This window comes from Geodermatophilus sp. SYSU D00766 (genome assembly GCF_054049915.1).
Map to the genome: position 1 here is coordinate 56652 of NZ_JBJGYI010000015.1, position 44983 is coordinate 101634.

The window sequence follows — 44983 nt, forward strand, 5'->3', positions numbered from 1 at the left end:
AGACGACGGCGCGGCAGCGCTGGTCGCGGCCGCTGGACCTCGTCGAGGCCACCGAGGTGCTCGCCACCGAGGCGGGCCTCGACGCGGCCGAGGCGCGCGGCGAGCTCGAGGGCGTCGAGGACGAGCTGTTCCGGTTCGGCCGGATCGTCGCCGGCGACCCGGAGCTCTCCCGCATCCTCTCCGACGACCGCGCGCCTGCCGCCGGCAAGACGGCGCTGCTCGACCGGCTGCTGACCGGCCGGGTCAGCCCGGTCAGCGAGTTGCTGCTGCGGAACACGCTCACCGCGCGGCACGTCGGCAACGCCGAGAACCGGATCGAGCGGCTCTCCACCGCGGCGTCGGCGCGGCGCGGCCGGTCGGTCGCCCACGTCACGACCGCGGTGCCGCTGACCGCCGCGCAGGAGCAGCGGCTGCAGGCCGTGCTCGGCCGGATCTACGGGCGGACCATCGGCCTGCAGGTCACCGTCGACCCCGCGGTGCTCGGCGGTCTCGTCGTCCGCGTCGGCGACGAGGTCATCGACGGCAGCGTGGTGAACCGACTCGAGGCCGCCGGCCGCCGGCTCACCGGCTGACCCGGCGCCCACCCAGACCACCAGAGACCACCCAGCAGCACCACCCAGCAGGGAAGAGGACGCGACCCATGGCCGAGCTGACGATCTCCGCAGACGAGATCCGCAGTGCCATCCAGAACTACGTCACCGAGTTCTCCCCGGACGTCTCCCGGGAAGAGGTCGGCATCGTCACCGAGGCCGGCGACGGCATCGCCCGGGTCGAGGGCCTGCCCTCGGTCATGACCAACGAGCTGCTCGAGTTCGAGAGCGGCGTCCGCGGTCTGGCCCTGAACCTCGACGTGCGCGAGGTCGGCGTCGTCATCCTCGGTGACTTCGCCGGCATCGAGGAGGGCCAGCAGGTCCGCCGCACCGGTGAGGTCCTCTCCGTGCCCGTCGGTGACGGCTACCTCGGCCGCGTCGTCGACCCGCTGGGCAACCCCATCGACGGCGGCGGCCCGATCGCCAGCACCGGCCGCCGCGCCCTCGAGCTGCAGGCGCCCACCGTGGTGCAGCGGCAGTCGGTCAAGGAGCCGCTGCAGACCGGCATCAAGGCGATCGACGCCATGACGCCCATCGGCCGCGGCCAGCGCCAGCTGGTCATCGGTGACCGGCAGACCGGCAAGACCGCCATCGTCACCGACACGATCATCAACCAGCGCGAGGCCTGGGCCACCGGTGACCCGGCGCAGCAGGTGCGCTGCATCTACGTCGCGGTCGGCCAGAAGGGCTCGACCATCGCCGCGATCCGCGCCTCCCTGGAGGAGGCCGGCGCGATGGAGTACACGACCATCGTCGCCGCGCCGGCCTCGGAGTCGGCCGGCTTCAAGTACATCGCCCCCTACACCGGCTCGGCCATCGGCCAGCACTGGATGTACGAGGGCAAGCACGTCCTCATCGTCTTCGACGACCTGTCCAAGCAGGCCGAGGCCTACCGCGCCGTCTCGCTGCTGCTGCGCCGCCCGCCGGGCCGTGAGGCCTACCCCGGCGACGTCTTCTACCTCCACTCCCGGCTGCTGGAGCGCTGCGCGAAGCTCTCCGACGAGCTGGGTGCGGGGTCGATGACGGGCCTGCCGCTCATCGAGACCAAGGGCAACGACGTGTCGGCCTACATCCCGACCAACGTCATCTCGATCACCGACGGGCAGATCTTCCTCGAGACCGGTCTGTTCAACTCCGGTGTCCGCCCCGCCATCAACGTCGGCATCTCGGTGTCCCGGGTGGGCGGCTCCGCGCAGATCAAGGCCATGCGCTCCGTGGCAGGCCGGCTGCGGCTGGACCTGGCGCAGTACCGCGAGCTCGAGGCCTTCGCCTCGTTCTCCTCCGACCTCGACGCCTCCAGCCGCGCCACCCTGGACCGTGGTCAGCGGCTGGTCGAGCTGCTCAAGCAGGGCCAGTACCAGCCCTACCCGGTCGAGCGCGAGGTCGTCTCGCTGTGGCTGGGCACCACCGGCAAGCTCGACCGCATCCCGGTGAGCGACGTGCGGCGGTTCGAGTCGGAGTTCCTCGACCACATCGCCCGCGCCGAGCCCGGCGTCTACGACGAGATCCGCACCTCGCGGGTGCTCGGCGACGACGCCGTCAACAGCCTCGAGCGGGCCGTGAACTCGTTCTACGGCCAGTTCACGACGTCGGACGGCAGCTCGCTCGACGACGACGAGGGCGCCGCCACCGCCCAGGGCGTCTCGACGGCGAAGAGGGCCTGACGTGGCCGGATCGCTGCGCGCGCTGCGGCGCCGCATCCGCTCCACCCAGTCGACGAAGAAGATCTTCTCGGCGCAGGAGCTGATCGCCGGTGCCCGCATCGTGCGCGCCCAGGCCCGGGTGGAGGCGTCCAAGCCCTACGCCCGCGAGATCACCCGCGTGCTGTCGGCGCTGGCGTCGTCGGCGTCGCTGGAGCACCCGCTGCTCAACGAGCGGACCGGCACGGGGCGCGCGGCGGTCCTGGTGGTCACCTCCGACCGCGGGTTCGCCGGCTCCTACAACGTCAACGTGCTGCGCCGCACCGAGGAGCTCCTCGGCACGCTGCGCCAGCAGGGCAAGGACCCGGTGCTGTACGTGATCGGCCGCAAGGGCGAGACGTACTACTCCTTCCGCGACCGCGCGGTGGAGGAGACCTTCACCGGGTTCTCGGAGCAGCCGGCCTACTCCGACGCACAGGAGGTCGGCCGGGCGCTGATCGACGTCTTCGCCCCCGTCGACGACGCCGGCCGCAGCGCCACGGTGGACGAGGTGCACATCGTCTACACCGAGTTCGTGTCGCTGCTGAGCCAGGTGCCGGTCGCCCGGCGGCTGGCCCCGGTCGACACCGAGGAGCTGCAGCGCGACGACGAGGACTCCGGGGACGGCGTCGGCATCGGCCCGTCCGGCGTGCCGACGTCCTACGAGTTCGAGCCCTCGCCCGACGCGCTGCTCGACTCGCTGCTGCCCAAGTACGTCACCACCCGCATCTACGCGGCGCTGCTCGAGGCGGCTGCCTCGGAGTCCGCGTCGCGCCGGCGGGCGATGAAGTCGGCCTCGGACAACGCCGAGGAGCTGGCCAAGAACCTCTCCCGCCAGGCCAACCAGGCCCGGCAGGCCGAGATCACCCAGGAGATCAGCGAGATCGTCGGCGGCGCCGACGCGCTGGTCAGCGCCGGCGCCGACGACTGACCCCCTCCGTCCTCCGCCGCCGCGGCGGCGGGAGGACACTGGACTGCGAGACCACCGAGGCCCGAAGGGCAGGAGAGCACCCCCATGACCGTCACCGAGGACCGTCCGACCACCCAGACGACCGGCCGCGTCGTCCGGGTCACCGGCCCGGTCGTCGACGTCGAGTTCCCGCGCGACGCGATCCCGGACCTGTTCAACGCCCTGCACGTCGACGTCACCCTGGCCGACCTGGGCAAGACGCTGACCCTCGAGGTCGCCCAGCACCTGGGTGACAACGTGGTCCGCACCATCTCCATGGCCCCGACCGACGGCCTGGTCCGCGGGGCCGACGTCCGCGACACCGGCGCCCCGATCAGCGTCCCGGTGGGGCCCGAGGTCACCGGTCACGTCTTCAACGCCCTCGGCGAGTGCCTCGACACCCCCGGGTACGGCCAGGACCTGCCGCGCTGGTCGATCCACCGGCACGCGCCGCGCTTCGACCAGCTCGAGGGCCGCACCGAGCTGCTCGAGACCGGCATCAAGGTCATCGACCTGCTCACCCCGTACGTGGCCGGCGGGAAGATCGGCCTGTTCGGTGGCGCCGGCGTGGGCAAGACCGTGCTGATCCAGGAGATGATCCGCCGCGTCGCCCAGGAGTTCGGTGGCGTGTCGGTGTTCGCCGGCGTCGGCGAGCGCACCCGCGAGGGCAACGACCTCATCACCGAGATGACCGAGTCCGGCGTCATCAACTCGACCGCGCTGGTCTTCGGCCAGATGGACGAGCCGCCGGGCACCCGGCTGCGGGTCGCGCTGTCGGCGCTGACGATGGCGGAGTACTTCCGCGACGAGCAGAACCAGGACGTGCTGCTCTTCATCGACAACATCTTCCGGTTCACCCAGGCCGGCTCCGAGGTGTCCACGCTGCTCGGACGCATGCCGTCGGCCGTGGGTTACCAGCCGACCCTCGCCGACGAGATGGGTGAGCTGCAGGAGCGGATCACCTCGACGCGCGGCCACTCGATCACCTCGCTGCAGGCGATCTACGTGCCCGCCGACGACATCACCGACCCGGCGCCGCACACCACCTTCGCCCACCTCGACGCGACGACGGTGCTCTCCCGGCCGATCTCGGAGAAGGGCATCTACCCGGCCGTCGACCCGCTGGACTCCACCAGCCGGATCCTCGACCCGCAGTACGTCGGGCAGGAGCACTACCAGGTCGCCCAGACGGTGAAGCAGATCCTGCAGCGCTACCAGGAGCTGCAGGACATCATCGCCATCCTCGGCATCGACGAGCTCTCCGAGGAGGACAAGGTCACCGTGCAGCGCGCGCGGCGGATCGAGCGGTTCCTCTCGCAGAACATGTTCGTCGCCGAGGCCTTCACCGGTCAGCCCGGCTCGTTCGTGCCGCTGTCGGAGACCCTCGAGGCCTTCAAGGCGCTCACCGAGGGCCGCTACGACCACGTGCCCGAGCAGGCCTTCTTCATGTGCGGTGGCCTCGAGGACCTCGAGCGCAACGCCGACAAGCTCAAGCGCGGCTGACGCCCCACCGCCCCGTCGACGGCCGGGCACCCTCCACGGGGTGCCCGGCCGTCGCCGTCTCCCGGGTCCGGGTGCAGCCGGACCGGCCGGAGTCCGTGCTCGGCCGATCACCCAGCGTCGGGACCGGCCACGGCGCGCCCGATCGGGTGGTTGGACACCGGACGGCGGTGGGCAGGTGTGTGGCGCACAACCCTCAAGCGCGGGAGCCTTTCTGCCGATCGAGCAGACGGCGCCCGGAGGGACCGGTCGCGCGGCGCAGGAGACACGATGGACTGGCTGGACGGGGCGAGCGCTCAGGGCACGGTGAGCGGACTGCCGGTCGCCACCCCGGACCTGGAGTGGTCCTGGCCGCCGTCGGCTCCGGTCTCCCACGTCACCGACATCCGGTACGACACCGAGGAGTGGGCCCCGGCCTCCACGGTCCGCCACCCGTGGGTGCGTGTCGGTCGCTGGACGCTGCTCTACCGCCGGGCGGCCTGACGGAGAGGACCCGTCCCGGACACCGGGGGGCCCGCCGCTAGAGTGGGCGGGTCCGTCGCCGTGCCTGCCCGGCCGGCGTCCCAGCACCGCAGCGCCGGTGGGCCCGGAGGAGTGTCGTGGCGACCCTGCAGGTCGAGTTGGTGGCCGTCGAGAAGACGATCTGGTCCGGCGAGGCCAGCATGGTCATCGCCCGCACCACCGAGGGTGAGATCGGTGTCCTCCCCGGCCACGCCCCGCTGCTCGGTGAGCTCGCGCCCGGCGGCGTCGTCACCATCCGCAGCACCGAGGGCCCCGACGTCGTCGTGGCCGCCCACGGGGGCTTCCTGTCGGTCACGCCGCAGGGCGTCTCCATCCTCGCGGAGAACGCCGAGATCAGCTCCGACATCGACGTCGAGCGCGCCCGCGAGGCCCTGCGCCGCGCCGAGAGCGCCGGCGACGACCCGGAGTCCCTGGCCGCCGCGCGCCGGGCGCAGTCCCGCCTGCGGGCCGCCGGCCAGGCCGACTGAGCTCGACCCTCGTGCGCCCGGGACCCCGCACCGCTCGGCCCGGGCTGCGGCGCGGCGGTCGGGTGCCTCCCCGCCCTCCCCGCCGGTGAGCACGGTCCTGTTGCTGCTCGCCGGGGTGCTGCTCGTCGCCCTGGTGGTCGCCTTCCTGCTGCGTCGCCGGCTGCTGCTCATGGGGCTGGGCGCGGTCGCCATGTGGCTGCGCCCGGTGGGCAGCTCGCGCTGGTCGGTGGGCGTCGCCTGGTACGGCGGGGACGCCCTGCTGTGGTACCGCGCGCTGTCGCTGTCGGTGCGCCCGCAGCAGCGGCTGTGCCGGACCGAGCTCCGGGTGTCCGCCCGCCGCCCCGCCGGCCGTGACGACGTCGCCCTCCCCGACGACGCCGTCGTCCTCACCTGCGAGACCGGCAGCGGACCGAAGGAGCTGGCCATGGACACCTCGACGGTGACCGGGTTCCTGTCCTGGGTGGAGTCCGCCCCGCCCGTCGCCTAGCGGCGCGCTGCGCGTTGCGCGTGCACCCCGCTGTGCGCGCCGGGCTCCCACAGCACGTCGCCGTCGGGGTTGGCCTCCCGGGCGAGGATGAACAGCAGGTCCGACAGCCGGTTGAGGTAGCGCGCGGTCTCGGGGTTGGTCCGCTCGCCGTCGGCGGCCAGCAGCGCCCAGACGCTGCGCTCGGCCCGCCGCACCACCACCCGGGCCTGGTGCAGCAGCGCCGCCAGCGGGGTCCCGCCGGGCAGCACGAAGCTGGTCAGCGCGGGCAGCGCCTCGTTGTGCACGTCGCAGGCGGCCTCCAGCCGCTCGGTGTAGGCGGCCGTGACCCGCAGCGGCGGGTGCGCGGGGTCGGGGACGACCGGGGTCGCGAGGTCGGCGCCGACGTCGAACAGGTCGTTCTGCACGCTGCGCACCAGCTCGACCAGCTCCGGGGACGGCGACCCCAGGGCCAGCGCGACGCCGAGCACGCTGTTGGCCTCGTCGACGTCGGCGTAGGCGACCAGGCGCGGGTCGGTCTTCGCGACCCGGCTCATGTCGCCGAGGTGCGTCTGCCCGGCGTCACCGGTCTTCGTGTAGATGCGGGTGAGCCGGACCGTCATGGCGCCCGAGCCTATGCGGTCGCCGGGGGCGGGTCGCACGGCCGCCGTAGGGTGGCCCGGTGCAGTGCTTCGAGGTGACCGGCGGCACGCCGCTCAAGGGCCGGGTCCGCGTCACGGGGGCCAAGAACAGCGCCCTCAAGCTCATGGCCGCGGCGCTGCTGGCGTCCGGGCGCACCACGATCGACGAGGTCCCCGACATCCTCGACGTGGCGATCATGAGCGAGGTGCTGCGCCGGCTGGGCTGCGGTGTCAGCTACGAGCGCTCCGGGGAGGCCGGTGGCGGCGGCCGGGTCGTCGTCGACGTACCCGAGCACCCCGCCACCGAGACCGACTACGACCTGGTCCGCAAGATGCGCGCCTCGATCAGCGTGCTCGGCCCGCTGGTCGCCCGCTGCGGCAGCGCCAAGGTGGCCCTCCCGGGCGGGGACGCGATCGGCTCCCGCGGGCTGGACATGCACATCTCCGGGCTCGAGCGGCTCGGTGCCGCCATCCACAGCGAGCACGGCTTCCTGGTCGCCAGCGCCCCCCGGCTGCGGGGCACCTCGATCTGGCTGGACTTCCCCTCGGTCGGCGCCACGGAGAACCTGCTCATGGCCGCGGTGCTCGCCGAGGGCACCACCGTCATCGACAACGCCGCGCGCGAGCCGGAGATCGTCGACATCTGCTCCATGCTCACCGCGATGGGGGCCCGCATCGACGGCGCGGGCTCCTCCACGCTCACCGTGGAGGGCGTCGAGACCCTGCGGCCGGTCACCTACAGCACCGTGCCCGACCGGATCGTCGCCGGCACGTGGGCGATCGGCGCGGTCATGACCCGCGGCGACGTCGTCGTCGAGCGGGCGGTGGCCGACCACCTCGCCGTCCCGCTGGACAAGCTGGTGAGCGCCGGGGCCACGGTCGAGGTGGTGCCCGACGGCGTGCGCGTGGCGATGGACGAGCGGCCGCGCGCGGTCGACGTCGTCACGCTGCCCTTCCCCGGGTTCCCGACCGACCTGCAGCCGATGGCCGTCGCACTGGCAGCGGTCTCCACCGGGACGGCGCTGGTCACCGAGAACGTGTTCGAGGGCCGGTTCATGTTCGTCAACGAGCTGGTGCGCCTCGGGGCCGACGTGCGCATCGACGGCCACCACGCGGTGGTGCGCGGCCGGGAGCGGCTCTCCAGCGCGCCGGTGCTGGCCACCGACATCCGGGCCGGCGCCGGGCTGGTGCTGGCCGGGCTGCTCACCGACGGGGTGACCGAGGTGCAGGACGTGCACCACGTCGACCGCGGCTACCCCGACTTCGTCGAGCTGCTGCGCGGCCTGGGCGCGCAGGTGGAGCGGGTCGAGCGCCCCGACTGAACGGCCCCGCTAGGCGGCGGGGAATGACGCGACCAGCTCGCGGGCCCGGGCGGCGTCCTCGGGGAAGACGAGCACGTCGGCCCGGTGCGGCTCGGGGAAGCGGATCGTCGAGCGGATCCCGGCGTCGGAGAGCACCGCGCGCAGCGCCAGCGCCGACTCGCGGCGGGAGAGCGTGGCGACGCGGGTGAGCAGGCCGTCGTCGGTGGGCGCGGGCCGCCGGCGGCGCATCCCGCCGGTGGAGGTGCCGCCGAAGGCCCAGCGCATGAACAGCGCGAGCAGCACCATGACGACGATCGCGACGACCGGCCCGGCGATGTAGCTGAGACTGCCCGGCTGCAGCATCGCGGCCTCCCTCGGCGCACCGGCGTCCGGACCCCCGCGGCCCGGTCGCCCGCGACCGAGTGTGCCACCGCCGGAGCGTCCCGTCCGCCGCCTGTTACCGGCGGGTAACTGCCCTTACACTCCGCGGGCATGCCCTTCCCCTCGACGCCGGACGAGCGCGACCGCCCCTGGGTCATGCGCACGTACGCCGGGCACTCCTCGCCGGCCGAGTCCAACGCGCTGTACCGGCGCAACCTGGCGAAGGGGCAGACCGGTCTGTCGGTCGCCTTCGACCTGCCCACCCAGACCGGCTACGACCCCGACGACGCGCTCGCCGCCGGTGAGGTCGGCAAGGTCGGCGTCCCGGTCGCGCACGTCGGGGACATGCGGGCCCTGTTCGACGGCATCCCGCTCGACGGGATGAACACGTCGATGACGATCAACGCCACCGCCATGTGGCTGCTCGCGCTCTACCAGGCCGTCGCCGAGGAGCACGGCCACGACGTCACGCGGCTGGCCGGGACGACGCAGAACGACATCATCAAGGAGTACCTCTCGCGCGGGACCTACGTCTTCCCGCCGGGCCCGAGCATGCGGCTGATCACCGACATGGTCGCCTACACGGTGACGGCGATGCCGCGGTGGAACCCGATCAACATCTGCAGCTACCACCTGCAGGAGGCCGGGGCCACGCCGGTGCAGGAGATCGCCTACGCGATGAGCACCGCGATCGCCGTCCTCGACTCCGTGCGCGCCTCCGGGCAGGTGCCGCAGGAGCGCTTCGGGGAGGTGGTCGCGCGGGTCTCCTTCTTCGTCAACGCGGGCGTCCGCTTCGTCGAGGAGATGTGCAAGATGCGCGCCTTCACCCAGCTCTGGGACGAGCTGACGCAGGAGCGCTACGGCGTGCAGGACCCCAAGCACCGCCGGTTCCGCTACGGGGTGCAGGTCAACTCCCTGGGCCTGACCGAGGCGCAGCCGGAGAACAACGTGCAGCGGATCGTGCTGGAGATGCTGGCCGTGACGCTGTCGCGGGACGCCCGCGCCCGCGCGGTGCAGCTGCCGGCGTGGAACGAGGCGCTGGGGCTGCCCCGGCCGTGGGACCAGCAGTGGTCGCTGCGGCTGCAGCAGGTGCTCGCCTACGAGACGGACCTGCTCGAGTACGACGACCTGTTCACCGGCTCGGTGGTGGTGGAGCGCAAGGTCGCCGAGCTCGTCGAGGGCGCCCGCGCCGAGATCGCCCGGGTGCAGGAGGCGGGCGGGGCCGTGGCCGCCGTCGAGTCCGGCTACATGAAGGGGCAGCTGGTCGCCTCGCTGGCCGAGCGGCGCCGCCGGATGGAGAGCGGCGAGCACGTCGTCGTCGGGGTCAACCGGTTCGAGGCCACCGAGCCCAACCCGCTGCTGGCCGACCTCGACACCGCCATCCAGGTCGTCGACCCCGCCGTCGAGACCGCCGCCCGGGAGGCCGTGGCCGCGTGGCGGGCCGCGCGCGACCCCGAGCCGGTGCGGCGGGCCCTCGACCGGCTGCGGGCGGCCGCCGGCACCGACGAGAACCTGATGGCGGCCACCCTGGAGTGCGCCCGGGCGGGCGTGACGACGGGGGAGTGGGCCGGGGTGCTGCGCGAGGTGTTCGGCGAGTACCGCGCCCCCACCGGCGTGGCGGCGGCCACCGGCGGCGGCGAGGCCGACCCGACGCTGCTGGACGTGCGCGAGCGGGTGCGGGCCACCGGTGAGGAGCTGGGCGGCCGGCTGCGGTTCCTCGTGGGCAAGCCCGGCCTCGACGGGCACTCCAACGGCGCCGAGCAGATCGCCGTCCGCGCCCGCGACGCCGGCTTCGAGGTGGTCTACCAGGGCATCCGGCTCACGCCGGAGCAGATCGTGTCCGCGGCCGTGGAGGAGGACGTGCACGTCGTCGGCCTGTCGGTGCTGTCCGGGTCGCACCTGCAGGTGGTGCCGGCGGTGCTGCGCGGGCTGCGCGAGGCCGGCCTCGACGACGTCCCGGTGGTCGTCGGCGGGATCATCCCCGACGGCGACGCGCGCCGGCTGCGCGAGCAGGGCGTGGCCCGGGTCTTCACGCCCAAGGACTTCGGGCTCACCGACATCATGGGCCAGGTCGTCGACGTCGTCCGGGCCGCCCACGGTCTCGACGAGCGGGTGCCCGCGCCCGCCTGAGGCGGCCGGCCCTCACACCGCGACGACGACGCCCTCCGTCGCACTGCGGCGGGCGGCGTCGAGCACCGCGGCGGTGGCGACGGCGTCGCGGGGGTCCACCGGCACCGGTCCCTCGCCGCGGACGGCGGCGGCGAAGGCCGGGTAGAAGGTGTCCCAGCGGCCGCGCTCGGTGGGCACCACCACCGCGTCGTCGCCGCGGCGCAGCCGGCCCCAGCGCTCCTCCGGCTCGGCGCCCCAGGCGTCCCCCAGCGTGGCCGGCGTGTGCCCGGCCAGCAGCGCGGCCTCCTGCCCGTCCATCGGCCCGCCGACGACGTAGGCCCCCGCGGTGCCGGTGACGCGGAACCGGTCACCGGGCGCACCCTGGCTCCAGCTGCCCGACAGGTGCGAGCGGGCGCCGCCGGCGTGGGTGAGGGCCAGGAACACGTCGTCGTCGAGGCCGCTGTCGCGCAGCCGCCGCTCGGCGTAGACGTGCGTCACCGGGCCGAGCAGCACCAGGGCCTGGTCGACGAGGTGGCTGCCGAAGTCCAGCAGCGTGCCGCCACCGGCTGCCGCCGGCCCGGGCTCCGGCGCGAACCGCTCGAAGCGCGACTCCAGGCGCGTCACCGTGCCCAGCCGGCCCGCGTCGACCAGCGCGCGCACGGTGCGGAAGTCGGAGTCCCAGCGGCGGTTCTGGTAGGGCGCGAGCGGCAGCCCGAGCTCGGCGGCCAGCTCCACCGTGCCGCGCGCCGACGGGGCGTCGAGGGCGAAGGGCTTGTCGCAGACCACGGCCAGGCCCAGCCGCAGCGCCTGCTCGGCGAGCGCCGTGTGGGTGTCGGCGGGGGTGGAGACGGCCACCGCCTCGGCCCCGGCGCCGGCCAGCTCCTCCAGGGAGTCGACGGTGCGCACCCCCGGGTGCTCGGCGGCCACCTGGGCACGCCGGTCCGCCGAGGTGGTGACCACGCCCAGGAGGTCGACCTGCGGTGCGGCGGCCAGCAGTGGGGCGTGGAACCACCGGCCGCCGAAGCCGTAGCCGGCCAGTCCGAAGCGCACGGGGTCCATGCGCCGATCCTGCCGTGTCCGCGTCAGCGCAGGCGCGGGCCGAAGCGGACGTCGACGCCGGGGGAGAACAGCACGCTGTCGGGCGGTCCGCCGACGCCGGGCAGGCCGGCCGCGGCGAGCAGGTCGACGTCGCAGGTCAGCAGCTCGGCGCGGTGCAGCGGCCAGGCGGGGTGCTCGTTGGGCCAGTAGCGGGTGCGGCCGAGCACGGTCTGGTGCAGGCCCCAGCGGCCGGTGAGGAAGCGCTCGAGCGGGCCGGGGTCGGCCAGCCGCTCGCCCACCCGCAGCTCGATCCGCCCGCCGGCCCCGCGGGGACCGGGCCAGCGCCGGCGGGAGGAGTAGCTCAGCCGGTCCCCGTGGCGGGCGAACCGCATGCGCGACCACAGGTAGGGCAGCCCGGCGGCGCGGGCGACGAGGACGGGCAGCAGCCGGTCGGCGTCGAGGGACCGGAAGACCACGCCGCGGCGGCCCCGGTCGTCGACCGAGTACAGCCGCACGTTGGTCTCCAGGAACGACCCGACCCACGGCAGCCCGGGGGAGCCGAGCACGCCGATGCGGCGCATCCGGAAGGGCACCAGGCCGACCCAGGTCGACCCCGCGTGCACGTCGGGGCGCGTGCCCGGCGGCAGCAGCGGCGCGACGACGGCGGGGTCGACCGCCCAGTGCACGAAGGCCACGTCGCGCCAGCCCTGGGTGAACAGCGTCCGCCCGGCGGCGCGGGGCGCGGTGTCGGTGACCGGCTCGGGCTGCACGGCTCCCAGCCTCCCCAGCGCCGTTGCCGAGGGCGAGCCGCTCGTGGTGAGGTCGCTCACATGACTGCCGAGGGTGCGCCCCGCGTCGAGCGGGACGGCGACGTCGTCCGCCTCACCATGTGCCGGCCGCAGCGGCGCAACGCGCTGTCCCGCGACCACCTGCAGCAGCTGCTCGCCGCGGTGACGGAGGTGGGGGAGAGCGACGCGGCCGGGATCGTGCTCGGCGCCGAGGGGCCGGTGTTCAGCGCCGGCCACGACTTCCGCGACGTCCTCGACGCGCCGCTGCCCGAGGTGCGCAGCCTGCTGGCGCTGTGCACCGAGCTCGTGCAGACGCTCGAGCAGGTGCCGCAGGTCGTCGTCGCCCGGGTGCACGCGCTGGCCACCGCCGCCGGCTGCCAGCTCGTCGCCTCCTGCGACCTCGCCGTCGCCGCGGAGTCGGCCGGCTTCGCCGCGCCGGGCGGCAAGGGCGGCTGGTTCTGCCACACGCCGATGGTCGCCATCGCCCGCAACGTCGGCCGCAAGCGGGCGATGGAGATGGCGCTCACCGGGGACGTGATCGACGCCGCGACCGCGCTGGACTGGGGCCTGGTCAACCGGGTGGTGCCCGACGGCGGGCTCGACGCCGCCGTCGACGACCTGCTGGCCCGCGCGATCCGCGGCTCGAGGGCGAGCAAGGCGTGGGGCAAGCAGACGATGTACGCCCAGCTCGACCGGCCCGAGCGCGACGCCTACGCCACCGCGATCGAGGTCATGGCCGCGGCCAGCCAGATCGACGGCGCCCGCGAGGGCATGCGCTCGTTCCTCGAGAAGCGCCCGCCGGTCTGGACCGATTGACTCAGCCGCCCAGGTCGGCGCAGCCGGCCTCGTGCGGCAGCACCGGCCGGAACGCCACCGACCAGCGGCTGCCGTCGGCGGTCACCCACGGGGTGAGCACGCTCGCCGACGCCGCCGCGGCGAGCAGGTCGGCGGCCTGCTGCCCGGTCGCGCTCACGCAGCCGAGCCCGGCGCCCAGCGGGGTACCGGGCAGCTCGGGGCCGGGCCAGGCGGCCTCGGGCTGCGGCGGCTCCGGGTCGCCGGTGTAGGGCTGCACGACGGCGGCGACCGTCTGCGGCTCGTAGGGCTCCGCCGGTCCGGCGGCCAGGGCGGTCAGCTCGTCGACCAGGTCGCGCAGCCGCCCGCGGGCCTCGGCCTGCTCGGGGGTCACGCTGTCGTCGGGCGTCTCGGCCAGCGCGTACACCTCCCGCTCCGCCCTGCCCTCGGCGGTCACGAGGGTGAAGCGGGTGGCGGCCGCGTCGGCCAGCGGCGGCGAGCCGAGGTCACCGGTCCCGGTCACGCCCGCCTCGACCGCCTGATCGACCAGGTCGCGGACGGTGGCGTCGTCGACCCGGGTCACCTGCACGTGGGGCAGCGCCGGCGCCGGCCAGATCGCGATCTGCGCGCCCTGGGTGAGCACGCGGCCGTCGCCGTAGACGCTCACCAGCGGCAGCCGGGTCGCCAGCTCCTCCGGCGTGGTGAACCCGCCGGTGAGCGCCACCTGCAGCACCAGGCCGGCGGGCAGCGGGGCCGGTGACGACGGCGCGGCGGCGTCCCCGCCGCCTCCCGCGCAGGCGCCCAGGAGGAGCGCTCCGGCCAGCACGGACGCCGCGCGCACCGCCGTCGTCGTCGTCACGGACCTGCCACGCCCGGCCCGGCTCGGCGGTTCCCGTCGTGACCGGACCGGTACCGTCGGCGCCCGTGCGCCTGGTCATCGCCCGCTGCTCGGTCGACTACATCGGGCGGCTCACCGCCCACCTCCCCATGGCCCCCCGGCTGCTGCTGGTCAAGGCCGACGGCTCGGTGTCGGTGCACGCCGACGACCGCGCCTACAAGCCGCTCAACTGGATGACGCCGCCCTGCACCCTGAAGGACGAGCTGGTCGACGGGGCGGGGACCTGGACGGTCACCAACAAGACCGGTGAGCAGCTGGTCATCACCATCGAGTCGGTGGAGCACGACTCCTCCCACGAGCTGGGCGTGGACCCGGGCCTGCAGAAGGACGGCGTCGAGGCGGAGCTGCAGCGTCTGCTGGCGCTGCACGTGGAGACCTTCGGGACCGGCTGGCAGCTGGTCCGCCGCGAGTACCCGACGGCGATCGGCCCGGTCGACCTGTTGTGCCGCGACGCCGACGGCGCGACCGTGGCGGTGGAGGTCAAGCGGCGCGGCGAGATCGACGGCGTCGAGCAGCTGACCCGCTACCTCGAGCTGCTCAACCGCGACCCGCTGCTCGCGCCGGTCAAGGGCGTCTTCGCCGCGCAGGAGATCAAGCCGCAGGCGCGGGTGCTCGCCCACGACCGCGGCATCGACTGCGTGACCGTCGACTACGCCGTCCTCAAGGGCACCGACGACCCCACCCAGCGGCTCTTCTGAGGGAGGGCCCGGCCCTGCCTCCCCCTCGCGGGACCGGGGCGGGCCGGCGGAGTGAGAGACTGCTCGCCGACGATCCGTCGTGGAGGGATGGCAGCGTGGCCAGAGAACTGACCGAGGTCGGCGTGGTGGGCCTGGGCACCATGGGGGCGGGCATCGCCGAGGTCATGGCCCGCGCGGGCCTGTCGGTGACCGCCGTCGAGATCGACGAGCAGGCGCTCGACCGCGGCCGTGCCCACGTCGACCAGTCCACCGGCAAGGCCGTCGCCCGCGGCAAGCTGGAGCCCGCCGAGCGTGACGCCATCGTCGGGCGGATCCGGTTCACCACCTCGCTGGAGGACCTCTCCACCGCCGAGCTCGTGGTCGAGGCCGTCCCGGAGCGGATGGAGCTCAAGACCGACCTGTTCGGCAAGCTGGACAAGATCTGCCCGCCGGACACGATCCTGGCGACCAACACCTCCAGCCTGTCGGTGACCGAGCTGTCGGTGGCCACCGGCCGGCCGAGCAAGGTCATCGGGATGCACTTCTTCAACCCCGCGCCGGTCATGAAGCTGGTCGAGGTCGTGCGCACGGTCGTCACCGAGCCGGCGGTCGTCGAGGACGTCGAGGCGCTGGCCACCCGGCTCGGCAAGGTCGACGTCACCATCGGCGACAAGGCCGGCTTCATCGCCAACGCGCTGCTGTTCGGCTACCTCAACCACGCGGTCGCCATGTACGAGCACCGCTACGCCAGCCGCGAGGACATCGACGCGGCGATGCGGCTGGGCTGCGGCCTGCCGATGGGCCCGCTGGCGCTCATGGACCTCATCGGCATCGACACCGCCTACGAGATCCTCGACACGATGTACAAGCAGTCGCGCGACCGGCTGCACGCCCCCAGCCCGGTGATCAAGCAGATGATGACCGCCGGCCTGCTGGGCCGGAAGTCCGGGCGCGGCTTCTACACCTACGCCGCCCCGGGCTCGGCCGAGGTCGTCCCCGACGAGCGGACGCCGTCGGCGGGCAGCGTCACCGCGGGCGCCCGCCCGGTCTCGACCGTCGGCGTCGTCGGCTCGGGGACGATGGCCACCGGCATCGTCGAGGTCGTCGCCAAGGGCGGCTACGACGTGCTGGTGCAGGCCCGCTCGCCGGAGAAGGTCGAGGCGGTGCTGACGGCGCTGCGGCGCTCGCTGGACAAGCAGGTCGCCCGCGGCCGCCTCGACGAGGACGCCCGCGACGCGGTGCTCGGCCGGGTCCGCGGGACGACGTCGCTGGACGACCTCGCCGACCGCGACCTGGTGATCGAGGCCGTCGTCGAGTCGCTGGCGGTCAAGCAGGCGCTGTTCGCCGCGCTCGGTGAGATCGCCAAGCCCGGCGCGGTCCTCGCGACCACCACCTCCAGCCTGCCGGTGATCGAGTGCGCCAAGGCCAGCGAGCGCCCGGCCGACGTCGTGGGGCTGCACTTCTTCAACCCCGCGCCGGTGATGAAGCTGGTCGAGGTGGTCAGCACCATCGCCACCGCCCCGGAGGTCGCGGCCACCGCCCACGCGGTCTGCGCGCAGCTGGGCAAGCACGCGGTCTCCTGCGCCGACCGCGCCGGGTTCGTCGTCAACGCGCTGCTGTTCCCCTACCTCAACGACGCGGTGAAGATGCTCGAGGCGCACTACGCGACCGCCGACGACATCGACGCCGCGATGAAGGTCGGCTGCGGCTACCCGATGGGGCCCTTCGAGCTGCTCGACGTCGTCGGCCTCGACGTGGCGCTGGCGATCGAGCGGGAGCTCTACACCGAGTTCCGCGAGCCCGGCTTCGCCCCGGCGCCGCTGCTCGAGCACCTGGTCACCGCCGGGTACCTGGGCCGCAAGACCGGCCGCGGGTTCCGGGACTACTCCGGCCGCTGAGTGGCCCGGCGGGGACGACGGGCCGGCGGGGGGCGGCCGGGGAGCCGCCCCCCGCTGTCCGCTCGCCCCGAGCAGGTCGAGGAGGCCGGCGACGGCGACTGGGTCGTGCGGTCGCTGACCGGCGCGGCCAGCACCAAGCCCTACCGCTGCCCCGGCTGCGACCAGGAGATCCGGCCCGGGACGCCGCACCTGGTGACCTGGCCGGCCTACGCCCGCGACTCCGACCTCGACCCCTGGGACACCGACTCGGCGGCCGACCTGCGCCGGCACTGGCACCGCGCCTGCTGGCGCGCCCGCGACCGCCGCTACTGAGCCAGCCGCGCGAAGACGACGACGTTGTCCACGTAGCTGTGCGCCGTGCGGTCGAAGTCGCCGCCGCAGGTGACCAGCCGCAGCTGGGCGTCCGGTGTCGGCCCGTAGACCCGCCCGGTCGGGAACGCGCCCTTGGGGTGCCGCTCGACGGCGGTCACGGTGAAGCGCGCGGTGGTGCCGTCGGAGCGGTCGACGAGCACCTCGTCGCCGTCGGCGAGCCCGGCCAGCCGCGCGAAGACCGCCGGTCCCCGCGCCGAGTCGACGTGTCCGGCCAGCACCGCGGGGCCGACGTCTCCCGGGGCCGGGCCGGCGGCGTACCACCCGGCCACGGCCGGGTCGGCCGGCGCCGCGAGGGCGCCCGCGGCGTCCAGGCCCAGCTCGACCAGGGTGCTGTCCACGCCGGCGGCCGGCACCCGCACCCGCAGGGGTACCGCGCCGCCGGCCGCCGGCTCCGCGGCGAGCACCACCGGGCCGGGCACGGACGCCGGGGCCGACGTCGCCCGGGCGGGGGGCGGCGACCCCGGGACGAGCAGCCAGACCGCGCCGGCGACGAGCGCCAGCACGGCCACGACCACGCCCGGCAGGACCGCCGCGCTCCGGTGGCGGGTCCGGTACCGGGACCCGCGCCGGGGTGCCCGGTGGCGGGCCGGCGCGGTCACCGGCCCCGGACGGCGGCGTGCCTCGGCCGGGCGGCCGCGCGTCGCCGGGTCGCCGCGAGGAGTCCCGCGCCGGCCGCCAGCGCCCCACCCGCGGCGGTCAGCACCACCGGCAGCGACGGGCCCTCGGCGGGTGCGGTGCCGCCGGCACCGGCCTCCACGCCGCCGCTCGGGACGACGGCGGGGCCGGCGGCGTCGAGCACGGCCCGCACGGTCAGGCCGCCGCCGGGCCGGTCGAGCACCAGCACGCTGTAGACCGAGCCCGCGGCCGTCTCGACCGGCAGGTCCGTGGCCTGCCCGCCGCCGGGGGTCACGGTGAGGCTCGTCGTCCCGGCGGGGACGTCGACGTAGCCGGTGGTGTCGGCGAAGGCGACGTCGTCGGCCACCTGCTGCCCGCCGGCCACCGCGACGTCGAGGGTGGGCGCCGTCGACGCGGCCGCGACCACCCGCAGCCGCGATGCCCCGGCCGCCGGGGGCGTCAGGTCGTCCTCGAGGACCTCGAGCCCGACCTCGGCGAACGGTCCGACGCCGGCCACCGTGCGGGCGGTGCCGTCGGTCACCTCGACCGTCGTCGACAGCACCGGAGGCGCGTCCGGCGCGGCGCCCGCGGCGCGCATGCTGATCGCGTAGGTGCCGGCCGGCACGGTCTGGTAGTCCGACACCGTGCCATAGCCGACCGCGCTGAACACCTGACCGGCGGCGGGGTCGGCGACCGAGTCGACGTAGACGTCGACCGCGGGTGTGTCGGGGGACAGGTGCGCCAGCCGCAGCCGGCCACCCTCCTCCGCGCTCGCCGCGGACAGCGGCAGCCCGGCCAGCGCGGCGGTCAGTGCCGCCACGATCAGGACGCGACCGGTCCTCGTCACTCGTGCCTCCCCCGTGTCGAGACCCGGCCGGCGGGGTCCGCACCGCGGCCGGGACGTCCCACGTCTACCCGCTCGCCCGCGGGCGCGCACGCCGGGGTCGGTCACCGGGTGGCGTCGGCGACCAGGGCGTCGGGGTCCGGGGCGTAGCGGTAGGAGACCAGCACGCCGTCGTCGGTCACCTGGACGTCGTCGGGCCGGAACGGCGGTCGCTGGGCCGCCAGCCAGGCCCGCAGCCGGTCGGTGGCGGCCGGGTCGTCGGGGACCGCGGCGCCCCCGACGGCGTCGACCAGCACCCGGCGGGCCGGCGTGGTGGCGTCCTCCTCGCCGGGGAGGACCGGGAAGGCGGCGACGCCGACGCCCTCCCGGGCGGCGAGCGCGGCCAGCAGGCTGAGCAGCCGCAGGTCGACCTCGCCCGACCGCAGGACCTCGGCGGCCTCCGGGTCGGCGACGGTGGTCGGGTTGGCCAGCAGCGCCTCGGCCAGCGACCGGCGCCGCTCGAGCTGCTCGGCGGTCGGCTCGCCCGGTCGCGGGTCGACCACGAGGAGCTCGCCACCGCCCGGCCGGTCGAAGCGCGCGACCACCCGCGAGCCCGGCGGAGCCGCACCGGTCACGGCGAGCAGGCTGCCGGACGCGACGCCGGCCTCGGCGGAGCGCAGCCGGTCGGGCGGGACGCCGGCGGCGGACAGCTCCTCGCGGACGGCGTCGGGAGCGGCCAGGTCGGTCGTCGGCGGCAGGGCGGCGGGCAGCCACGCGGCCGGCGTGCCGGGCTCCCCGGCGGCGGGTGCAGGAGCGGTGGTCCCCGGCCCGTCGGCCGGGGCGCCGGCCAGCCGGGGGACCAGCGCGGCGGCGGCGACGAGTGCGGCCAGCGCCAGGAGCGCGCCGCGGAGGAGTGGACGCAGCCGGGTGGACCGGTCGCGGTGCCGGGCGCGGTGCCCGAGGCGGGGGAGCGCCGGTGCCGGCGTGCCGTCGGGGTCGGCGTGGCGCGGTCCGCCCGCCGGACCGGGGCTCTCCGGTCCGGCGGCGTCAGGCACGCGTCCTGCCTACCGTGCCGCGGCGCGGCCCGCGCGCGGGCCGCGGTCTGCCGTGGGTGTCAGCGGCGCCCGGGGACGGCCGGCTGCCCGCCGGTGTCCTGCTGCCCGGCCGCGGGCTGCACCAGCGTCGGCGGGTCCGCCGGGCGCTGCTCCTGCCCGGCCGGGCGCTCGCCCTCGGGGACGCGGGTGGACCCGCCGGCGTGCCGTCCGTCGTCCTGGCCGCTGGTGTGGACCGGGCGGATGGCCTGGGTGCGCTCCGGGGAGGTGGAGTCCGGCTGCTGCGCGGCCGGCTGGGTGGACGGCGCGCGGGTCGGCTGACGGGCGGCCGCGGCCTCCCCGGCACCGGCGGCCGGCGTCTCGACGGTGCGGGCGTGCGACGGCGGGTGCGATGCGCCCTGCTGGCCGCCGCCGGGGACCCCGACGCCGGGCTGCACGGCGGTCTGCGGACCCACCGCGGGCTGCATCCCCGTCTGCGGCCCGGCGACCGGCTGGACGGCGGTCTGCGGCCCCACGGGCTCCCGGCGCGGCAGCCGCACCTCCTGGGTCGCCCCAGGCCGCGGCGGCTGGCTCTGCTGGGGAGGCTGGCCCGGCTGGGCCTGGCTCTGCTGGGGAGCCTGACCCTGCTGCGGCTGACCCTGCTGCGGCTGACCCTGCTGCGGCTGACCCTGCTGGCCCCCCTGGCCCGGCTGCGGGGCCGCCGGACGCGGCTGCGGCCGGTCGGCCAGGTCGGGCAGGGCGCCGAGCACCCGGCGCGCCTCGACGAGCCGGCCGGTCAGCTCGTCGCGGATCCGGCGGATGGCGGCGGCCGAGGCCTCGGCCTCCCCGACGACGCGGGCCGCGTGCGCCTCGGCCGCGGCGACCCGGTCCTGCGCGGCCTGCACCGAGGCGCGCTCGCGCTCCTCCTCGATGCGGGCGGCCTCCATCCGGCGGGCGCGCTGGGCGATCTCGAAGTCCTCCTCCGCCTTGGTGCGGCGGGCCTGGGACTCCGCCTCGAGGCGGGCCACCTTCTCCTGGGCCTTGGCGACGAGCTCGTCGGCGCGGATCTGCGCCTTGGTGGCGATCTGCTCGGCGTTCTGGCGGGCCTCGGCGAGCATCCGCTCCACCTCGGCCTGGCCGGCGGCGTGCCGCTCGAGCATCGCCCGCTCCTCGGCGGCGGTCTGCTCGCGCAGCGCGCGCGCCTCCTGCTCGGCGGCGCCGCGGATGTCGGCGGCCTCCTCCTCGGCCAGCCGGAGCATGTGCGAGATGCGCTCGCTCATGTTCTCGAAGGTGGCCGGCCCGGAGGTGGCGGCCTTGCGGCGCAGCTGCTCGATCTCCCCGTGCATCGCCGACAGCTGGCCGGCGAGGTCGCCCGCACGGCCGACGGCGGCGTCCCGGTCGGCGAGGGCGACCCGGATGTCGGCCTCGAGGCGCTCGATGGTCTCGGCGACCTGGTGGCGGTCGTAGCCCCGCAGCACCACGTCGAACGAGTGCTGGGCCTCGCGCATCGGCAGCAGGTCGCGGCGGGGATCGGTCATGCGGCCATCCTCGCAGAGTCCGGGAGTGTCGTCAGCGTGTCCGGCGGACCGCGCGGTCGGCTCCCCGCGGGGATCACACGCCCCGGAAGCGGTTGATCGCGGACAGGTGCCGCTCGCGCTTCTGCGCGTCCTTGACCCCGAGGCCCTCCTCCGGGGCGAGGGTCAGCACACCGACCTTGCCCTGGTGCAGGTTGTGGTGGACGTCGTAGGCGGCCTGGCCGACGTCGGCCATCGCGTAGGTGCGCGACAGGGTGGGGTGCACGAGGCCCCGGTCGATGAGCCGGTTGGCCTCCCACGCCTCCTTGTAGTTGGCGAAGTGCGAGCCGACGATCCGCTTGAGGTTCATCCACAGGTAGCGGTTGTCGTAGGAGTGCATGTACCCGCTGGTGGAGGCGCAGGTGACGATGGTGCCGCCCTTCTTGGCGACGTAGACGCTGGCGCCGAAGGTCTCCCGGCCGGGGTGCTCGAAGACGATGTCGACGTCGTCCCCGCCGGTCAGCTCCCGGATGCGCTTGCCGAACCGCTGCCACTCCTTCGGGTCCTGGGTGTCCTCGTCCTTCCAGAACCGGTAGCCCTCGGCGGAGCGGTCGATGACCAGCTCGGCGCCCAGGGAGCGGACGATGTCGGCCTTCTCGGGGCTGGAGACGACGCAGACGGGGATGGCGCCGCCGTTGAGGGCCATCTGGGTGGCGTAGGAGCCCAGCCCGCCCGAGGCGCCCCAGATGAGGACGACGTCGCCCTGCTTCATGCCCGCGCCGTTGCGGGACACCAGCTGCCGGTAGGCGGTGGAGTTGACCAGCCCGGGCGCGGCCGCCTCCTCCCAGGACAGGTGCGCCGGCTTGGGCATGAGCTGGTTGCTCTTGACCAGCGCCAGCTCGGCCAGGCCGCCGAAGTTGGTCTCGAAGCCCCAGATCCGCTGCTGAGGGTCCATCATCGTGTCGTCGTGGCCGGCCGGGTCCTCCAGCTCCACCGACAGGCAGTGGGCCACCACCTCGTCGCCGGGCCGCCACTTGTTCACCCCGGGGCCCACCCGCAGGACGACGCCGGCCAGGTCGGAGCCGACGACGTGGTAGGGCAGGTCGTGCCGCTTGGTCAGCGGGTTCTGCCGGCCGTAGCGCTCGAGGAACCCGAAGGTGCTCACCGGCTCGAAGATCGACGTCCAGACGGTGTTGTAGTTCACCGAGGACGCCATCACGGCCACGATCGCCTCGCCCGGGCCCAGCTCGGGGGTGGGGACCTCCTCGACGTGCAGCGACTTGCGGGGGTCCTTCTCCTTCGTCGGCATCCCCGCGAACATCTCCTGCTCGTCCTTGCGGACGACGACCGCCCGGTAGGACTCCGGTACCGGCAGCCCGCCGATGTCGGCCAGCTGGTCGGCGAGGATGGCGTCCCTGATCGCGTCCACGGATCACTCCCGGGTCTTGGTCGGCTCGGAGGGCGGTGCTGCGGTACGGGTGGTGCGGCGGCAGGTTACCGACCGGTAACCGCCGGCGTTCAGGAGGCGGGGCGGGCGGGCTCGACGAGTTCCACGAGCACGCCGCCGGCGTCCTTGGGGTGCACGAAGTTGACGCGGCTGCCCGACGTCCCCCGCCTCGGGGCGTCGTAGAGCAGCCGCAGGCCGCGTTCGCGCAGCGTGGCCGCGGCCGCCTCGACGTCGTCGACCCGGAAGGCCAGCTGCTGCAGGCCAGGGCCGGAGCGGCCGATGAACCTCGCGATCGTCGACTCGGGCGTGAGGGGCGCGAGCAGCTGGATGCGGGTCTCGCCGTCGCCGACAGCGAGCATCGCCTCGCGGACGCCCTGCTCCTCGTTGGTCTCCTCGTGCACCGAGCGCACGCCGAAGGTCCGCGCGTAGAAGGCGATCGCCTCGTCCAGGTCCGGGACGGCGATGCCGACGTGGTCGACGGTGGTGAACAGCTCGGCGGGCAGACCGGTCATCGGGCCATGATGGCGCAAGACGTCTGAGACGACTCACGGGTGTGGTGCGCATCACGTCGCCGGCCTGCCTCCCCGGGCGGGCCCGGCCGGGCCGTCGCCCCGGTTGGAGAATCGATCTATCCTCGCCGCAGGCCCTGTCACCGCCCTGCGATCCCCGCGGGCGCGACCCGACCCGTCGCCGCCAGCGTCGGCGGCGCGCTCCAGGAGGCAGCATGTCCCGCTCGGTGATCGTCAGCGGCGCCCGGACCCCGATGGGCCGGCTGCTCGGCTCGCTCAAGGACTTCTCCGCGGCCGACCTCGGCGGCGTCGCGATCAAGGCGGCCCTCGAGCGGGCGGGCATCGGCGGGGACCAGGTCGAGTACGTGATCATGGGCCAGGTGCTGCAGGCCGGCGCCGGGCAGAACCCCGCCCGCCCCGCCGCAGTCGCCGCCGGCATCCCGATGACCGTCCCGGCGATCACCGTGAACAAGGTCTGCCTGTCCGGCCTGAGCGCCATCGCGCTGGCCGACCAGCTCATCCGCGCCGGCGAGTTCGACGTCGTCGTCGCCGGTGGGCAGGAGTCGATGACGCAGGCGCCGCACCTGCTGCCCAGCGGCCGCACCGGCACCAGGTACGGCGACGCCCGGCTCGTCGACGCGATGGCCCACGACGGGCTGACCGACACCTTCGACCAGGTCGCCATGGGCGCGCTGACCGAGCAGGCCAACGACCGCTACCGCCTGACCCGCGAGGAGCAGGACGCCTTCGCCGCGGAGAGCCACCAGAAGGCCGCCCGCGCGGGCAAGAACGGGATCTTCGACGAGGCGATCACCCCCGTGCTCGTCCCGCAGCGCAAGGGCGACCCGATCGAGTTCCGCGACGACGAGGGCGTCCGCGCCGACACCACGGTCGAGACCCTCGCGCGGCTCAAGCCGGCCTTCGCCAAGGACGGCACCATCACCGCCGGCACCGCCTCGCAGATCTCCGACGGCGCCTGCGCGGTCGTGGTCATGAGCGCGGAGAAGGCCGCGGAGCTGGGCATCACCCCGATCGCCGAGATCGGCGCCCACGGCGTCGTCGCCGGGCCCGACGCGACCCTGCAGAGCCAGCCCGCGCGCGCGGTCCGGCGGGCCTGCGAGCGGGAGGGCATCGCCCCCGAGGACCTCGACCTGGTCGAGTTCAACGAGGCCTTCGCCGCCGTCGCCCTGGTCTCCACCCGCGAGCTCGGCCTCGACCCGGACAAGGTCAACCCCAACGGCGGGGCCATCGCCCTGGGCCACCCGATCGGCATGAGCGGCGCCCGGATCGTGCTCGACGTCGCGCTGGAGCTGCGCCGCCGCGGTGGCGGCGTCGGTGCCGCCGCGCTGTGCGGCGGTGGCGGGCAGGGCGACGCGCTGATCCTGCACGTGCCCGCTCCCGCGTGACGCCCGACGGCCACGTCCTGGCGGGCGCGGCCGTCGCGACGCCCGGCCCCGCCTCCCCGCGTGGGAGGCGGGGCCGGCGCGCGGTCGACGTCCCCGATCTGGTCGCCCGCGCCCGCGACGGCGAGGCCCGCGCGGTCGCCCGGCTGATCTCGCTGGTCGAGGACGCCGGCCCCGCGCTGCGCGACGTCGCCGCCGCGCTGACCCCGCACACCGGCTCGGCCCAGGTGCTGGGGCTCACCGGCGCGCCCGGCGTCGGGAAGTCCACGACGACGACGGCGCTGGTGCGCGCGCTGCGGGCCGCCGGGCGGCGGGTCGGCGTGCTCGCCGTCGACCCGTCCTCGCCCTTCTCCGGCGGGGCGCTGCTCGGCGACCGGGTGCGCATGCAGGACCACGCCGGCGACCCCGGTGTCTTCATCCGGTCGATGGCCTCCCGCGGGCACCTCGGCGGGCTGGCGTGGGCGACGCCGCAGGCGCTGCGGGTGCTCGACGTGGCCGGCTGCGACGTCGTCCTGGTCGAGACCGTCGGCGTGGGGCAGTCCGAGCTGGAGGTCGCCGCGCTGGCCGACACCACGCTCGTGCTCGTCGCGCCCGGGATGGGCGACGGCATCCAGGCGGCCAAGGCCGGGATCCTCGAGATCGCCGACGTGTTCGTCGTCAACAAGGCCGACCGCGACGGCGCGGACGCGACGGTGCGCGACCTGCGCTACGCGCAGTCCCTGGGCGGGCGGCACACCGGGCCCGGCGCCTGGCGGCCGCCGATCGTGCGCACGGTGGCCTCGCGCGGCGACGGCGTGGACCGGCTGCTCGACGAGGTCGAGGCGCACCGCCGGTGGCTCGCCGACTCGGGGGAGGGCGCCCGCCGCCGCACCGAGCGGGCCGCCCGGGAGATCGAGGCGATCGCGCTGACCGGGCTGCGGGAGCGGATCGGCGAGGTGCGCGGGTCGGCGGCGCTGGCCGCGCTCGCGGAGGCGGTGGTGGCGGGGGAGACCGACCCCTACCGCGCCGCCGACCGGCTCCTCGCGCAGCTCTGAGCCCCCGCGGGCAGACTGACCGGGTGAACGGGGTCTGCCGATGAACGGGAAGCCGGACGCCGTCGTCGTCGGGTCCGGGCCCAACGGGCTGGCCGCGGCGCTGCGGCTGGCGGCCGCCGGGCTGCGGGTGCAGGTGGTCGAGGCGGCGGACCGGCCCGGCGGCGGGATGCGCACTGAGGAGCTCATGCGGCCGGGCTACCGGCACGACGTCTGCTCGATCGTGCAGCCGATGGCCGCGGCGTCGCCGTTCTTCCGCGAGTTCGACCTGCCCAGCCGCGGCGTGCGGCTGGTGCAGCCGGAGGTCAACTACGCCCACCCGCTCGACGGCGGCCGCGCGGCGGTCGCGTACCACTCGCTCGAGGAGACCGCGGACGGGCTGGGCCGCGACGGGGCGTCCTACCGGCGGCTGTTCGAGCCGCTCGTCGAGCACGGCCAGGACGTCGTCGACTACTTCCTCAACAGCCGGCTGCGCCGCCCGCCCACCCGCAGCGTGCCGCAGATCGTGCACTTCGGGCTCAACGGGCTGCCGAACGTGAGCTGGCTGGCGCGCCGGTACTTCGAGACCGAGGAGGCCCGGGCGCTGCTCGGCGGTGCCGCGGCCCACGGCATGCTCGACCTGAGCCAGCCGCTGACCTCCGCACTCGGGATGCTGCTGACGATGCTCGGCCACCACGTCGGCTGGCCGCTCGTCGAGGGCGGGTCGCAGAACCTCGCCGACGCCATGGTCACCGCGCTGGAGCAGCAGGGCGGCGAGGTGGTCACCGGGCACCTGGTCACCGACCTGCGGGAGTTCGACGGCGTCCCGGCGGTGCTGCTCGACACCACCCCTGAGGCGTTCGTCTCGATGGCCGGCGACCGGGTCAACGAGGGCTACCGGCGGTGGGTGCGGCGCTACCGCCACGGCGCCGGCGTCTTCAAGATCGACTGGATCCTGTCCGACCCGGTGCCGTGGACCCACCCCGACGTCCGGCGGGCCGGCACCCTGCACGTCGCCGGGACGCTGGAGGAGACGATCGCCGGCGAGCGGGCCCCCAACCAGGGGCGGACCACCGACCGCCCGTACGTGCTCGCCGTCCAGCCGACCGTGCCCGACCCGACCCGCGCCCCCGCCGGCGGTCACGTCTTCTGGGCCTACGTGCACGTCCCGCACGGCTCCGAGGTGGACATGACCGCGGCCATCGAGGACCAGATCGAGCGCTTCGCGCCGGGGTTCAAGGACACCGTGGTCGAGCGGGCCACGAAGAACGCCGTCCAGATGGAGGCGTGGAACCCGATGTACCTCGGCGGGGACATCTCCAACGGCCAGGCGACCCTGCGGCAGATGCTCTTCCGCCCGGTGCCGCGGTGGAACACCTACAAGACGCCGGTGCCGGGGGTCTTCCTCGCCTCGTCGGCCACCCCGCCCGGGCCGGCGGTGCACGGCGCCTGCGGGGACAACGCCGCGCAGGTGGCGCTGCGGGAGGTGTTCGGCGTCCGCGGGGTGCCCCGCCTCCGCCCCGCCGCCTGAGGCTCGCCACCCGCCTGTCCCGCCGAGTGGTCACCAGCCGTGGTCTCCCACCGGGGATGACCACTGCTGCTGACCACTCGGTGCGTCCTGTGGACGCCCGCGGCGGCACGCGGCTGCTTCCGGGCAGGCTGCGCCGGTGCCCAGGCCACCCCGCCGACCGCCGGAGCTGCGCGGCCGTGTCTTCCGCGGGTCCAGCGTCGTCTCGGCCGGACTGCTCACGGAGAACGAACTGCGCGGACCGGCCTGGCGCCGGGTCTTCCGCGACGTCTACGCCTGCACCACGGTCGACCTCACGCACCGGCTCCGGGCCCGGGCCGCGGCGGTCCTCGTGGTGCCGGGCGCCGTCGTCAGCGGCAGGAGCGCGGCGGTGCTGCGGGGACCGGACCTGGCCGGACCGGCCGATGACGTCGAGCTCACCGTCCCGCCCGACCGGTCCCGCGTCCGGGTGCCGGGGATCCGGGTCCGCCGGGCCGCGCTGACCGGGGACCAGGTCACCCGCCGGTCCGGCGTGGCGGTCACCACCGCTGCGGCGACGGCTGTCGCCGTGGCCGCCTCCGGTCCGTTCGAGGAGGCGGTCGTCGCGCTCGACCGGTTCGTCGCGGCGGGCGTCGTCGACCTCGCGACCATCCGTCACGCCGCCGCGACGGCGACCGGTCGCGGGTGCCGGCAGGTCCGGGCGGCGGCGGCGCTCGCCGACGGCCTGGCCGGTTCGCCGCAGGAGACCCGCCTGCGCCTGCTGGTGCACCGGTCGGGGCTGCCGCGGCCCGTCGCGCAGTTCACCGTCCGCGACGACCGCGGCTTCGTGGCTCGTGTCGACCTCGCCTGGCCCGGACACCGGCTCGCGGTCGAGTACGACGGCCGCTGGCACGGCGACCCGGCGCAGTTCGTGGCCGACCGGCGCCGGCTCAACCGGCTGACCGAGGCGGGGTGGCGGGTCCTGTTCGTCACGGCCGAGGACCTGCGCCGTCCGGCCCGCCTCGTCGCCCGGATCGCCGCGGTGCTGGCCGCTCAGCAGCGAGTGGTCGGCTGACGTGGTCGGGGACCCGTGGTGGCCCCGGCGGGTGACCGGTCGGCGCGGACACAGGCCGCGCGCGGGGGGCAGGTAGCGTCGGGCGCATGGTCCGGGCGCTGGGGCTGCCGTTCGACCCGATCGAGCGGGCCGGGGAGACCTGGGAGCAGCGCTTCGGCCCGGCGTCGGCGATGCGCGCCGCGACGTCGGTGTTCCGGGTGCAGCAGATCCTGCTCGCCCGCTTCGACGAGGTGCTCCGCCCGCACGGGCTGACCTTCGCCCGCTACGAGGTGCTGGTGCTGCTGACCTTCAGCCGCACCGGGCAGCTGCCGCTCAAGGTCATCGGCAGCCGGCTGATGGTGCACCCGACCAGCGTCACCAACGCCATCGACCGGCTGGTCGCGGCCGGCTACGTCGACCGGCGGCCCAACCCCGCCGACGGGCGCGGGGTCCTCGCCGGCATCACCGACCGCGGCCGCGCGGTGGTCGAGACGGCCACCGCACAGCTCACCGCGCTCGACTTCGGTCTCGGCGACCTGCCCGACGCCGAGCAGGAGACGCTCTTCGCGCTGTTGCGGCGGGTGCGGCTGGGCGCCGGCGACGTCGCGGACGTCGATCCGGCGCCGTCCGCCGAGGGCTGACACCGCGCCCGCCCGCCGGTGGGATCATGGGGGCATGCAGCCCACCCGTCCCGGACGCCCCGACCCGCGCGCGCAGGCCCAGCAGGCGCAGCTGGCCGCCTCCCTCGCCGGCGCGGTCGACCTCGCCGCCGTCAAGGCGCGCTCGGAGGCCGCCGCGCGCGCCCAGGCCGCTCCGCCGCCGAGCGCCGCCGCCCCGGCCGGCGCACCGGGCTCGGCGGTCGTCGACGTCACCGAGGCCACCTTCCAGACCGAGGTCCTCGACCGCTCCTTCCAGGTGCCGGTCGTGCTCGACCTGTGGGCCGAGTGGTGCGGCCCCTGCAAGCAGCTCTCCCCGGTGCTCGAGCGGCTGGCCGCCGAGGGCGGCGGCTCGTGGGTGCTGGCCAAGGTCGACGTCGACGCCAACCCCGCGCTCGCCCAGGGCCTGCGCGTGCAGGGCATCCCGGCGGTCAAGGCCGTCTGGCAGGGCCAGCTCGTCGCGGAGTTCACCGGCGCCATCCCCGAGGAGCAGGCCCGCCAGTTCGTCACCGAGCTGGTCCGCGCCACCACCGGCGGCGCGGTCCCCGGGGCCGGTCCCGACGCCGAGGACGAGGGGATGGACGACCCCCGGCTCGACGCCGCCGAGGCCGCCCTCGACCGCGGTGACCTCGAGGCCGCCGAGGCCGCCTACGCCGCGATCCTCGAGACCGAGCCCGACCACCCGGTCGCGGGGCTGGCGCTGCGCCAGGTCCGGCTGATCCGCCGCGCCGAGGCCGCCGGCCCCGGTGCGGTCGCCGCCGCCGACGCCGCCCCCGACGACGTCGAGGCGCAGACCCGCGCCGCGGACTTCCAGCTCGGCACCGGCGACGTCGAGGGCGCGTTCACCCGCCTGGTCGACGTCGTCCGCCGGACCGCCGGTGACGACCGCGACCGCGCCCGCCAGCACCTGGTCGAGCTGTTCGACGTGGTCGGGCCCGAGGACCCGCGGGTCGTCGCCGCCCGCCGCCAGCTCATGGCCGCGCTCTACTAGGCCGCATCAGACCCCGACGTCGCAGGACCCCGCGCCGTTGAGGAAACCGGCGCGGAACAGGTCGACCAGCTGGAAGCCGGTCAGCTCGACGTCGGCGAGCACGTCCGGGTCGTTGCCGTACTCGAGCAGGAACTGCACGCTCTCGTCGATGTCGCCGGGGGAGATCCGCACACTCTGCAGCTGGTTGTTGTAGACCTGCGCGGAGTACCAGCCGGTCAGGCACACGGCCGACTGCAGTGCCGCGGTGTCGTCGGTGGACAGGCCCAGCTGGTCGCGGGCGGCCAGCGCGTAGGGGATCGCCACCCCGGTGACGACGGCGAAGTCGCCGAGCTCGTAGACCTGGTCGGCGAACCGCTCGTCGTAGGCCACCAGCCCGTCGCCGTCCCCGCCGTCGGGGCAGAAGACCAGCGCGACGTCGGCGGGGGCGCAGCCCGGCGGACTCGTGGTGCCCTCCAGCTGCGGCTCGGTGAACTGCGCGTCGAGCACCTCGGTGAACGCGCGGCTCCAGAACTCCGGCAGCGAGGTCTCGATGAGGCTCAGGGTGTCGGGGAAGGAGGCGTTGCCGCCGGTGGCGAAGTCCTGGTCGCTGGTGAACTCGCCCTGGGTGAAGACCCGGTCGGGGCCGAAGTCGTCCCGGCAGGCCGTGGCGCCGTCGTCGAAGCCCTCCTGGAAGGCCGAGACGCGGTCGAAGTAGGAGCCGTGCGCCTGCTGCTCGCCGGTGCCGGTGCCCACCGGGTCGCGCAGCAGGAAGTAGCCGCGCAGCAGCTGGTCGAGGTCGTCGGTGTCGATCGAGGAGAACTCGGCGTCGCCGGCGGTGACCCACGCCGTCCACGCCCCGGCCATGCAGTCGGCCTGCGTCTCGGTGGCGATCGAGGTCTGCGGGTAGCCGACGCGGGCCTGGACGGCGTGGCCGTACTCGTGCGCCATCACCAGCTGGGGCAGCACCTCGCCGTAGCGCGCGGCGAGCTCGCCGAGGAAGGCCCGGTCGTAGCTGATCGAGTCGGAGTTGGGCGCCTCCTGCGAGGAGCAGTAGAAGGCGTTGTTCTCCAGCTCGCGCGGGTCGGTGCCGCAGCCGATGCCGTCGGGGTAGAGCGAGGGGTCGACGTCGTCGGGATCGACGCTGAAGTAGCCGCCGGTCAGCGGGGGGAACTGCTGCCCGTACACGTCGGGGAAGCTCTCCGACCAGAAGGTCTGCAGGTCGGCCAGCGCGTTGCGGGCGAGGGTGTCGATCGGCCCGTCGGTGGCGCCGACGATCCGCAGCGTCCCGTCGTCGACCGACTGGGTGGGCATCCCCTGGGAGCGGGGGGTGCCGACGACGACGAACGAGCACGCCGACGTCACGAGGACGCCGAGGGTCAGCAGCGCGGCGAGGGCGCCCCGGACTGGCGCGGTGTGGCTCATCGGAGCCGCTCCTACCCGGGCGGGCGCGCTCCGAACGCCGACGGCGCCCGCGCCCTGACCAGGGCACGGGCGCCGTCGTGCGGGCTCAGAGGCCGATGTCGCAGCCGGCGCCGCCGTTGAGGAAGCCGTTGCGGAAGGCGTCGACCATCTCGAAGCCCGACAGCTCGGTGTTCGGGAAGACGCCGTCCTCCTGCCCGTAGGTGAGCAGGAAGATGGCCGCCTCGTCGACGTCGCCGGGGGAGAGGCTGCCGAGCTGGTCGAAGTCGCCGGTCCAGAACCGGGCGGTGTACCAGCCGGTCAGGCACACCGCCGAGGAGATCGCCGCGGCGTCGTCGATGGGCAGGTCCAGCTGGGCGCGCGCCGCCTGGGCGTAGGCGACGGAGATCGCCGCGGCGACGCCGAAGTCGCCGATGTCGTCGTAGGCCGACCCGAGCAGCTCGGCGTCGAGGTAGACGGTGTCGTCGGCCTCGCAGTAGCCCAGGTCGCGGTTCTCCGCGCCCATGTCGCCGCAGTCGGGGGCGTCGCCCTCGAAGGTCTCGATCGCCGGCTCGGTGAACTGCGCGCCCAGGCCCGGGAACACCGACTGGTAGAACGCCGGCAGGGTGGAGGCGACCAGGTCGCCGATCTCGTCGGCGGGCAGGTTGCCGGCGTTGTCGAGGTCGTCCTGCGTCGTGAACTCGGTGGCGGTGAACAGCCGGTCCTCGGTGAAGTCGTCGCGGCAGGAGCCCACGCCGCCCTCGTAGCCGGCGTAGAAGGCCGACATCCGGTCGAAGCCGGAGCCGTGCGCCCGCTGGTCGTCGGGGTCGGTGCCGACCGGGTCGCGCAGCCCGATGACCCCGAGGACGACCTGGTCGAGCTCGGCGGCGCGCAGCGCGACGTGGTCGGCGTTGCCGTCGATCACCCAGCGGGTGAAGGCGCCGGCCAGGCAGTCGGCCTGGGTCTCGACGACGATCGTCGAGTCGGCGAAGCCGAACCGGCCCTGCATCGCGTGGCCGATCTCGTGGGCCATGACCGCCGGGCCGAGGTAGGGGCCGTACGCGTCGCTGAGCTGCTGCAGCAGCGCGCGGTCGTAGGCCACGACGTCGCAGTTGGGGTCGTAGTGGGCGTTGTTGGCCACGCCCTCGGGGTCCTCGGGCGCGCGGGCGCAGCCGATCCCGGTGTCGGGGTAGGCCGACTCGTCGATGTTCGTCGAGTCGACGGAGAAGTAGCCGCCGGTGATCGGCTGGTACTCCTCGCCGAAGTACTCGGGGTAGGCCTGCGACCAGAAGGTGTCCAGGTCGGCGAGGGCGTTGCGCGCGAGCCGGTCGGCCTCGGTGTCGGCGACGCCGGTGATCGGGAAGTCCGCGGAGGTGACGTCGACCGGCACGTCCGGGCCGCGCGACGCGGTGCCGGAGACGGTGCTCGTGCAGCCGGTGAGCAGCACGCTGCCCGCCGCTGCCGCGACGACGACGCGGCGCAGGACATGCCTCATCTGAGCTGGTGTTCCTTCTCTGCCGGGGTGCCGGCACCCGGGGAGCGGGTGCCCGTGGGCCGGTCCGCGCCACCGGGGGCGGCGCGGAGCCGGGCCATGATGCACGGACGGGGCAGGGGGCGGAACAGGTCTGCGCACGGCGACGGCCGGGCCACTCCCCAGAGGAGCGGCCCGGCCGTCGGCGGTCTGACTCAGCCCTCGTGCAGGAACCAGACGGTGCCCAGCGGCGGAGCGGACACGGTGGCCGAGAACGGCTGGCCGTGCCAGGACTCCTCGACGGCCTCGACGCCGCCGTAGTTGCCGACGCCGGAGCCGCCGTAGCCCTCGGCGTCGGTGTTGAGCACCTCCCGCCAGCGGCCGCCGCGGGGCAGGCCGATGCGGTAGCCGTGGTGCGGGGTGCCGGAGAAGTTGCAGACGACGGCCAGCACCTGACCGGCGGTCTGCCCGCCGTCGGGGGTCTCGCCGCCGGCGCCGGCCTCCGCCGCCTGGGTGCGGGTGGGGACGTCGGCCACCTTCGGCCCGCCGTAGCGCAGGAAGGTGAGGACGTTGCCCGACGCGTCGTTGGCGTCGATCCACTGGAACCCGGCCGGGTCGACGTCGAGCGACCACAGCGCCTCGGTCTCGCGGTAGCGGGCGTTGAGGTCGGTGACCAGCTGGAGCACGCCGCGGTGCGCGGGGTCGTCGAGGTGCCACCAGTCCAGCGAGCGGCTCTCGGCCCACTCGCCGTCCTGGGCGAACTCCGAGCCCATGAACAGCAGCTGCTTGCCCGGGTGGGCCCACATGTAGGCCAGGAAGCCGCGGACGCCGGCCAGCTGCTGCCACCGGTCACCGGGCATCTTCCGCAGCAGCGAGCCCTTGCCGTAGACGACCTCGTCGTGGGAGATCGGCAGCACGTAGTTCTCGGAGTAGGCGTACATCATCGAGAACGTCAGCTGGTTGTGGTGGTAGCTGCGGTGCACCGGCTGCCGGGAGACGTAGGACAGCGAGTCGTGCATCCAGCCCATGTTCCACTTGAACCCGAAGCCCAGGCCGCCCAGGTGCGTGGGCCGGGTGACGCCGGGCCAGGCGGTGGACTCCTCGGCGATGGTGACCACGCCGGGCACCTCGCGGTAGACGGTCGCGTTGACCTCCTGCAGGAACGACACCGCCTCCAGGTTCTCCCGCCCGCCGTACTGGTTGGGCACCCACTCGCCGTCCTCGCGCGAGTAGTCGAGGTAGAGCATCGAGGCGACGGCGTCGACCCGCAGCCCGTCGATGTGGAACTCCTGGCACCAGAACAGCGCGTTGGCGACGAGGAAGTTGCGCACCTCGGTGCGGCCGAAGTTGAACACGAACGTGCCCCAGTCCGGCTGCTCGCCGCGGCGGGGGTCGTCGTGCTCGTAGAGGGCGGTGCCGTCGAAGCGGCCCAGCGCCCACGCGTCCTTGGGGAAGTGCGCCGGCACCCAGTCGACGATGATCCCGAGACCGGCCTGGTGGGCCCGGTCGACGAGGTAGCGCAGGTCGTCGGGGTGGCCGAAGCGCGAGGTCGGGGCGTAGTAGCTGGTGACCTGGTAGCCCCAGGAGCCGCCGAAGGGGTGTTCGGCGACCGGCAGGAACTCCAGGTGGGTGAACCCGGCCGCGACGGCGTAGTCGACGAGCTCGTCGGCCAGCTGCCGGTAGGACAGCCCCTGCCGCCAGGAGCCCAGGTGCACCTCGTAGATGCTCATCGGCCGCTCGTGCCAGCCGCCGCGCGCCCGCTCGGCCAGCCACGCGTCGTCGTTCCACTCGTAGTGCGACTCGGTGACGACCGAGGCGTTGTGCGGCGGCACCTCGGTGGCGAAGGCCATGGGGTCGGACTTCTCCCGCCACACGCCGTCGGCGCCGAGCACGTGGAAGCGGTAGCGGCTCCCGACCGGGACGCCCGGGATGAAGATCTCCCAGACGCCGATCGACCCGAGCTGGCGCATCGGGTAGAGCCGGGCCTCCCAGTAGTCGAAGTCGCCGGTGACCTTCACGCCCTGGGCGTTGGGCGCCCACACCGCGAAGGAGACGCCCTCGACGGTGCCGCGCGGGGTGTCGTAGCGGCGCACGTGGGCGCCGAGCACGTCCCACAGCCGCTCGTGGCGGCCCTCGCCGACCAGGTAGCGGTCGATCTCGCCGAGGGTGGGCAGCCAGCGGTAGGGGTCGTCGACGGGGAAGGTGTCCGCGCCGTAGGCCACCTCGAGCCGGTAGTCGCCGGGCTGCGCCGGCAGCCGGGCCTCGAAGATCCCGCGGGGGTGGATCTGGCGGGCCTCGTGGCGGGCGCCGTCCTCGGCGACGACGACCACACCGGACGCGTCGGGCCGCAGCGCCCGCACGACCCAGCCGTCGCCGGAGGGGTGGGCGCCGAGGACGCGGTGCGGGTCGCGCGACCAGCCGTCGACGATGGCGCGCAGGTCCTCCTCGGAGACGGCGTCGGCCGGGACCGCGGCGCCCTCCCCGCCGGCCCCGGAGGCCGGCCCGCCGTCCTCGGCGGGTGCCTGCGGCGCGGTCACCGGCGTCGGCTCGGGCTCCGACACGGGCGCGCCGGTGGGCGAGCCGGGCTCGGCGATCGGCGCGGGGGCGACCACCGGCGCGGTCGTGCCGCCCTGCTCGGCGACGACGTCGGCGGTGGGCACGGCCGCCGTGTCGGCCGCGGTCCGCTGGGCGGGGGTGCGCTTGCGGGTGGCCTTCACCGGGGCCTCGCCCTCGGCGGCCTTCCTCGCGGTCCGCTTGGCGGTCTTCCGCGGGGCGGCGGGCTCGGCGGCGCCGTCCCCTGCGGCGACGGCGGTGGTCGCCGCGGCCGTCGTCGGGGTCGTCGTCTTCTTCGCCGGTGCCTTCTTCGCCGGTGCCTTCTTGGCCGGTGCCTTCTTGGCCGCCGCCTTCTTCGCCGGGGCCGCGTTCACGACCGGCTCGCTCTCGGCCGCCTCGGCCTGCGCGGCCCGCTCGTCGACCACCCGCTGCAGTTCCTCCTTGGAGGCCGGCGCCTCGGCGGTCTCGTGGGCGGTGGGCGTGCCGGGAGGGGGTGTCGAGTCGCTCGTCGTCATCGTCGCTTGCCGTCCTCTGCCGTCGTCTCGTGCCGTCGTCTGGTCCGCGGGTGCCGTCTCCGGGAGGTGCGCCGTGCGGTGTCGTGCTGTCGTCGTGCGGGTGGGGCTCAGGACTCCCCGGCGGTGAGCCGGGACAGCGACTGCAGCGGGATCATGAGCCAGTTCGGCCGGTTGCGCGCCTCGTAGACGCACTCGTAGACCGCCTTGTCCGCCTCGAACGCGCGCAGGAGAGGGGAGTCCCCGCACGGGTCCAGCCCGCTCGCCGCCGAGTAGCCGGTGCAGAACGCGCCGCGGTTGCGCACTGCCCACTCCTGGGCCCGGTACGCGCGCTGGGCGTCGTCCGGTTGCTCCACCAGCATGTGACGTGCGGCGTAGTCGAAGCTGCGGAGCATGCCGGCGACGTCGCGCAGCGGGCTGTCGAGCTGCCGGCGCTCGGCCAGCGGGCGGGCCGGCTCGCCCTCGAAGTCGAGCACCACCCAGCCGGTCGCCGTCCGCAGCACCTGGCCGAGGTGGAGGTCGCCGTGCACCCGGTGGCGCAGCACCTCCTCAGGGCTGTCGGCGACGGCGGCGTACACCTTCCGCAGCGCCGCGACGTGCTCCTCCAGCTGCGGGACGACGCCCAGCGCCGCCTCCAGCCGCTCGGTCATGCCCCGGGCGGTCGCGGTGAACCACTCGCGGTCGGCCGGCGCGGTCGGCAGCACCCGCGCGAGGTCGGCGTGCACCGACGCGGTGGCCGCGCCCAGCCGCTCGCTGTCGGCGGCGAAGTCCCCGCCCACCTCGTCGGCGTGCAGGTCGCCTTCGGCGTAGAGGTCGCGGACGCTGGCCGTGGCCAGCCGCCACCCGTCGCTCGCGCCGCGGACGAAGGTCTGCAGCATCGCCACCGTCGCGGGCTCCACCGACGGGTCGGGGTCGTCGATCTCGACGTACCCCAGCAGCGGGGCGATGTGCGGGTTCTCCGTGCGGCGCAGCGCCTCGCCGATCTCCACGTCGGGGTTGAGCCCGGGCTCGAGCCGGCGGAACAGCTTGAAGATGGCGTCCTGGCCGTAGACCAGCGAGGTGTTGCTCTGCTCGGTGGACACGATGTCGCCGGGCACGCCCTCGGGGATCGGCGCGGGGTCGGTCTGGCTGCCGGCCGGGTGGAAGTGCATCGGCCCGACGGTGGCGGCGGCGGTCAGGTGGGTCAGCCACGGCGTCGTCGCGTCGCGGTCGCGCATCGCGTCGTAGGCGTAGTTCTCCCGGTCGGCGCCCTCGGCGTCCTTGGCCGGCACCGCCCCGATGAACGCCGCGCTGAGGTCCTCCTCGGGGTGCGCGCGCCAGGACAGCGGCACGAGATAGGTCTCGACGGCGCCGTCGGTGTAGGTGACGCGCACCCGGTGCACCGAGAGCACCGGCTCGGCGCGGGAGAGGAAGAAGCCCTCCTCGCTGACGTCGGCCCACTCCCGGCCCTTGCCGCCGAACCAGCGCTGGTGCGGCATCCAGTCCCGCAGCACCTCGGCGAGGGCCGTGCTCATCGGGCACCTCCGGTGCTGTCGTCGTCGGTGCGCGTGTCGCTGTCACCGGGGATCTGCTCGGCCTCGTTGACCAGCCCGGAGGCCAGCAGCGAGTCGGCCAGCGGGCTGCTGTCGGTGCCGGCCGCGGCCTGCTCCTCCACCTGCTCCTCGACGTGCTCGGCGGCCGGCTCCTGCGGGCGGGCCAGCTCGAACCAGTAGAAGCCGTGCCCGGCGAGGGTGAGCATGTAGGGCAGCACGCCGATCTGCGGGAACTCCACCCGGCCGGTCAGCTCGATGGGCGTGTACCCCTCGAAGCGGCGCAGGTCGAGCTCCACCGGCTGCGGGAAGCGGGAGAGGTTGTTGACGCACAGCACGATGTCGTCGCCGAACTCGCGCACGAACGACAGCACCGTCGGGTTGCGCGAGCCGACCTCCTCGTAGGTGCCCAGACCGAAGGTCGGGTGCTCCTTGCGGACGGCGATCATCCGGCGGATCCACTGCAGCATCGAGTTGGTGTTGCGCAGCTGCGACTCGACGTTGGTGGTCTGGTAGCCGTAGACGGGGTCGGCGTTGAGCGGCAGGTACATCCGCTGCGGGTCGGCGGTGGAGAAGCCGCCGTTGCGGTCCGGGGTCCACTGCATCGGCGTGCGCACGCCGTCGCGGTCGCCGAGCCAGATGTTGTCGCCCATGCCGATCTCGTCGCCGTAGTAGAGGACCGGCGAGCCGGGCAGGCTCAGCAGCAGCGCGTTGAACAGCTCGAGGGTGTTGAGGTCGTTGTCCAGCAGCGGCGCCAGCCGGCGGCGGATGCCGATGTTGGCCTTCATGCGGGGGTCCTTGGCGTACTCCGCCCACATGTAGTCGCGCTCCTCGTCGGTGACCATCTCCAGGGTCAGCTCGTCGTGGTTGCGCAGGAAGATGCCCCACTGGCAGTTGTCGGGGATCGGCGGCGTCTGGGCCATGATCTCCGAGATCGGGAACCGCTGCTCCCGGCGTGCGGCCATGAACAGGCGCGGCATCACCGGGAAGTGGAAGGCCATCTGGCACTCGTCGCCGTCCTCGCCGAAGTACTCGACGACGTCGGCCGGCCACTGGTTGGCCTCGCACAGCAGCACGCGGTCGGGGTAGTCGGCGTCGACCACCTTGCGCACGTGCTTGAGGAACTCGTGGGTGCGGGGGAGGTTCTCGCCGTTGGTGCCCTCCTCCTCGAACAGGTAGGGGACCGCGTCGAGCCGGAAGCCGTCGATGCCGAGGTCCAGCCAGAAGCGCAGGGCGTCGATGATCGCCTCCTGCACCGCCGGGTTCTCGAAGTTGAGGTCTGGCTGGTGGGAGAAGAAGCGGTGCCAGAAGTACTGCTTGCGGACCGGGTCGAACGTCCAGTTCGAGCTCTCGGTGTCGACGAAGATGATCCGCGCGTCGGCGTAACCGGTGTCGTCGTCGGCCCACACGTAGAAGTCGCCGTAGGGGCCCTCGGGGTCGCTGCGGCTGGCCTGGAACCAGGGGTGCTGGTCCGAGGTGTGGTTCATGACGAAGTCGATGATCACGCGGATGCCCCGGGAGTGCGCCGCGGACAGGAACTCCTCGAAGTCCTGGATGTCGCCGAACTCCGGCAGCACGGCGGTGTAGTCGCTGACGTCGTAGCCGCCGTCGCGCAGCGGGGAGGCGAAGAACGGCGGCAGCCAGAGGCAGTCGACGCCGAGCCACTGCAGGTAGTCGAGCTTGTCGATCATGCCGCGGAGGTCGCCGATGCCGTCGGCGTTGCTGTCGGCGAAGCCGCGGACGAGCACCTCGTAGAAGACGGCGCGCTTGTACCAGAGGGGGTCGGTGCCGCGCGCCGGCAGCGCGGAGCCCGTCTGGGTCGGGTCGGGCACGGGGAGCGTCATCGGTGCGGGTCGTCCTCGCGTGTGGGTGGTCCGGGGGTGGGGCGGGGGGGGTCAGGGCACGGCCGGCGACCAGGTGACCGGCCGCGGGAGGTGCACCGAGAGGACGTGCGCGGGCTCCCAGTAGGGGTCCAGCTCGACGTAGTTGAACTGCCCCCAGTCGTAGCGGGCGCCGGTGAGCTCGTCGGTGACGGCGAAGCGCTCGTGCCAGTCCAGCCCGAGCGCGGGCAGGTCCAGCGACGTCGTCCCGATCTGCCGGTTCTGGCTGTCCAGCGCGCAGACGACGAGGACGGCGTCCTGCGAGCCGGGGTCGGTCTTGGAGAAGCAGATGAGGTTCGGGTTGTCGACCGGGTGGAAGCGCAGCGTGCGCAGCTGCTGCAGCGCCGGGTGCTGCCGGCGGATCTCGTTGAGCCGGCGCAGGTAGGGCGCGAGGCTCCGGCCGGCCGCCTCGGCGCCGGCCCAGTCGCGCGGCCGCAGCCGGTACTTCTCGCTGTCGAGGTACTCCTCGCTGCCGGGCCGCACCGCCACGTGCTCGTAGAGCTCGTAGCCGGAGTACACGCCCCAGGTGGGGCTCATCATCGACGCGAGCACCGCCCGGATCTTGAACATCGGCGGCCCGCCGTACTGCAGGCTCGCGTGCAGGATGTCGGGGGTGTTCACGAAGAAGTTCGGCCGCATGTAGTGCGCGTTGGCGGCCAGCTCGCGGCCGTAGTCCTCGAGCTCCCCGCGCCCGGTCCGCCAGGTGAAGTACGTGTAGGACTGGGTGAACCCGATCCGCGCGAGCTGGTGCATCATCGCCGGCCGGGTGAACGCCTCGGCCAGGAAGAGCACGTCGGGGTCGGTCTCCTTGACCTGCCAGATCAGCCAGTGCCAGAAGTCCAGCGGCTTGGTGTGCGGGTTGTCGACCCGGAAGACCCGCACGCCGGCGTCCACCCACACCCGGATGACGCGCAGGCACTCCGCGTAGATGCCCTCGGGGTCGTTGTCGAAGTTGACCGGGTAGATGTCCTGGTACTTCTTCGGCGGGTTCTCCGCGTAGGCGATCGTCCCGTCGGGCTTGGTGGTGAACCACTCCGGGTGCTCCTTGACCCACGGGTGGTCCGGGGCGGCCTGCAGCGCGAAGTCGAGCGCCACCTCCATGCCCAGCGCCCGGGTGCGGGTGACGAAGGCCCGGAAGTCCTCCATGGTGCCCAGCTGCGGGTGGATCGCGTCGTGGCCGCCCTCGGCGCTGCCGATCGCCCACGGCGAGCCGACGTCGTCGGGACCGATCTCGTTCGGGTTCCCGCCGGGGTACTGCGGGGTGTTGGGGCCCTTGCGGTTGACCGTGCCGATCGGGTGGATCGGCGGCAGGTAGACGACGTCGAAGCCCATCTCGGCGATCGCCGGCAGCCGCTCGGAGGCGGTGGCGAAGGTGCCGTGCGTGGGCCGGCCGTCGACGACCGCCCCCTCCGAGCGGGGGAAGTACTCGTACCAGGAGCCGAACAGGGCACGCGGCCGGTCGACCCACACCTCGTGGTCGGCGGTCGGGGTGACCAGCTCCCGCACCGGGTGCGCGTCGAGGTACTGCTGCACCGCCGAGGACAGCGCGGGCGCCACCCGGTCGTGCAGCGTCAGGGAGGTGTCGCGCAGCGCGGCCGCGGCCCCGCCGAGCCGGCCGCGCCACTCGTCGTCGGCGTCGGCGGCCACGCGCTCGAGCAGCCGCGCGCCCTCCTCGAGGTCGTTGGCCAGCTCCCCGGGGCCCTGCCCGGCGTCGATCTTCACCTCGACGGCGTGGTGCCAGGTGGCCAGCGGGTCGCTCCAGGCCTCGACCCGGAAGGTCCAGCGCCCCTCGCGGTCGGGGACGACGGTGGCGATCCAGCGGTCGGGCTGGTCGCTGTACCGGCGCATGCGCGTGAACGCGCCGCGGGTCCCGTCCGGAGCGGTCCAGACGACGTCGGCCGCGACGGCGTCGTGGCCCTCGCGGAACACGGTGGCCGTGACCGGCAGGTGCTCACCGACCACGGCGCGGGCCGAGAAGGACCCGCAGGACACGACGGGGGCGACATCGGTGATGCCGAGGCGGAGGTCAGTGCGGCGAGTCATCCCGGCCACGCTATCCACCGCGCGGGTCGCCCACACCTCGGCCACCGGGGCGGGGGAGCGGACCGCGCGGAGCCGGAACCGGGAGGGTGAGACGGGGGTGGGACGCACCGGAGCCGACCTGTCCCGCCCCGCGCCGCTGGCTAGGCTCCCCGCGTGCGAGCACTGCGTCGGTTCACCGTCCGGGCGGCCCTGCCCGAGGCCCTCCTGCCCCTGTCCCAGCTGGTCACGAACCTGCGCTGGTCGTGGCACCCGGAGACCCGCGACCTGTTCGAGGCGCTGGACCCGGAGCTGTGGCGCCGTTGCAACAACGACCCGGTCAAGGTGCTCGGGGAGGTCTCGGCCGAGCGGCTGGCCGCGCTGTCGGCCGACCGCCGGTTCCTGCGACGGCTGCAGGACGTCGTCGACGACCTCGAGGACTACCTGTCCGCCGAGCACTGGTACCAGTCGCTGGGCCCCGACGCCCCGCGGACCATCGCCTACTTCTCCGCCGAGTTCGGCATCACCGAGGTCCTCCCGCAGTACTCCGGCGGCCTGGGCATCCTCGCCGGGGACCACCTCAAGGCCGCCTCCGACCTCGGCGTGCCGCTGATCGGCGTGGGGCTGCTCTACCGCGCCGGCTACTTCGAGCAGGGCCTGTCGGCCGACGGCTGGCAGCTCGAGCACTACCCCTCGCTGGACCCGCACGGCCTGCCGGTCAAGCTGCTGCGCCAGCCCGACGGGTCCGCCGTCGTCATCTCCGTGCCGCTGCCGGAGGGGCGCACGCTGCACGCGCACGTGTGGCGGGCGCAGGTCGGCCGGGTGTCGCTGCTGCTGCTCGACAGCGACATCGAGGAGAACGCCCCGGCCGAGCGCAGCGTCACCGACCGGCTCTACGGCGGCGACGAGGACCACCGGCTGCGGCAGGAGATGCTGCTGGGCATCGGCGGGGTCCGGGCGCTGCGCGCCTACTGCCAGCTCACCGGCACCCCGCAGCCGGAGGTGTTCCACGCCAACGAGGGCCACGCCGGCTTCCAGGGCGTCGAGCGGATCCGCGAGCTGACCGAGTCGCACGGGCTGTCGTTCCCCGAGGCGCTGCAGGCCGTCCGCGCCGGCACCGTGTTCACCACGCACACGCCCGTCCCCGCCGGCATCGACCGCTTCCCGCGGGCGCTCATCGAGCGCTACTTCGCCGGCTTCGGCGTCCCGCTCGACCAGCTCATCCCGCTGGGTGCCGAGGAGGACCCGGCGAAGTTCAACATGGCGCACATGGGCCTGCGGCTGGGGCAGCGGGCCAACGGCGTGAGCGAGCTGCACGGGCACGTCAGCCGCGGGATGTTCCGCGACCTGTGGCCGGGCTTCGACGAGGCCGACGTCCCGATCGGCTCGATCACCAACGGCGTGCACGCCCCCACGTGGACCGCGCGGGAGCTCGTGGAGCTGGGCACCCAGACCTCCCGGGCCGGCGACCCGGTCGAGAGCCGGGGGCCGGTCTCCTTCGACGGCGTCGACCGCATCCCCGCGTCGGAGCTGTGGGCCACCCGCCGGATGCTGCGGGCCCGGCTGGTCGACGAGGTCCGCCGCCGGCTGCGCGACACCGCGCTCTCGCGCGGGGCGGCCGAGGCCGAGGTCGGCTGGACCGACGGCGCCTTCGACCCCGACGTCCTCACCATCGGCTTCGCCCGCCGCGTGCCCTCCTACAAGCGGCTCACGCTCATGCTGCGCGACCCCGCCCGGCTCAAGGCGCTGCTGCTGGACCCGGAGCGGCCGATCCAGCTGGTCATCGCCGGCAAGAGCCACCCGGCCGACGACGGCGGCAAGCAGCTGATCCAGCAGATGGTGAAGTTCGCCGACGACCCCGAGATCCGGCACCGCATCGCGTTCCTGCCCGGCTACGACATCGGGATGGCCCGCTACCTCTACTGGGGCTGCGACGTCTGGCTGAACAACCCGCTGCGCCCGCTGGAGGCCTGCGGCACCTCGGGCATGAAGGCGGCGCTCAACGGCGGGCTGAACCTGTCCATCCGGGACGGCTGGTGGGACGAGTGGTTCGACGGCCAGAACGGCTGGGCGATCCCCACCGCCGACGGCGTCGCCGACCACGACCGCCGCGACGAGGTCGAGGCCCGCGCCATCTACGACCTGCTGTCGACGCAGGTGCTGCCGCGGTTCTACGAGACCGACCGCGACGGCATCCCGACCCGGTGGGTGGAGATGGTGCGCCACACGCTGCGCGAGACCGGCCCGAAGGTGCTGGCCACCCGCATGGTGCGCGACTACGTCGAGCAGCTGTACGTGCCGGCCGCCGGGTCGGCCCGCTCGATGGCCGATGCCGGCTACGCCCCGGCGCGCACCGAGGCGCACTGGCGGGCCCGGATCCTGGACAGCTGGAGCGGCGTGCGGGTGGCGCACGTGGAGGCCACCGGCGCCGGGGACACCCCGGAGATCGGCTCCACGCTGGCGCTGCGGGCCGAGGTGGAGCTGCCGCACCTGAGCCCCGCCGACGTCGAGGTGCAGGCGGCCTACGGGCGGGTCGACGACGCCGACGGCCTGCACGAGGTCACCACGGTGCCGATGGAGCACGAGCAGACCGAGGGCTCCCGGCACTGGTTCACCGCCACGCTGCCGCTGGAGCGCACCGGCGCGTTCGGGTACACGGTCCGGGTGCTGCCGCACTCCGAGCACCTGGCCACCCCCGCGGAGCTGGGCCTGGTCCGCAGCGCCTAGCGGTCGGGCCGGCGACCCACCCGTCACGCCGGTCGCAGCGCCCCCACGGGGAGCGGCGACCGGCGTGGCGGTGCTGCCGGGCCGCCCACTCCCGGCCGAGGTCACTAGGCTGGCGCGCATGCCCGACCGCTGTGAAGTCCTGCCCGGAGACGCCGTCGTCGCACGACGCGGCGGGGGACTGCTCTGGGTCGACGCTCCGGGCTCGCCGGCCCTCGTCGCCGCCCTGCACGCCTGCCTGGGCGTCGCCGGCCCCGGCGCCGACCGCGTGCTGGCCGCCGTGGCCTCCCAGGTGCCCGCGCTCGGCGGCAGCTCGGCGTCCTTCGCCCTCGTCCTCGTCGACTCCGAGGGGGGCTCGGGCACCGGCGTCGCGCTGTGGGCCGGCAAGGGGCAGCCCGCCGTCGACGGCGTCCCGGTCTCCGGCCAGCCGGCCGACGGGTGCACCGTGGCCGCCGGCTTCCCGCTGGGCGGCACCCTCTACGTCGGCCCCGGGCAGGCCGCGCCGTCGATGCCGCCCGGTGTCGCCTACGACCTGCACACCGGCACCGTCCCCGGGTCCGGCGCGCTGCTGCACCTGGCCGCGCCCGCCCACGCCGGTGCCGCCGCCGCGCCGTCGTCCGCCGCGCCGTCGTCGTTCACGGCCGGCTCCGACGCCGGGTTCGCCGGTGCCTCCTCCTACGGGGCCGCCGCCAGCACGCCGTCCTACGGCTCGTCCGGCTCCTCGGTCGTGGGGTCCGGCGCCCGCGCCGACGAGGGCGAGGAGACGGCGTTCTGGAAGCCCGACACCGCCTCGGCCCCCGTGCTGCGCTTCGACGACGGCCTGGTCGTCACCGTCGACGAGGACCTCGTCCTCGGCCGCCGGCCCGACAGCCACGAGCTGGTGACCTCGGGCAACGCCCGGCCGGTGCCGATCGCCGACACGCAGAACGTGCTGTCCTCGGCGCACGCGGCCATCCAGCGCGCCGGCCGCGAGGTCACGCTGACCGACCTCGGCTCGCTCAACGGCACGCACGTCGCCGGGCCGGAGGCGACCGAGTGGACCCAGCTCGAGCCCGGCGTCGCCCACCCGCTCGCCGACGGTGACCGGCTGCTGCTCGGCTGGACGGTCATCACCTACGAGCAGCCGCAGGACTGAACGCGGCTCAGCCCCGCGCCTCGGGAGCCCCGGCCCACCACGGACCGGGGCTCCCGTCGTCCGCGGGCCGGGGCGTCCTCCCTCACCGCCGGGGGGGGGGGGGGGGGGGGGCCCCGCCCGCGCGGCCGCCCCCCCCCCCCCCCCCCCCCCCCCCCCCCCCCCCCCCCCCCCCCCCCCCC

38 protein-coding genes (1 of these 38 running past the window's edge) are annotated in these 44983 nt (G+C 74.7%); 21 read left to right on the forward strand and 17 right to left on the reverse strand.

Going from position 1 to position 44983, the window contains the following annotated elements:
• From ACI8AD_RS13145 to ACI8AD_RS13175, 7 genes are all read left to right on the forward strand, one after another.
• Positions 1-572 carry the 3' portion of a F0F1 ATP synthase subunit delta gene (locus ACI8AD_RS13145; protein WP_456870974.1) on the forward strand. The gene continues 247 nt to the left of window position 1, outside the view, so the window shows 572 of its 819 coding nt (coding positions 248-819); its start codon lies off the left edge, out of view; its stop codon occupies positions 570-572.
• Positions 573-640: 68 nt separating this feature from the next.
• The gene (atpA, locus tag ACI8AD_RS13150) at positions 641-2254 is read left to right on the forward strand and encodes a F0F1 ATP synthase subunit alpha (RefSeq protein ID WP_456870975.1); all 1614 of its coding nucleotides are present in this window, start codon (positions 641-643) and stop codon (positions 2252-2254) included.
• 1 nt (position 2255) lies between these two features.
• Positions 2256-3200: a F0F1 ATP synthase subunit gamma gene (locus ACI8AD_RS13155; protein WP_456870976.1), complete on the forward strand. Its 945-nt coding sequence runs from the start codon at positions 2256-2258 to the stop codon at positions 3198-3200.
• Between the two features lie 84 nt (positions 3201-3284).
• Positions 3285-4721, forward strand: a complete 1437-nt coding sequence (gene atpD / locus ACI8AD_RS13160; RefSeq protein ID WP_456870977.1) for a F0F1 ATP synthase subunit beta — start codon at positions 3285-3287, stop codon at positions 4719-4721.
• Positions 4722-4988: 267 nt separating this feature from the next.
• Entirely contained in the window at positions 4989-5201 is a 213-nt protein-coding gene (locus ACI8AD_RS13165) for a hypothetical protein (RefSeq protein ID WP_456870978.1), read from the forward strand.
• A gap of 116 nt (positions 5202-5317) precedes the next feature.
• Positions 5318-5707 carry a F0F1 ATP synthase subunit epsilon gene (locus tag ACI8AD_RS13170; protein WP_456870979.1) on the forward strand — a complete coding sequence of 130 codons (390 nt, stop codon included), beginning with the start codon at positions 5318-5320 and terminating at the stop codon, positions 5705-5707.
• Between the two features lie 85 nt (positions 5708-5792).
• Entirely contained in the window at positions 5793-6194 is a 402-nt protein-coding gene (locus ACI8AD_RS13175; protein WP_456870980.1) for a DUF2550 domain-containing protein, read from the forward strand.
• Here the strand turns inward: ACI8AD_RS13175 and ACI8AD_RS13180 are convergent.
• Positions 6191-6793 carry a cob(I)yrinic acid a,c-diamide adenosyltransferase gene (locus tag ACI8AD_RS13180; protein ID WP_456870981.1) on the reverse strand — a complete coding sequence of 201 codons (603 nt, stop codon included), beginning with the start codon at positions 6791-6793 and terminating at the stop codon, positions 6191-6193. The genes ACI8AD_RS13175 and ACI8AD_RS13180 overlap by 4 nt on opposite strands.
• A 59-nt stretch (positions 6794-6852) precedes the next feature.
• Here ACI8AD_RS13180 and murA point away from each other — a divergent pair, with 59 nt between their 5' ends.
• On the forward strand, positions 6853-8133 hold the full coding sequence (murA, locus tag ACI8AD_RS13185) for a UDP-N-acetylglucosamine 1-carboxyvinyltransferase (protein WP_456870982.1): 1281 nt from the start codon (positions 6853-6855) through the stop codon (positions 8131-8133).
• 9 nt (positions 8134-8142) lie between these two features.
• On the opposite strand, the gene ACI8AD_RS13190 is transcribed toward murA, so the two are convergent.
• Positions 8143-8475 carry a hypothetical protein gene (locus ACI8AD_RS13190; protein ID WP_456870983.1) on the reverse strand — a complete coding sequence of 111 codons (333 nt, stop codon included), beginning with the start codon at positions 8473-8475 and terminating at the stop codon, positions 8143-8145.
• Between the two features lie 129 nt (positions 8476-8604).
• Between ACI8AD_RS13190 and ACI8AD_RS13195 the strand changes: the two genes are divergently transcribed.
• Positions 8605-10623, forward strand: coding sequence for a protein meaA (locus tag ACI8AD_RS13195; RefSeq protein WP_456870984.1), 2019 nt, complete (start codon positions 8605-8607; stop codon positions 10621-10623).
• 12 nt (positions 10624-10635) lie between these two features.
• Here the strand turns inward: ACI8AD_RS13195 and ACI8AD_RS13200 are convergent, their stop codons facing one another.
• Both ACI8AD_RS13200 and ACI8AD_RS13205 read right to left on the reverse strand, forming a co-directional pair.
• A complete protein-coding gene (locus ACI8AD_RS13200; protein WP_456870985.1) occupies positions 10636-11661 on the reverse strand; it encodes a Gfo/Idh/MocA family protein in 1026 nt (341 codons plus the stop codon).
• Positions 11662-11684: 23 nt separating this feature from the next.
• A complete protein-coding gene (locus ACI8AD_RS13205; protein ID WP_456870986.1) occupies positions 11685-12410 on the reverse strand; it encodes a YqjF family protein in 726 nt (241 codons plus the stop codon).
• A gap of 60 nt (positions 12411-12470) precedes the next feature.
• On the opposite strand from ACI8AD_RS13205, the gene ACI8AD_RS13210 reads away from it, so the two are divergent.
• A complete protein-coding gene (locus ACI8AD_RS13210) occupies positions 12471-13244 on the forward strand; it encodes an enoyl-CoA hydratase-related protein (protein WP_456870987.1) in 774 nt (257 codons plus the stop codon).
• Position 13245: 1 nt separating this feature from the next.
• Here the strand turns inward: ACI8AD_RS13210 and ACI8AD_RS13215 are convergent, their stop codons facing one another.
• Positions 13246-14079, reverse strand: coding sequence for a hypothetical protein (locus tag ACI8AD_RS13215; RefSeq protein ID WP_456870988.1), 834 nt, complete (start codon positions 14077-14079; stop codon positions 13246-13248).
• A gap of 65 nt (positions 14080-14144) precedes the next feature.
• Here ACI8AD_RS13215 and nucS point away from each other — a divergent pair, with 65 nt between their 5' ends.
• The 3 genes from nucS (at position 14145) to ACI8AD_RS13230 (ending at position 17005) form a co-directional block, all read left to right on the forward strand.
• Complete coding sequence (nucS, locus tag ACI8AD_RS13220; protein ID WP_456870989.1) at positions 14145-14816, forward strand: endonuclease NucS; 672 nt, start codon at positions 14145-14147, stop codon at positions 14814-14816.
• A 95-nt stretch (positions 14817-14911) separates the two neighbouring features.
• Entirely contained in the window at positions 14912-16693 is a 1782-nt protein-coding gene (locus tag ACI8AD_RS13225) for a 3-hydroxyacyl-CoA dehydrogenase family protein (RefSeq protein WP_456870990.1), read from the forward strand.
• On the forward strand, positions 16694-17005 hold the full coding sequence (locus tag ACI8AD_RS13230; protein ID WP_456870991.1) for a hypothetical protein: 312 nt from the start codon (positions 16694-16696) through the stop codon (positions 17003-17005).
• Here ACI8AD_RS13230 and ACI8AD_RS13235 read toward each other — a convergent pair.
• The 6 genes from ACI8AD_RS13235 to mce all read right to left on the reverse strand — a co-directional run bounded on the left by ACI8AD_RS13235 (position 16999) and on the right by mce (position 23007).
• Entirely contained in the window at positions 16999-17580 is a 582-nt protein-coding gene (locus ACI8AD_RS13235) for a class F sortase (RefSeq protein ID WP_456870992.1), read from the reverse strand. The genes ACI8AD_RS13230 and ACI8AD_RS13235 overlap by 7 nt on opposite strands.
• 80 nt (positions 17581-17660) lie before the next feature.
• Entirely contained in the window at positions 17661-18527 is an 867-nt protein-coding gene (locus ACI8AD_RS13240) for a DUF4397 domain-containing protein (protein ID WP_456870993.1), read from the reverse strand.
• Between the two features lie 101 nt (positions 18528-18628).
• Positions 18629-19558: a hypothetical protein gene (locus ACI8AD_RS13245; protein WP_456870994.1), complete on the reverse strand. Its 930-nt coding sequence runs from the start codon at positions 19556-19558 to the stop codon at positions 18629-18631.
• Positions 19559-19617: 59 nt separating this feature from the next.
• Positions 19618-21072 (reverse strand): hypothetical protein, encoded by a 1455-nt coding sequence (locus ACI8AD_RS13250; RefSeq protein ID WP_456870995.1) that lies wholly within the window; start codon positions 21070-21072, stop codon positions 19618-19620.
• 73 nt (positions 21073-21145) lie between these two features.
• Positions 21146-22477: a crotonyl-CoA carboxylase/reductase gene (ccrA, locus tag ACI8AD_RS13255; RefSeq protein ID WP_456870996.1), complete on the reverse strand. Its 1332-nt coding sequence runs from the start codon at positions 22475-22477 to the stop codon at positions 21146-21148.
• 89 nt (positions 22478-22566) lie between these two features.
• Positions 22567-23007 carry a methylmalonyl-CoA epimerase gene (mce, locus tag ACI8AD_RS13260; protein ID WP_456870997.1) on the reverse strand — a complete coding sequence of 147 codons (441 nt, stop codon included), beginning with the start codon at positions 23005-23007 and terminating at the stop codon, positions 22567-22569.
• Between the two features lie 212 nt (positions 23008-23219).
• Here mce and ACI8AD_RS13265 point away from each other — a divergent pair, with 212 nt between their 5' ends.
• From ACI8AD_RS13265 to ACI8AD_RS13290, 6 genes are all read left to right on the forward strand, one after another.
• Positions 23220-24410, forward strand: a complete 1191-nt coding sequence (locus ACI8AD_RS13265; protein WP_456870998.1) for an acetyl-CoA C-acetyltransferase — start codon at positions 23220-23222, stop codon at positions 24408-24410.
• Positions 24407-25441: a methylmalonyl Co-A mutase-associated GTPase MeaB gene (meaB, locus tag ACI8AD_RS13270; RefSeq protein ID WP_456870999.1), complete on the forward strand. Its 1035-nt coding sequence runs from the start codon at positions 24407-24409 to the stop codon at positions 25439-25441. Before ACI8AD_RS13265 ends, meaB begins: the two co-directional genes overlap by 4 nt.
• Before the next feature lie 40 nt (positions 25442-25481).
• Positions 25482-26948, forward strand: coding sequence for a phytoene desaturase family protein (locus ACI8AD_RS13275; protein ID WP_456871000.1), 1467 nt, complete (start codon positions 25482-25484; stop codon positions 26946-26948).
• A 136-nt stretch (positions 26949-27084) separates the two neighbouring features.
• Positions 27085-27978 carry an endonuclease domain-containing protein gene (locus tag ACI8AD_RS13280; protein WP_456871001.1) on the forward strand — a complete coding sequence of 298 codons (894 nt, stop codon included), beginning with the start codon at positions 27085-27087 and terminating at the stop codon, positions 27976-27978.
• An 86-nt stretch (positions 27979-28064) separates the two neighbouring features.
• The gene (locus tag ACI8AD_RS13285) at positions 28065-28598 is read left to right on the forward strand and encodes a MarR family winged helix-turn-helix transcriptional regulator (protein WP_456871002.1); all 534 of its coding nucleotides are present in this window, start codon (positions 28065-28067) and stop codon (positions 28596-28598) included.
• Positions 28599-28632: 34 nt separating this feature from the next.
• Positions 28633-29604, forward strand: a complete 972-nt coding sequence (locus tag ACI8AD_RS13290) for a tetratricopeptide repeat protein (RefSeq protein ID WP_456871003.1) — start codon at positions 28633-28635, stop codon at positions 29602-29604.
• Between the two features lie 6 nt (positions 29605-29610).
• Here ACI8AD_RS13290 and ACI8AD_RS13295 read toward each other — a convergent pair whose 3' ends face one another.
• The 6 genes from ACI8AD_RS13295 to ACI8AD_RS13320 all read right to left on the reverse strand — a co-directional run bounded on the left by ACI8AD_RS13295 (position 29611) and on the right by ACI8AD_RS13320 (position 40969).
• Complete coding sequence (locus tag ACI8AD_RS13295; RefSeq protein ID WP_456871004.1) at positions 29611-31005, reverse strand: neutral zinc metallopeptidase; 1395 nt, start codon at positions 31003-31005, stop codon at positions 29611-29613.
• 85 nt (positions 31006-31090) lie between these two features.
• Positions 31091-32476, reverse strand: coding sequence for a neutral zinc metallopeptidase (locus tag ACI8AD_RS13300; protein ID WP_456871005.1), 1386 nt, complete (start codon positions 32474-32476; stop codon positions 31091-31093).
• Between the two features lie 191 nt (positions 32477-32667).
• A complete protein-coding gene (gene glgB, locus ACI8AD_RS13305) occupies positions 32668-35520 on the reverse strand; it encodes a 1,4-alpha-glucan branching protein GlgB (protein ID WP_456871006.1) in 2853 nt (950 codons plus the stop codon).
• 107 nt (positions 35521-35627) lie between these two features.
• Positions 35628-37031, reverse strand: a complete 1404-nt coding sequence (locus ACI8AD_RS13310; RefSeq protein ID WP_456871007.1) for a maltokinase N-terminal cap-like domain-containing protein — start codon at positions 37029-37031, stop codon at positions 35628-35630.
• Positions 37028-38890, reverse strand: a complete 1863-nt coding sequence (gene treS, locus ACI8AD_RS13315) for a maltose alpha-D-glucosyltransferase (RefSeq protein WP_456871008.1) — start codon at positions 38888-38890, stop codon at positions 37028-37030. Before treS ends, ACI8AD_RS13310 begins: the two co-directional genes overlap by 4 nt.
• Before the next feature lie 51 nt (positions 38891-38941).
• Positions 38942-40969 (reverse strand): alpha-1,4-glucan--maltose-1-phosphate maltosyltransferase, encoded by a 2028-nt coding sequence (locus ACI8AD_RS13320; RefSeq protein WP_456871009.1) that lies wholly within the window; start codon positions 40967-40969, stop codon positions 38942-38944.
• Positions 40970-41122: 153 nt separating this feature from the next.
• Here ACI8AD_RS13320 and glgP point away from each other — a divergent pair, with 153 nt between their 5' ends.
• On the forward strand, positions 41123-43672 hold the full coding sequence (gene glgP, locus ACI8AD_RS13325; RefSeq protein ID WP_456871010.1) for an alpha-glucan family phosphorylase: 2550 nt from the start codon (positions 41123-41125) through the stop codon (positions 43670-43672).
• A gap of 118 nt (positions 43673-43790) precedes the next feature.
• Complete coding sequence (locus ACI8AD_RS13330) at positions 43791-44804, forward strand: FHA domain-containing protein (protein ID WP_456871011.1); 1014 nt, start codon at positions 43791-43793, stop codon at positions 44802-44804.
• The last annotated feature ends 179 nt before the right edge of the window (positions 44805-44983 follow it).

Excerpts from the sequence above, each read along its gene's own strand:
- ACI8AD_RS13180 (WP_456870981.1), bottom strand. The coding sequence starts at position 6,793 with ATGACGGTCCGGCTCACCCGCATCTACACGAAGACCGGTGACGCCGGG.
- ACI8AD_RS13290 (WP_456871003.1), top strand. The coding sequence starts at position 28,633 with ATGCAGCCCACCCGTCCCGGACGCCCCGACCCGCGCGCGCAGGCCCAG.
- atpD (WP_456870977.1), top strand. The coding sequence starts at position 3,285 with ATGACCGTCACCGAGGACCGTCCGACCACCCAGACGACCGGCCGCGTC.
- ACI8AD_RS13295 (WP_456871004.1), bottom strand. The coding sequence starts at position 31,005 with ATGAGCCACACCGCGCCAGTCCGGGGCGCCCTCGCCGCGCTGCTGACC.
- atpA (WP_456870975.1), top strand. The coding sequence starts at position 641 with ATGGCCGAGCTGACGATCTCCGCAGACGAGATCCGCAGTGCCATCCAG.
- ACI8AD_RS13330 (WP_456871011.1), top strand. The coding sequence starts at position 43,791 with ATGCCCGACCGCTGTGAAGTCCTGCCCGGAGACGCCGTCGTCGCACGA.
- mce (WP_456870997.1), bottom strand. The coding sequence starts at position 23,007 with ATGACCGGTCTGCCCGCCGAGCTGTTCACCACCGTCGACCACGTCGGC.
- ACI8AD_RS13320 (WP_456871009.1), bottom strand. The coding sequence starts at position 40,969 with ATGACTCGCCGCACTGACCTCCGCCTCGGCATCACCGATGTCGCCCCC.
- ACI8AD_RS13195 (WP_456870984.1), top strand. The coding sequence starts at position 8,605 with ATGCCCTTCCCCTCGACGCCGGACGAGCGCGACCGCCCCTGGGTCATG.
- glgB (WP_456871006.1), bottom strand. The coding sequence starts at position 35,520 with ATGACGACGAGCGACTCGACACCCCCTCCCGGCACGCCCACCGCCCAC.
- treS (WP_456871008.1), bottom strand. The coding sequence starts at position 38,890 with ATGACGCTCCCCGTGCCCGACCCGACCCAGACGGGCTCCGCGCTGCCG.
- ACI8AD_RS13200 (WP_456870985.1), bottom strand. The coding sequence starts at position 11,661 with ATGGACCCCGTGCGCTTCGGACTGGCCGGCTACGGCTTCGGCGGCCGG.
- ACI8AD_RS13190 (WP_456870983.1), bottom strand. The coding sequence starts at position 8,475 with ATGCTGCAGCCGGGCAGTCTCAGCTACATCGCCGGGCCGGTCGTCGCG.
- ACI8AD_RS13285 (WP_456871002.1), top strand. The coding sequence starts at position 28,065 with ATGGTCCGGGCGCTGGGGCTGCCGTTCGACCCGATCGAGCGGGCCGGG.
- ACI8AD_RS13210 (WP_456870987.1), top strand. The coding sequence starts at position 12,471 with ATGACTGCCGAGGGTGCGCCCCGCGTCGAGCGGGACGGCGACGTCGTC.
- ACI8AD_RS13265 (WP_456870998.1), top strand. The coding sequence starts at position 23,220 with ATGTCCCGCTCGGTGATCGTCAGCGGCGCCCGGACCCCGATGGGCCGG.
- ACI8AD_RS13165 (WP_456870978.1), top strand. The coding sequence starts at position 4,989 with ATGGACTGGCTGGACGGGGCGAGCGCTCAGGGCACGGTGAGCGGACTG.
- ACI8AD_RS13275 (WP_456871000.1), top strand. The coding sequence starts at position 25,482 with ATGAACGGGAAGCCGGACGCCGTCGTCGTCGGGTCCGGGCCCAACGGG.
- ACI8AD_RS13310 (WP_456871007.1), bottom strand. The coding sequence starts at position 37,031 with ATGAGCACGGCCCTCGCCGAGGTGCTGCGGGACTGGATGCCGCACCAG.
- ACI8AD_RS13300 (WP_456871005.1), bottom strand. The coding sequence starts at position 32,476 with ATGAGGCATGTCCTGCGCCGCGTCGTCGTCGCGGCAGCGGCGGGCAGC.
- ACI8AD_RS13250 (WP_456870995.1), bottom strand. The coding sequence starts at position 21,072 with ATGACCGATCCCCGCCGCGACCTGCTGCCGATGCGCGAGGCCCAGCAC.